This is a genomic window from Brevundimonas alba (assembly GCF_011927945.1).
In the GTDB taxonomy this organism is placed as follows: Bacteria; Pseudomonadota; Alphaproteobacteria; order Caulobacterales; family Caulobacteraceae; genus Brevundimonas; species Brevundimonas alba.
On sequence record NZ_JAATJM010000002.1, the window covers coordinates 162,701 to 217,139 of the forward strand.

Consider the following 54,439-nt stretch of genomic DNA (forward strand, 5'->3'; position numbering starts at 1 on the left):
GCGCAACAGCAGCGGCAGACGCTCGGGCCCCACCACCAGCAGGGCCACGATCGCGATAACCAGATATTCGCCGCCCCCGATACCGGGACCCAGGCCACCCATGCGTCAGGTCTCCGACGTCAAATGCGGGCCTACGACTTCAGGTCTTCTTTTTCGGCGTCCGTGCGGGGCAGGGCGCCCGCGCGCTCGTCCCGCGGCTTGTCGTCGTCGGTGTCCTTCAGGCCGTCCTTGAATGCCTTCACGCCCTTGGCCGCGTCGCCCATCAGGCCCGACAGCTTGCCGCGTCCGCCGAACAGCAGCAGCACGATGACGGCGACGATGGCCCAGTGCCAGATGCTCATTGAGCCCAAGACGATCTCTCCTCGTTCAGGCCGATGCGCGGCCCGTCTTCAATACTGTCGCCGCATATAGGCTGTTCGGTGGCGCGACGCCAAGCGAACCTGATACAGCGCGCGCATGAGTCACGTGATCATCCACACCGACGGCGCCTGCAAGGGCAATCCGGGCCCCGGGGGCTGGGGCGCGATCCTGCAGACCGGCGGCGGTCACGAAAAGGAACTGTGGGGCGGCGAGCCGCTGACCACCAACAACCGCATGGAACTGATGGGCGCGATCATGGCGCTGGAGGCCCTGACCCGCCCTTGCCGCGTCGACCTTCACACTGACAGCAAATACGTCATGACCGGCATCACCGAATGGATCCGGGGCTGGAAGGCGCGCGGCTGGAAGACCGCCGACAAGAAGCCGGTCAAGAACGAGGACCTGTGGAAACGCCTCGACGCCGCTCGCGCCGGTCACGAGGTCAAATGGCACTGGGTCAAGGGCCATGCCGGCCACGAACTCAACGAGCGAGCAGACGGTCTGGCGAATCGCGGGATCGAAGACCTGAAGCGCTAGACCGGCCGCACCTTCAGCTTCGGCCCGTCTACCGCCTCGACGATGACGCTTTCGCCGGTCGGCGGCGGCGCACCATCGATCTCGGCCGGCCATTCGGCGCCCGAGACGAAGACCCGGCCACGGCCGTCGACGAAGGCCTGCACGACCTGCGCCCTCTGGCCGATCAGCCGTCCGTCCCGGGCGTTGATGTCGGGGGCGTCAGACGGATTCACACGCTGGATCAGGGTGCGCGACAGGAGGGTCGCCGCCACCGTCAGCACAGCGAACAGCAGCATCTCGCCGAGCAGGCCGAGCGGCAGAGCGAGGGCGGTCACCACCGCCACCACGCCCGCGGACACCGCCGGCCACAGCAGCCATTCGGTCGAGAAGGCGGCCTCGATGGCCAGCAGGATCACGCCCAAGGCCAGCCAGATCCAGTAGGGCTGGGCCGCGTGCAGGTCTGAGAGCGCTTCCATGGTCAGGTTACCGGAACGGAGCCGCCGCCGCGCGGCGGCCGCGGAGGACGGGGCGGAGTGGGGGGCTCGACGCGCGGCGCTGGCGCGGTGCGGACGTCTGTGCGGCTCTGCTGCTGCTCCCTGGCCAGGCCGACCAGTTCGCCCAGACCGGCGATGGTGCCGACCAGGCCAGACATCTCGGCCGGAACGATGACGGTCTTGGCGGTCGGGTTGCGGGCCAGTTCGGCGAAGGCCTCGACGTATTTCTGGGCCACGAAATAGTTGATGGCGTTGACGTCGCCGCGGGCGATGGCCTCCGACACCATGGCGGTCGCCTTGGCCTCGGCCTGGGCTTCACGCTCGCGGGCCTCGGCGTCGCGGAAGGCGGCTTCCCTGCGGCCCTCGGCCTGCAGGATGGCCGACTGCTTGGCCCCCTCTGCGCGGGCGATGGCGGCCTGTTTCTCGCCCTCGGCCTCGGTGATCACGGCGCGGCGCTCGCGCTCGGCCTTCATCTGCCGCGCCATGGCGTTGGTGATGTCGGCCGGCGGCGTCAGGTCCTTGATCTCGATCCGGTTGACCTTGACCCCCCACGGCTCGGTGGCGGCGTCGATGACGGTCAGCAGGCGCGAGTTGATGTTGTCGCGCTGGAACAGCACTTCGTCGAGGTCCATCGAGCCGACCACGGTGCGCAGATTGGTCATGCACAGCTGGGTGATGGCGTAGGGCAGGTTCTCGACCCGGTAGGCGGCGCGGGCGGCGTCCATCACCTGGATGAAGACGATCGCGTCCACCTTCACCATGGCGTTGTCCTTGGTGATGACCTCCTGTTGGGGCACGTCCAGGACCTGCTCCATCATGTTCATGCGGCGGCCGATACGCTCCACGAAGGGCGTCAGCAGGCTGATGCCCGGCGACAGGGTCCGGGTGTATTTGCCGAAGCGTTCAACGGTGAATTCACGGCCTTGCGGGACGATCTTCACGACGCTGAACAACAGGATGAAGGCCAGAACGACCAGCGCGATGGCGAAATAACTCATGATGGGCCTCCCTATTCCCCTCAAGGTTATCACCCGGGGGGCCGCCCGCCAGCGAAACCGGTCAGGGCTTCATGAACTCGCTGTAATGTTCCCTCTGCGTCACGCCCGCATGAAAAAATAGCGTCCGAAGCGTCCAATACGTCCGCTGCGTCCACTGTGTTCGAAGCGTCCACTGCGTCCGCTTGTATGCCCGGACGACGCCGGCCATCCGTGAGTGGACGGAGGGTGAGATCAGATTAGCAGGTCGATGCGTCAGAACGGACGCATGGGCCATGCCGATAATGCGCAAGGTTTCGCCCCAGGCGATCAGGCCCCCGACATCGTTCACAGGGAAGAACCGGGCCTCGAGCGCGTCGTCGCCGGCCACCGGCTCCCCGGAAACCCAGCGCGCCGCATAGTCAATCAGGACATAGTGCCGGCCGGCCTCGGGGAAGAGCCCATCGACAACATCGACTAAGCCGACGATCTCCGCCTCGACCCCCGTCTCCTCGCGCAGTTCGCGCAGAGCCGCATCCACCGCCCGCTCGCCCGGCTCGATCCGGCCGCCGGGCAGGCTCCATTCGCCCATCCGAGGCGGCGTTCCGCGGCGGATCAGCAGCACCTCGTCGCCCCTCAGGCAGACGACGCCGACGGCGGGGACGGGTGCGGGCAGGGGGCTCGGCATCCGCCCACCCTAGCTTCGCCCTTTCGCCGCGCCCACGACTTTGAGACAACAGGCCATGACCCCGCCCTCCGCCGCCGCCATCGCCGCCCTGAAGTCCGCCCTCGGCGACGGCGGCTGGACCGACGATCCGGCCGGTATCGCGCCATGGCTGACGGAGTGGCGGAACCGCTGGAATGGCCACACTCCCCTGATGCTGACGCCCCGCTCGACGGAGCAGGTCGCCGGCGCCGTCCGCATCTGCGCCGAACACCGGGTGTCCATTGTCCCGCAGGGCGGCGACACCGGCCTCGTGGGGGGGCAGATACCCTTCGGCGAGGTGCTGCTCTCGACGCGGAAGCTGCGCGCTGTTCGGGACGTCACACCGCTCGACGACGCCATGACGGTCGAGGCCGGCGTCACCCTCCTTGAGGCCCAGCAGGCTGCCGCGGCCGCCGATCGCCTGTTCCCCCTCAGCCTCGCGGCCGAAGGCAGCGCTACGATCGGGGGCGTCATCTCCACCAACGCCGGCGGCACGGCGGTCATCCGCTACGGCGTGATGCGCGATCTGGTGCTTGGCATCGAGGCCGTCCTGCCCGACGGCGAAGTGTTCCGCGGCCTCAAGCGGCTGCGGAAGGACAACACCGGATACGACCTCAAGCAGTTGTTGATCGGCGCTGAGGGCACGCTCGGCGTCGTCACCGCCGCCACGCTGAAGCTGTTCCCCGTCATGCGCTCCCGCGCGACCGCGATGGTCGGGCTCGAAAGCCCGCGAGCCGCCATCGAGCTGCTGGCCCGCGCCAAGGCAGAGACGGGCGGGGGCGTCGAGGCCTTCGAACTGATGAAGCGGATCGGCATGGCCTTCGTCCTCGCCAACATTCCCGACACACGGGAGCCGCTCGAGTCGGCGCCGCCCTGGTACGTCCTGATCGAGCTGGTCTCCGGCGAGCCGGGCGCCGCCGATACGGCCATGGAGCAACTGCTGTCCCACGCCTTCGAGGCCGGTCTCATCACCGACGCCGCCATCGCCCAGAACGACGCCCAGCGCGCCGCGTTCTGGAAGGTCCGCGAGGAGCAGTCCGCCGCCCAGAAGCCGGAGGGCGGCGGATGGAAGCACGACGTCTCCGTCCCCGTCTCCCGCATCGCGGACTTCCTCGACGACGCCACCGCCGCCGTCGGGCGCTTCCACCCCGGCGCGCGGGTCAGCGCCTTCGGTCATGTCGGCGACGGCAATATCCACTACGACGTGCTCTGCCCCACAGGCGGCGATCACCCCGCCTTCATCGCCCGCTGGGCCGAGGGATCGCAGATCGTCCACGACATCGTCGCACGCTACGACGGCTCCATCTCCGCGGAGCACGGCCTCGGCCGCCTGAAGACCGAGGAGGCGCGCCGCTACAAATCGCCCGCCGAGATACGGAGCATGCAGGCCATCCGCGCCGCGCTCGACCCGCACAGGATCATGAACCCGGCCGTGCTGTTCTAGCCGTCCGGCTTGCCCCCTTCGCCCTTCCGTCCTACCCCTCCGGCTCGATTCAACCCCGCCGGAGCGCCCTCATGACCCTCGCCCTTCTGTTCCCCGGACAAGGCAGCCAGTCGGTCGGCATGGGTGCGACGCTCGCCGACGCCTTCGCCAGCGCCCGCGACGTCTTCGCCGAGGTCGACGAGGCGCTGGGCCAAAACCTGTCTCAGCTGATGCGCGACGGCCCCGAGGACCAGCTGACCCTGACTGAAAACGCTCAGCCGGCCCTGATGGCCGTCTCCGTCGCCGCGGCGCGGGCGCTGAAGGGCGAGTTCGGCGTCGATATTGGCAAGGCCGCCTTCGTCGCCGGCCATTCGCTCGGCGAATACTCCGCCCTGTGCGCCGCCGGCGCGATCAGCCTGTCGGACACGGCCCGCCTGCTGAAGCTGCGCGGTCAGGCCATGCAGCGCGCCGTTCCGGTCGGACGCGGGGCCATGGCCTCGCTGATCGGGCCGAAGACAGATCTGGCGCTCGCCGAGGAAGCCGCCCGCGCCGGCTCCGAAGTCGGCGTCTGCGTCGTCGCCAATGACAACAACGCCGGCAACATCGTCATCTCGGGCGATAAGGCCGCCGTCGACCGCGCCATCGAAAAGGCCAAGGAACTCGGCGCGCGCGCCATTCCGCTGAACGTCTCCGCGCCCTTCCACTGCCCCCTGATGCAACCCGCCGCCGATGAAATGGCCACGGCGCTGGCCTCGGCCACGATTCTCGCTCCGGGGGTTCCTGTGGTCGCCAACGTGACCGCCCGCCCCGAGACCGATCCCGAGGTCATCCGCCGCCTGCTGGTCGAACAGGTCACCGGCCGCGTCCGCTGGCGCGAGTCCATGGAATGGATGGCCGGGGAGGGCGGCGTCACCCGCTTTGTCGAGATCGGCTCGGGCAAGGTCCTGACGGGCATGGCCAAGCGGATCGCGCCCGACGCCGAGAGCCTGTCGCTGAACAGCCCCGAAGAACTCGAAGCCTTCGCGACCAGCCTCTGATCAGGCTCGCGTACCGAGCCAGTCGGCGGCGATCGCCTCGCGCACGTCGCGCACCAGAGCCAGCTCGGTATTGAAGAACTGCACCATGATGACCCCGGCCATTCTGTTGGTCGGGTCCAGCCAGGCGTTGGTGCCCGCCGCGCCGCTCCAGCCGTACTCGCCCGCGTTCGGCTCGCTGGAGTTCACGACCAGGCCGCCGAAGCCGAACCCGCCTTCGGGGCCCCAGTCCGGTCTGATGCCCGCGGGGAGGATGTTGGTGCGGACCAGCCGGGCCGTCTCCGGTTTCATCACCTGCACCCGGCCGGCGCGCCCGTCGGCGAGCAGGGTGGTCATGAAGGCGAGATAGTCGCGCGTCGAGGAAACGAGGCCCGCCCCGCCCGCGAACAGCGTCACCGGCGCCGAATAGGCCTCCGCCGAAGCGCCTGCCGCAGGCCGCCTGCCGGCCCCTGCATAGTCGTAGACCGCCGCCAGCCGTCCGGCGTCCCCCCGCCGCAGCCTCCAGATGGTGTCATCCATCCCGATCGGGTCGAACAGCCGGCGCTGCAGGAAGTCGGGGAACGGCATCCCCGAGGCGCGCTGGACGACGAGGCCCATCACATCCAGCGAGACGCTGTAGTCCCAGTCGGTCCCCGGCTCGAACAACAGCGGAATCTCGCCCAGCCGCCGAACCATCTCGTCGAGATCGCGAACCTTGGGCCCATCGCCGGGCTCGGCCCCCAGCTCGCCCGTGAACGGGAAGACGCCCGCGCGGCGATAGGCCTTCTGCACCGGGCCGTCGCCCATGATGTTGTAGGTCAGGCCGCTGGTGTGGGTCAGCAGATGCCGGATGGTCATGGTCTGCGTCGCCGGGCGCGCCTCCAGACCCTTGGCCGGATCGATCGCCACCGTCAGCCGCTCGAACTCAGGCACGAAATCCGTGACCGGCTGGTCCAGCGTCAGCTTGCCGTCCTCGATCAGCAAGGCCGCAGCCGTGCCCGTGACCGGCTTGGTCATCGAATAGATCCGGAACAGCGTGTCCCGGTTCATGGCCGGCGATGCGCCGTGGTCCTGCGTCCCGGCCTGCAGCCAGGCCTCGGAGTCGTCAGGAAGTTGCAGTCCGACGGTGGCTCCGGGCACGAGACCGTCGGCCACGTACCTGTCCAGAACCGCCTGCGTCTGCGGAAGCCGGGTGGTCTCCGGACTTGGCGGCCGGGCCGCGCAACCCGCGACGCCCAGCAAGCCGGCGCCCAGGAGCAGCGCGCGGCGATCCGTGATGAACCCGTTCGTTCCCGTCAGGCGTTCGGGCATGGCGATCCTCTGGCGGTGCGACGCGGGCTCGGATAGGACCGCATCGAAGACAATGGCGGAGCTACCGATATGTTCAACCTCTCAGGCAAGACGGCGCTGGTCACGGGCGCGACGGGCGGCATCGGCGGCGCTGTCGCCCGCGCCCTTCACGCGCAGGGCGCGGCGGTGGTGCTCTCGGGCACCCGGGAGGCCGTGCTTCAGGATCTGGCGAAAGAGCTGGGCGACCGCGCCTTCGCCGCCGCCGCCAACCTGTCCGACGCCGAATCCGTCGACGGCCTGATCGCCCGCGCCGAAGAGGCCGCCGGCGCCCCGCTGGACATCCTCGTCGCCAATGCCGGCATCACCAAGGACGGCCTGCTGATGCGGATGAAGGACGAGGACTTCTCCGACGTCATCAAGGTCAATCTCGAGAGCTATTTCCGCCTGTCGCGCGCGGCCATGAAGGGGATGATGAGGCGCCGCTCGGGCCGCATCATCGGCGTCACTTCGGTGGTGGGCGTGACGGGCAACCCCGGCCAGACCAACTACGCTGCCTCCAAGGCCGGCATGATCGGGTTTTCCAAGTCGCTGGCGCAGGAGGTCGGCTCGCGCGGCATCACCGTGAACTGCATCGCCCCCGGCTTCATCGCCTCGCCGATGACCGACGTGCTCAACGACCAGCAGCGCGAGACCATCCTCAAGAACATCCCGGCGGGCCGCCTCGGAACCGGCGACGAGATCGCCGCCGCCGCCGTCTATCTCTCCTCCGACGAGGCCGCCTATGTCACGGGGCAGACCCTGCACGTGAACGGCGGCATGGCGATGATCTGATGAAGGTCCTGCGCATCCTCGCCACCATCCTGAGCGGCCCGATGCTGCTGGTCGGGATCATCTGGGTGCTGCAGGGGCTCAACATCCTGCCCGGCAGCTTCATGACCGGTCAGATCATCTGGGCGGTCTATGGAGCGCCGCTGGCTGTGGCGGGCGCGGGGCTTGTCTGGTGGCTCAACCGGGGCGCTCAAACCCGGTAACGGGCTATTTTCCGTCGCCCCGCCTGTGCTAAAGCCGAGGCAACCGGTTCGCCTGAGTCTTCGTTGAAGGCTTGCGCAGCCGTCGCCGTCGTCATACGGCATGGACTGAGACAACAGCCGCTCCGGCGGCCCAACGAGCAGAGACACACATGTCCGACACCCTGGAACGCGTCCGCAAGATCGTCATCGACCACCTGGACGCCGATCCGGAAAAGGTCGTTGAAAAGGCCAGCTTCATCGACGATCTGGGCGCCGACTCGCTCGACAACGTCGAACTGGTCATGGCCTTCGAGGAAGAATTCGACATCGAGATCCCGGACGACGCCGCCGAGCACATCCAGACGGTCGGCGACGCCGTGAAGTTCATCGACGAGAAACTGGCCGGCTGATCGCCGCCAGATCGATACGGCTTTGATGGCCGCCGTGGCGTTCCCCTAGCGGGACCGCCCGGCGGCCATTACTGTTTAAGGTCAAGATTCTGAGTGAAGGAGCGGGCATGCGCCGCGTTGTCGTCACGGGCCTCGGCCTTCTGACTCCCCTTGGCTGGGGCGTCGAGCACAACTGGAAGGGCATCGTCGAGGGCCGGTCCGGAATCGGACCGATCACCTGCTTCGACACCGAAGGCTATGCCTGCACCATCGCAGGCGAGATTCCGTCCGTCGACGGCCGTGGCGGCGGCGCCCCCGGCCAGCACGGGGTCTTCGACCACGAGAAGGTCATGTCGCCCAAGGACCGCAAGCGGGTCGACGACTTCATCGTCTACGCCATCGCCGCCGCGGACGAGGCGCTCGCCGATGCGGGCTGGAAGCCGGAGACCGAGGAGCAGCGCGAGCGCACGGGCGTGATGGTCGGCTCCGGCATCGGCGGCCTCGGCCCCATCGCCGACACCGCCATCATCCTGAAGGAGCAGGGCCCGCGCCGGGTCAGCCCCTTCTTCATCCCTTCGGCCCTGATCAACCTGACCAGCGGCCAGATCTCGATCCGCCACGGGCTCAAGGGTCCGAACCATTCGGTGGTCACCGCCTGCGCCACCGGGGCCCACGCCATCGGCGACGCGGCCCGGATGATCGCCCTGGACGACGCGGACGTCATGGTCGCGGGCGGGGCGGAAAGCTCCATCGTGCCGATCGGCATCGCCGGCTTTCTCGCCTGCAAGGCCCTCTGCACCGCCTATAACGACACGCCCGAAAAGGCCTCGCGGCCATGGGACAAGGACCACTCGGGCTTCGTCATGGGCGAGGGCGCCGGCATCGTGGTGCTGGAAGAGTACGAGCACGCCAGGGCCCGCGGCGCGACCATCTATGCCGAGGTCGTGGGCTATGGCCTCAGCGGCGACGCCTACCACATCACGGCCCCGGCCGAGGACGGCGACGGGGGCTACCGGGCCATGCAAATGGCGGTTAAGCGGGCCGGCATCGAGGTTTCCGACATCGACTACGTCAATGCCCACGGCACCTCGACCATGGCCGACTGGATCGAGGCCGGGGCCATCGAGCGGCTGATGGCGGACCACGCGCCCAACGTGGCCCTGTCCTCGACCAAATCCATGACCGGCCACTTGCTGGGCGCCGCCGGGGCGATCGAGGCGATCTACTGCATCCTCGCGATCCGCGACCAGATCGCGCCGCCGACCATCAACCTGGACGATCCCGAGCGTGAGACGGCGCTGAACATGGTCAAGGACAAGGGGCAGCCGATGAAGATCGACGTCGCCATGTCCAACAGCTTCGGCTTCGGCGGCACCAACGCCAGCGTCATCTTCAAAAAGGTAGGCTGATGTTCGGTCGTTCTCGGGGAGCGGGGGCTCCGAAGTCCGGCCACAGCAGATCCGGGGGACCGACCGCGCTTCTGGCCGCGTCGGCGACCTTCAGCGTCTTCCTGATCGTCGCCATCATCGCCGCCTGGAGCGTCTTCTACGCACCCGGCCCGGCCGCGAGACAGGGCGATTCGACCATCGTGACCCTGCCCAGCGGCGCCGGCGTCAGCGCCATTGCCGCCAATCTGAAGGCGGCGGGGGTCATCCGCTCGACCGATATGTTCAAGGCCGCCGCCACCCTGACCGGCGCCGACCGCAAACTGCGCGCCGGCGAATATGAGGTGCCCGCCAAGGCCTCGTTGCGGTCCGTCCTCGTGCTGCTGGTCGAGGGCAAGGTGGTCCGCCACTACGTCACCCTGCCGGAGGGCTGGTCCTCGGCCCAGGCGGTCGACATCCTCAACAACCAGCCCCTCCTGACCGGCGAAATCACCGACATACCGGAGGAGGGCTCGCTCTGGCCCGACACCTATGAGATCGGCCGCGGCGATACCCGGGCCTCGATCATCGCCCGCATGACCACGGCCCAGACGGACAATCTTGCCCGCCTCTGGTCCGCGCGCTCGCCGCGGACGGTCGCCCGATCGCCTGAAGAGGCCGTCATCCTGGCTTCGATCGTGGAGAAGGAAACCGGGGTCGCATCGGAGCGTCCGCGTGTCGCCGCCGTGTTCTCGAACCGCCTGCGCATCGGCATGCGGCTGGAAAGCGATCCGACCATCGAATACGGCGTCACCAAGGGGCGGCCTCTGCGCCGGGGTCTGCGCCGTTCCGAGATCGACCAACCGAACGCTTGGAACACTTACCAGATCGACGGCCTACCCCCGACGCCGATCGCCAACCCGGGACGCGACGCCATCGCCGCCGTCCTCAATCCGCCGCCGTCGAACGAGCTGTTCTTCGTCGCCGACGGCACGGGCGGTCACGTCTTCGCCAGCAGCTATGAACAGCACCTCGCCAACGTCGCCCGCTGGCGCGAGGTCGAGCGCCGCAAGGCTGGCCTGCCGCCCACGCCGGTCGCGCCCGCGCCCATTGCCGCGCCCGCCGAGCCCACGGCGGCGACGGTTCCACCCGGTGTTGTCGTGCCTCAAGGCGCGCGGGTGATCACCATCCCGCAGACGGCGCCCGCCCAATGAGCTCCATATCGGGCATGACCGGCTTCGGCCGCGCCGAAGGTGCGGAGGGCGGCTGGACCTGGTCGGTGGAGGCCCGCTCGGTCAACGGCCGCAACCTCGAGGTCCGCTTCCGCGGCCCGCCCGGCTTCGACAGCCTGGAACGCGCCGCCAAGACCTCGGCCCAGAAGCTGTTCAATCGCGGTCAGGTCACCCTCGGCGTCCAGGCCAAGCGGGCCGAACCGGGCGCCGCCGCGCTCAAGGTCAACGAAGACATTCTCGCCCGCTACCTGACCCTCGCCAATCAGCTGGCGGAAGAAGGGGCCACTCCGCCCTCGGCCGACGGCCTGCTGGGCCTGCGCGGCGTGCTCGAAGCGCCCGAGGAGGAGGAAGACGCCGACGCCCGCGCCACGGTCGAAACCGCCATGGCCGCCTCCATCGAGGCCGCTCTCGAGGCTCTGAAGGTCTCCCGCGACCGGGAGGGGTCGCAACTCCTGCCGGTCGTCACCGACTTCATCGACCGCATCGAGGCCCTCATCGCCTCCGCAGAGACCGAGGCCGCCGCCCAGACCGACGCCATTCGAGACCGTTTCACCCGCCGCATGAGCGAGCTGGCGCCGGACGCGCCCGGCCTGCAGGACCGGATTTTCCTCGAGGCCGCGGCCCTCGCGACCAAGGCCGACGTCCGCGAGGAACTAGACCGGCTGACGGCCCACGTCGCCTCGGCCCGGACCCTGTTGCAGCAACCCCCCGCCGGCCGGAAACTCGACTTTCTGATGCAGGAATTCATGAGGGAGGCGAACACCCTCTGCTCGAAATCGGCTACGACGGCGCTCACCGGAATCGGCCTCGAGCTGAAAGCCGTCATCGAGCAGCTGCGCGAACAGGTCCAGAATGTCGAATGAACGTACGCCCCGTCGCGGCGTCCTCCTGATCGTCGCCAGTCCCTCCGGGGCCGGGAAAACCAGCCTGTGCCGCCGCCTCATGGCCGACCATGGCGGGCTCGAACTGTCCGTCTCCATGACCACGCGCGGCATCCGTCCCGGCGAGGTCGCCGACCGCGACTATCACTTCGTCGACGACGCCGAGTTCCAGCGGATGATCGACGCCGACGGCTTCCTCGAATGGGCGGACGTCCACGGCAGCCGCTACGGCAGCCCCCGCGCCCCCATCGACCGCGCCCTCGCGGAGGGGCGCGACGTGCTGTTCGACATCGACTGGCAGGGCGCCCGCGACATCGCGGCCAAATGCCCCGACGACGCCGTCCGCGTCTTCATCCTGCCCCCCAGCCTCGAAGAGCTGCGCCGCCGTCTGGTGACCCGTTCGCAGGACGCCGAGGACGTGATCGAGCGCCGCATCGCCAACGCCAAGGGCGAGATCGAGCACTGCGGCGAGTTCGACTACGTCTTCGTCAACGACGACTTCGACCGTTCCTACGCCGAGCTGGCGCACATCTACCACGCCGAGCGGTCCAAGCGGTTCCGCAACGTCTGGGTCGACGCCTACAAGAACGCCCTGCTCAATGAGGCCGTCTGAGATTTCAGCGCCGGGTCTTGAACCCCGCATCTCCGCCCCTATCTCCAACGCACTGTTTCAACAACGAAAGGAGGTGGTCGAATGTCTCATTGTCTCACGCCGCGCGCGGCCCGTCGGATGAGCCCGGCCTCCCCTCTGGCGGGGACTGTCGCCTGAAGACGTAGCCGCACGCCGGCTGACAATGGAAGGGCCGCTCCTCTCGGGGGCGGCCCTTTTTGCTGCGCGCCATCAGGTGCAACCAACCGCGCCGCTCGCAACTTTCCGTGAGTGCTGGCTGGAGGGAAGCGATGTTCGGACGGAAGCGGGGCCAGACCCTCGAACGGCTGGTCTATTGCAGCCGCGCCTGCATCGACACAGCCTCCCTGCAGGCCATTTCCGAAATCCTCGGCGTCTCCCAGCGCAACAATGTCCGCGACGGCCTGACCGGCGCCCTGGCGATCAACGATGGCTGGTTCCTGCAGGTGGTCGAGGGAACTGAAGCGGCGCTCGACGCCCTGCTCCGCCGCCTTGTCGCCGACACGCGCCATACCGATCTGGAAATCCTGTCGCGCCGCACCGTGACAGGGCGTCTTTTCCCCGACTGGTCGATGATCTCGACCCGGATCACGCCGGACGTCACGCCGCAGTTGAAGCGCCTGATCGACGAATGCCGCGCCTCGCCCGAAGCCGCCGTCGACGCCCTGTTGCGCCTCGTGGCGGCGGGGAAGGGTGAGGCGAGCTAGGTCAGCGCCGCAGCCAACCGCAGGAAGCCGGCGCCGTCGATCACCTCCGCGCGGGCGTCCGGCTCGATCCCCGCCGCCTCGCACAGGGCCGCGCCGCCGAGCGTCTTCAGGCTCGAGCGCAGCATTTTGCGCCTCTGGCCGAATGCCGCCGCTGTCACCCGCTCCAGCCGCTTCAGGGTCTCGCGGTCCGGCCGGTCGGCTCTCGGAACCAGATGCACCACCGCGCTCGCCACCTTGGGTGGCGGGGTAAAGGCCGCGGCGGGCAGATGCATGACCAGCCGGGCCTCGCACACCGCCTGGGCGATCACCGCCAGACGGCCATAGGCGTCGTCGCCCGGCGCGGCCACGATGCGCTCGGCCACTTCCTTCTGGAACATCAGGGTAAGGGCGTAGGGCAGCCACGGCCCCGTCAGCCATTTGATCAGCAGGGCGGTGCCGACATTGTAGGGCAGGTTCGACACCAGATGCGCCGGACCCTCCACCAGTTCGGCCTCGCGCACCTTCAGCGCATCGCCCTCGACGATTTCCAGCCGTCCGGAGCCGTCGTCCAGCTCCGCCAGAAGCGGCAAAAATCTCGGGTCCTTCTCGACCAGCACGACCCGACCGGCGTCGCTCTCCAGCAGCGCCCGCGTCAGACCGCCGGGCCCTGGCCCGACCTCGATGACGCTGCGGCCGTCGAACGGCCCCGCCAGACGCACGATCTTCCGCGTCACGTTCAGATCGAGCAGGAAATGCTGGCCGAAGCTCTTCTTCGCCGACAGGCCGTGGGCGTCGAGGCTCTCGCGGAGGGAGGGAAGGTCGGTCACCGGCCTGCCTTAGCGTGCGGCGCGCGCCGCCGCCATCTCTCCCGCCAGCCGGATCGCCGCGATCAGGCTGTCCGCCCGCGCCACGCCCTTGCCGGCGATATCGAACCCGGTCCCATGGTCCGGCGAGGTGCGAACAACCGGCAGGCCCAGCGTCGCGTTTACCCCGCCCCAGAAGTCCAGCGTCTTGACCGGGATCAGCGCCTGGTCGTGATACAGGCACAAGACGGCGTCGTAGCCGGCGCGCGCCTCGTCGTGGAACAGGGTGTCGGCAGGCAGCGGGTCGGTGATTGCGATTCCTTCGCCGCGGAGCGCCGCCGCGGCCGGGATCAGTACCTCGATCTCCTCCAGCCCCAAGGCACCGCTCTCGCCGGCGTGGGGGTTCAGCGCCGCCAGCGCCAGCCGCGGCCGGGCAATGCCGAAGTCGCGCTGCATCGCCTCATGCACGACCCGGGCGGTGCGCATCACCCTCTCGCCGGTGACCAGCTCCGGCACCTCGGCCAGCGGCGAGTGGATGGTCACCAGACAGGCGCGCAGGTCCTTCGCCGTCAGCATCATCACGGGCCCCCGCGTGCTGGCGAACGGCGCATCGGCGGTCAGTTCGGCGATGAACTCCGTGTGTCCGGGAAAGCGGAAGCCGGCGGCATAGAGCGGCGCCTTGGCGATCGGCGCGGTGACGACCCCGCCGACGTCGCCCGCCATCGCCAGATTGACCGCCTGCTCGATCCAGTCCGCCACCGTCCCGGCGTTCGCGGGGTTCGGCTGTCCGGGCTGTGCCGAGACGGGCAGGGGGGTGTCCAGCACCGGTACGGCGCGACCGAACACCCCGGTGGCGTCGGCAGGCGCGGCCAGTGTCTGCACGGGCACACCCTGCGCCCGCATCAGGGCCGCATCGCCGACGACAGCGAAGGCCGGGCCGTCGCCGTCCTTCAGCGCGGACCAGGCGCGGGCGATGATCTCGGGTCCAACGCCCGCCGGCTCGCCCATGGTCAGGGCCAGCGGCGGGCCCGCGGTCACTGCTTGAACTCGATCAGCGCATCTTCACGCAGATCGCGCATGTAGCGGCGCGCCAGCGTGGCGAGGTTGGCGCGGAACAGCTGGCTCTCGACCTGACGCACATCCGGCGCCTCGACGCCGCCGGCGCGGCGACCGCACACGGCCAGCAGGTGCAGGCCCAGTGGGGTGCGAACGGGGGTGCTGATGCTGCCGACCGGGGCCGAACGCGCTACCTGCTGGAACTGCGGGGCGAGGTTCTGCACATCAGCCTCGCCGAGGTCGGCGCCGAGCAGACCCTGCTCGGACGTCGCCCGCTGAAGCATGCTGTCGCAGGTCAGCTGCGGCCGCAGGGCCTCCAGCCGCTGCGTCGCCGCCGCGATCTCGGCTTCGCTCGCGGTTTCCGGTGCCTCGATCATGACCTGCTTCAGCTGGACCAGGCTGGACGCCGATCCGTCACGCTTGTCGCGCATGTAGATGATGTAGACGCCGCCCTCGACCGGAATCGGCCGGGAAAGCTGACCGACGTCCAGTTGGTCCATGGCGGTTTGAAGGGTGGGGTTCACGCTGCCCGCGACCACCCAGCCGGCGTCGCCGCCGCGGGTCGCCGAAGGCGCCGCCGAAAACTGCTGGGCAACGGCCTGGAAGGGCGCGCCCTGGACCATCTGCTGGACCAGCTGGTTGGCGCCGTTCATCGCCGCCTGCTGGCCACCGACCCGCGCGGCCTCGATGTAGATTTCGCCGATCAGATACTGCTTTTTCGAGGCGGCTTCGGACAGTTGCCGAACGGCCGCGTCGACCGCGCCCTTGCTGACCCGGGCCCGGCTCTGGAAGCGGCCGCCGACCAACTGCTGCCAGCCGATCTGCGTACGCAGCTGTTCGCGAAGTGTCTGCGGGCGGATGCCGCCGGCTTCGAGGAAGGACAGATAGGCCTGCGGCGTCGCGCCGGCCTCCTGCGCCATCTGCGCCAGCTCTTGGTCGACTTCCTCATCGGAGACCTTGAGGTCCTCGTAGTTGGCCAGTTCCTGGATCTGCAGACGCTCGTCGATCAGGGCGTTCAGGGCTTCCTGCTGGATCGCCGGGATGTTCTCGGCGGTAGGCTGGACCTGGGTCATGGCGATCAGCAGCAGCATCCGCTGACGCAGGTCGAAGCCGGTGATGACGCTGTCGTTGACGGTGGCGAGGACTCCGTCCGCCATCTGGAACTGCGGCGTGGGTGCGGCGGCCGCAGGCGGCGCCTGCCCAGCGGCCGGGTTCAGCGTGCCGGCCGCCGCCGGTTGCTGCGGCGGTGTCTGGGCCATGGCCGTCCCGGCCACGAGAGCGGCGATCGCCACGCCCGTCAGATAACGCTGAAAACGCATGTCAGTCCTGGTTCCTCAAGCGGCGCCGGTTGGTCCGAGCCGATTCTGGCGACCTGCGCGCAACCGAAATCGCACGCCGGCCGGCGCCCGTCGCCCCGTCAATATCCTGTACCGCCGAAAGTGGCGAGGGTTAGGCGCACATACGGCCCCTCGGAGGGTCCGGACGGTCTGACGCTGGTGTTGTCGCGGCGCCACCCCAGTTCGAAGCGGAAGCAATCGTCGTCGAACAACAGGCCGACTTCCGACTGCACCAGGTAGCCCGGATCGGGCTGTCCGGGCCGCGGCGTGCGCTCCAGATCGGCGATGCCGGAGAAGGCAATGCCCCAGTTGCCATAGACGAACTGTTGTCCCGCCAGCTGCAGGAACTCGTAGTTGCGGTTGTTCGGCCCGGCCAGCGGATTGGATCGGTCGAGGATGTAGCTGACCGTGGCCAGGTTGCGCCGTCCCCAGCGCCCGTCGACCGCAATCTCCGCCCGCCGGACATTGCCGCCCGAATCGATCGTCGCATGGCCCCAGCCGCGGATGCGGTCCGACGGCGAGAAATCACCCTGCACCACCCAGTCCGACGTGTCGGACGCCAGTCCGGACGGGTCGTAGAGCTGCGCCGGCGCGTCCGGCACGGACACGAGGAAGGCCGGTTCCTCGTCGGCGCGCAGGCTGCGCCCGATGAACAGGCTGGCCTGCCGGCCCTCATCCCAGCGCAGCGTGGTGCGCACGCCTGTGGTCAGGCGGAGCCCCCCTTCATAGAGGTCGTAACCGGGGAACCGGTCGACCCGGAACAGCGAGCTCTCGTCCAGCTCCACCGTCTGGCTGTCCTCGATCGGAATGCGCGGGTCCAGATCGGGATCGGTCGAGATCGACAGCTGCGCCATCGGCTCGAGGATCATGTCCGTCGCGCCGAACCGGCGGATCAGCGGATAGCTCACGTCCACGCCCGCGATCGCCCGGCCGCGGCCGAACGCCTCCTCGTCGAGGCCCAGCGCGGGGGGCAGGTCGCCGACGGAGTAGAGATCGGCCCTCAGGTCGACGAAGGGCTCCCAACGGACGCCGATCGGCGAGATCATCGTCTTGCGCCAGTCTGCCTGCGCAGACACGCGGCGGCTGTCGACGCCGGGCAGACCCGGCGTGACGAGCGGGGCGACTACTTCCGGCCGCAGCACAGGACTGCCGACGTAGTCGTCACGATAGAGCGAAACCGCCGACCCGCGCAGCCGCAGGCGACCGCCGAGCACCGGACCGTCGGGCTCCCATCGCGCCTCGATCAGCGGAGCCACGACGGGCAGCGTCCCGTCGTCCTCGAACACGTTCAGCGCGGGCGTGACCGGGTTGAACTGTGCAACCCTCAGGCTCTGCAGGGTGAAGGCGGCGACCGAGACGTAGGACCGGTCGGTCTGGTGCTCGGCGTACAGCTGGCTGATCAGGCGACGCTGATCGCCATAGTAGAGGCCGTTGTCCTGATAGGGATCGCGGACGTCGTAGCGGTCGAACAGCGTCTTGTCCGAGGTCCGCTCCGCTGTGAAGCCCCACCGCCACGGTCCGTCCGGATCGAACCGTCCGTAGCCCAGGAAATAGCTGCGGCTGGTCCGGTCCCCGAATTTGACGTTGCTCTCGGCGTCGCCGTCGCCGTCCAGATCGAAGTCGCCGAAATTGCGCTCGTAGGTGTAGCCGCCGCGCAGCACGACCAGACCGTTCTCGAACCGCCGCCGCCACTGAAGATTGAGCAGCGGCGCTATGCGGCTGTTGATCTGCGGGCTGATCAGCCAGTCCTCGGACGGTGAAATCACCTGCAGGTATGGAATCTCGAGGCTGAACCCGCGGCCTTCGTCATAGCTGGGGATCGGCACCAGGAAGCCCGAGGCCCGCTCCACCGTCGGATCCGGGTGGGCGAAATAGGGCAGGTAGAACACCGGCACCCCGCCAACGCGGAACACGGCGTTGCGGTACAGGACCGCGCGCAAGCTTTCGTCCTGAACCACCTTCTCGGCCTGGATCGAGATGCTGGGTTCCTTGGGGTTCCCCTCGGCGTCGCAGATCGGGCAGGGCGTGAAGAGCGCGTAGTTCAGCTCGTTGACGTTCTCGCTGCGGCGCACGGCCGTCGCCGCCATCAGGTGGGCGCCATTGCGGAACCGCGTCGCGAAATCGACAGCGACGCCCGCCTTCAGGTCCGAATCCAGCTCCAGATGACTGGCGAAGATGACATTGCCCTCGGGATCGACGAACTCGACCCGGTCATCCGCCGTCGCCACGCCCGCGTTCAGGTCATAGGTCAGCTGTCCCGCCCGAAGGGTGGTGTTGCGGAACCGGGCGAGGACCCGCTCGGTCTCCCCTGTCGCCGTCAGTACGTCGCCATCGCGCGATACGGTCCCCGCATCGAGATAGACGGCTTCGGGCGGCAGGCCGTCGGGTCCCGTCTGCGCTCGCGGCGTCGTGGCCGCCGGCGTGTCCTGCGCCAGCGCGGCGCCGCTCCATGACACAAGGGCCACGGCGGCAGCGCCGGCCAGAAGCCGGAGGCGCAGGGCTCCCGTTTCGACGCGGCGGTCACGCGGCATTCAGGCTCACTCGGTGGACGGCGGAGGGATGACGGGCGGGGGCTTCGCTTAGCCGTCTTCGGTATAGAACAGCAAGGTGAAGGCGGCGAGCGCCGTCAGCACCGGCGGCAGCCACGCCGCCAGCCATGGCGGAATGACTTCCGCCGAACCAAAGGCCGACGCGGCCTGATTGACGAAGAAGAAGCCGAAACCCAGCACCACGGCCGCAAAACTCATCCGCGCCAGATCGCCCAGACGCATGAGGCGCAGGGAGAAGGCGGCGGCGAGGATCGACATGGCGGCGAACATCAACGGCGTCGCCAGCAGTTGTTGCAGCCTCAGCCGGTAGGCCGTGCTTGAGAAACCCGCCGCCTCGACGCGCGCGATCTGGCCCGGCAGCGACCAGAAGGGGGTCGATTGGGGCCGCGCAAAGCGTTCGAACGCCTCATCGTCCGCGAGGCTGGAGAGCAGGTCGAGCGTCTCGTAACGCACGGCCCGCTGCCCGATCTGGGCGCCGACGGCGTCCACAAGCCGCCAGCGGCCGGCGCTCAGGGACGCGGAGGCGGCGTCGATCCGTTCGCGGAACGTGCGGTGGCCGTCGCCGTCGTTGGCGTAGATGAAGAAGGTCACGCCCAGCAGACGCGCATTGGTCCGGTCCTGCCGCTCGGCCCGGATGACCATCTGGCGCGTGTCGTCCCCTTCGCGAATCCACACCGCTTCGGCCGCATTCGCCGCGCCCGACAACCGGGTGCGCTCGCGCTGGAACAAGCCGTCCCCCGAGGCCGCCAGCGGTCCGAGCGCGGCCACGGTGACAATGCCGAACAGGAAGGCCGCCCCAGCCGCAGGCAGCACAAACCGCCACGCCGAGAGTCCCGCCGCGCGCATGGCGATCAGTTCGCTGCGCCGGTTCAGACCGACGAACGCCGCCAGGGTGCCGAACAGGAAGACGAACGGCAGCAGTTGGATGATCACCTGGGGCGACTTCAGCAGCATCAGGCCGAGGATGCGCACGCCCGACAGGTCGACGTCCGAGCCGACGCCCCGTGAGATCTCCACGAAGTCGATCAGCATGATCAGAGCCGAGATGACGCCCAGCGCGACCGCCAGAGAACGGGCCTGCTGAACCAGCACATAGCGTTCGATCCGCCCCAGCCGGAACCAGGACGCGCGGAGCCTCGAGGCGCTCATGCGAACCTCGCTTTCAGCCGCTCGACCACGGGCCAGCTGCGGCGACGGCGCGGCTTCAGGGCCCGGAACAGCAGGCGCAGCGCGATCACGGTCGCCGCGATGGGCAGCAGGTACTGGAAGACATTCAGCCAGCCGTTCCACGCGCTGGCCGCCACCACGCCGTAGCCGACGATGCGGATGATCAGAAAGGCCCCGGCGACCCGGGCGATGCGCAGGCTGTAGCCGGTCCGGCTGAACTGGCCCCCGAGAATGGCCGACAGCGCCATCGCCATGGCCAGCAGGGCGTAGAGCGGCGCCGACAGCCGCGAATGCGCCTCCGCCGCCAGTTCCCCCGCCGAACCCACCTTGTCCAGTTCCTGCGGCGACGGGTTGAGCAGCTGCGTCAGATACAGGTCGGACGGCTTGTAGCGGATGGTGTCGGTCACGTCGGAATACTGGCCGAGCGGGACGTCCTGCCGACCGAACGACAGATGCTCCAGCACGCCCCGCTTGGAGTATCGCTGCCACGACCCGTCGATCAGGGTCAGGATCGGCTCGCCGTCGATGCGCGAGAATCGCGCCTCGGCGGCGTCCCAGGTCGTCACCCGGTCGCCCTCGGCCTGGTAGATGAAGATGTTCTTCAGCAGCCCGTTCTGCTCGATCTGCTGCACATAGACCGTCAGGCCCTCGGGCCCCTGCACGAAGCGGCCTTCCTCGACTAGCAGGGCGGCCAGATCGGTGCGCACGGCGAAGGCCTCGGCCCGCGCCTGCCGCTGCGCCCACGGCTGCAGGACCGTCGTGATGATCAGTGTCAGCACCGCCGCGATCGCCGCGATCCGCACCGCGGGTCGAATCGCGGACCAGCGGGTCACGCCGGCGGCGAACACCGCGGTCAGCTCCTGTTCCCTCTGCAGCCGGGTCAGGGCGACCAGCGCGCCGACGAACAGACCGATCGGAACGATCACCGCCAGAAGTTGCGGAACGGCCAGCAGGGTCAGCTTGATCATGACCCAGACGCTCTGCCCCCGCTCCACGATAAGCTCGAGTTGATCGAGGCTCTGGCTCAGGATGCCGATTCCGGCCAGCGCGGCGCACGCTCCGATGACCGGGCGGGCGATCTGGCGGAAAAGATAACCTTGAATCAGCGTCATAAACGGAGGAAATCGCCCGTTGCAGGCGGCGGCTGGAACGCCTCTAATACACATCACCGCGCACCGGCGACAGGCCCGCGCGACCCTTGTAAGCGCGTCCGGGGCCTCCAGTCCCCGGCTGGAGTAGCCCATGAAGATCGAGTTCGTCGCCTCCGCAGCCGCAGCCGAAGTGCTGGCGGTGCTGGTCCACGAAGGCCGCGCCTTCCACGGCATGGGCGCCCAGCTGGATTCGGCCGCTTCCGGCGCCCTGACGCGGGCGATGGGCGCCAGCCGCTTCACAGGCGGCTCGAACAGCACCCTCGTCGTCGCCGCCCCGTCCGGCATCGACGCCGGCACGGTGGTGCTGACGGGCGCGGGCGATCCCGGGAAGTTCGACGATCTGGCCCTCGAGGCCGCGGCCGGCGCCGCCTATCACGCCGTCAAGATGTCCGGCGCGACCTCGCTGACGATCGACGCCCATTCGCTGACCGCGGACCAGGCCGCCCGCGCCGCCTTCGCCGCCCGTCTGGCCAGCTATCGCTTCCTCAAATACCGCACCACGCTGAAGCCCGAGAAGACGCCGTCGATCGAGACGATCAAGGTCGTCGCCGCCGACGTGAAGGCCGCCGAGGCCGCCTACGCCAGCCTTTCGCCCGTCGCCGAGGCCGTCGAGTTCTCGCGCGATCTGGTCAGCGAGCCGGCCAACATCCTCTATCCCGAAGAGTTCGCGAAGCGGGTCAAGGCGCTGGAGAAGCTCGGCCTCGAGGTCGAGATCCTCGGCGAAAAGGAGCTCGAGAAACTCGGCTTCCGCACCCTGCTGGCCGTCGGTCAGGGCAGCGTGCGTGACAGCCAGGTCGCCATCATGAAGTGGAACGGCGGCGCCAAGGGCGACCAGCCGATCGCCTTCGTCGGCAAGGGCGTCTGCTTCGACACCGGCGGCATCTCGATCAAGCCCGCTGACGGCATGGAAGACATGAAGTGGGACATGGGCGGCGCCGCCGCCGTGGCCGGCCTCATGCACGCGCTCGCCGGCCGCAAGGCGAAGGTCAACGCCGTGGGCGTGCTCGGCCTCGTCGAGAACATGCCGGACGGTAACGCCCAGCGCCCGGGCGACGTGGTCATGTCGCTGTCGGGCCAGTCGGTCGAGGTGCTGAACACCGACGCCGAGGGCCGCCTCGTTCTGGCCGACTGCCTCTGGTACACCCAGGAGCGTTTCAAGCCGAAATTCATGCTCGATCTGGCGACCCTGACCGGGGCCATGATCGTCGCCCTCGGCCTCGAATACGCCGGTGTCTTCTCGAACTCGGACGAGCTGGCGAACAACTTCCTCGCCGCCGCGCCCAAGGTCGGCGAGAACGCCTGGCGGATGCCGATCCCGGCCGCCTACGAGCGCCACATCGACAGCCCGATCGCCGATGTGAAGAACACCGGCAACGGCCGCGCCGGCGGTTCGATCACCGCCGCCCTGTTCCTGCAGCGCTTCACCAACGGCACGCCCTGGGCCCACATCGACATCGCCCCGACGGCCTGGGTCAAGGACAGCAAGTCCCCGACCGTGCCGGACGGCGCCGTCGGCTGGGGCGTCCGCACCCTCGACCGTATGGTGGCGGACTCTTACGAGAGCTGACGCGGCTGAAAGGCAGGGCAGGGGTGGCTGACGCCGGACCTGAAATCTGGTTCTACCATCTCGAGCGCTCGACGCTCGACCAGGTGCTGCCCGGTCTGCTGGAAAAGACGCGGGAGCGGGGCTGGCGGGCGCTGGTCCGCGCCGCCGACGAACGCCTGCTCGACGACATCGACGAACGGCTCTGGATCTACCGGGACGACAGCTTCCTCGCCCATGGCCGGGCTTCGGAGCCCGAGGCGGCCCGCCAGCCGATCCTGCTCACCGACGCTTCGGAGAACCCGAACGGCGCTCAGGCGCTGTTCATCGTGGACGACGCACAGCTTGGCGATACGAAAGGGTTCGATCGATGCTTCATCATCTTCGACGGCAGGGACGATACCGCACTGCAGGCGGCCCGGGTTCGCTGGAAGACGCTGAAGGACGCGGGCGCCAACCTCGCCTACTGGAAGCAGTCGCCCGAGGGGCGTTGGGAAAAGGCGGCCTGATCCCCCTCGCGGCGCTGGCGGCCTGCTCGTCGACCCCGGCGTCCGACGCGCCCGCGCCCCGCGCCGTCGAGGAGGCGCAGATGAGCCAGCCCATCGGCACGCGCCCCACCGACCCGACCGCCGATCTTTGCAAAGCCGGAGAGCTGCAGTGGCTGGTCGGCCGGTCGAAGTCCGAAATCCCCGTGCCGGTCGAGATCGTCAACCGGCGGGTGACCTGCACCACCTGCCCCGTGACCGAGGACTATTCCCCGCACCGCCTGAACATCTTCTTCAACGAGCAGACCGAAATCGTCGAACAGGTCCGCTGCGGCTGAAGCCAACCAAGGGAGACGCGTGATGAAGATCCAATGGCTACCCCTCGCCGCCGCCGGCCTGCTGGCCGGAGCCTGCGCCCCGATGGACGGCGACGCCTCCGCGCCCATGCCTCCGGATGATGGCCCGTCCCAGTGCAGGGCCGACCAGTACCAGCGCTTCGTCGGCCGCAACCGCTCGGAACTGCCGGCCCAGCCCGCGGGCGAGACCTGGCGCGTCACCTGCACGACCTGCCCCGTGACCATGGACTACAACCCGACCCGGCTGAACGTCTTCTATGAGCAGTCCACCGGCATCATTCGTGAAGTGAAGTGCGGATGAGGGCCCTGATCCTGGCCGCCGGCGCCCTCGCGCTGGCCTCGTGCGCGCCAGTGTCGGAGACGCCGCCCACGGAGCCGATCCCGCAGCGATGTGACGCCGAGGCGGCGAAGTCGCTGATCGGTTCGCACGTCGGCGCCGTCAGCTTCGCCGCGGACGCCAACGTTCGCGTGGTCTGCACCACCTGCCCGACGACCAAAGACCTCCGGCCCGACCGCCTCAACGTCCGCTTCGACGAGGCCAGCGGCATCATCCGCAGCGTCGACTGCGGATGATTTCCGTCGCCTGAGACGAAGGCCGGGCTAGCGCTTGCGCGCGGGAGCCGCCCGGCCGCCCTGATGCAGGACCAGGCCGTCGACAGCGCCCGAGGCGTCGCGGGTGAAGACCACCTGGGCGTCGACCTCGCGCAGGAAGAAGGTGCCGGCCGACTCCGCCTGCAGCTCCAGCGCATCCTGACCGGTCGCTTGCACCATCAGTTTGCCGTCGAGGACCGAGGCGGTGATGAGGAATGTCGGCGACAGCTCGTAGACGCCTTCGTAGGCCATCAAGGAACCGGCCTCGACGGCGACGGCCTGTCGTTCGCTCTGCAGGGTCACGGTCCCGCCCCGGGCGAGGGTCAGCAGATCGGCGCCGATCTTGGTCGGAGCCGGGCCGTTGAGATTGCCGAGCACGATCACCGTCATGTGCCGGGCCGGGTCGTAGGCCATGTAGGTGTTGAAGCCCTCGATGCCGCCGGAGTGGCTGATCGTCTTGTCGCCATACGCCTCGGCGACGCCCAGACCGAAGGCGTAGTCGTTGCGAACCGGCGTCGTCAGGAGGGTCAGGGACTGCGGTTGCAGCAACCGGCCGCCGAACAGACCCTGTTCCCACTTGAGCAGGTCGTGGGTCGTCGAATAGAGGCCGCCGGCGCCCTGCGGGATGCTCATGTCCAGATAGTCGGCGTGGGCCACGCCGCCGCCGCCGGTGGGCACATAGCCGGACGCCCTGCGGGGCACGACGGCGGTGCGGCTGTCATAGCCGGTGTCGGCCATGCCGAGGGGCTGGAACAGGGTCTCTTCAACGAAGTCGGCGTATGGTCGGCCGCTGACCTTCTCAATGATGGCGGTCAGCAGGACATAGCCGGAGTTGGAGTAGTTCCATTTCTCGCCCGGCTGGAAGTCCAGCGGGTGGTCGCGGAAGCGGGCGATCAGACTGTCGACCGTGGCCGGCTGCGTTCGCGACGCCGCGTAGTCGTCAAAGTCGGTGAAGTTGGGCACGCCGGAGGTGTGGCTCAGCAGGTGACTGACCGTGACGCCGTCCCAGGCCGCCGGCGCGTCCGGCAGCCAGGTCTTCACCGGCGCATCGAGGTCCACCAGCCCGCGCTCCTTCAGGATCATGATGGCGACGGCGGTGAACTGTTTGGTCACCGACCCTAGGCGGAAGACGGTGTCGCCGTCGTTGGGAATGCTCCATTCGCGGTTGGCGAAGCCGTATCCCTGATCGAGCAGAACCTCACCGTCACGCGCGACCAGAACCGATCCCGAGAACTCGCCCGTGGCGACCGATGCGCGGGCGACCTGATCCATGCGGCCCGCGTCCTGCGCCATGGCCGGCGCAGCGCAGAGGGCGACCACGGCCAGCGCGGCGAGGGCGACGCCCGTCCTGCCGGCGTGAGCTCGAGACAGGCCGACGGCTCCACGGCCCCGGCCGCCGGAAAATACAGTCTTTGACACGTTGAAACCCCGTAGGGCGTGACCGTCACGCCATCGATGGAATGAGGCCGTTGTCACGGTCTGCGGATGCACGCCGTCAGATTAGTTTTCTGTAACGAGGCGGATCGGTCGCGCTCGCGCCGGCGATGGCTCAGGCGACCTCCGCCAGCGCTTCCTCGGCCTGCATCCAGGCGGCTTCGGCGGCTTCCAGATCGGCCTGGGTCTTCGCCCGCGCCCGCGTCAGGCCTTCCAGCGCCTTGGGATTATTGACAGCGGCGTTGGCGAGATCGTCGTCGATGCGCGCTACTTCGGCGGTCAGCGCCGCCATCCGCGCCTCGGCCTTCTTCACCGCGTGACGCAATGTCGAGGGCGACGGACCCGACTTCTTGTCGAACTTCTTGGCCGGGGCAGGCGCTGGCGCTGCCTCGACCTTCGCGGCCTCCGCCTTGATCTGCGACGGCTTCACGGCGGCCTGTTTGGCGCGGTCGAGAACGAACTTCGCGTATTCGTCCATGTCGCCCTCGAACGGCTTCACCGTCCCGTCCGCCGCCAGCCACAGCCGGTCGGCGACCAGCTCCATCAGCGAGCGGTCGTGGGTGATCAGGATGACCGCGCCCGAATATTCATTCAGCGCATCCAGCAGCGCCCGGCGGCTGTCGATGTCGAGGTGGTTGGTCGGTTCATCGAGGATCAGGATGTGCGGCGCGTCCATCGCCACCTGGTTCAGCAGCAGGCGCGCCCGCTCGCCGCCCGACAGGCTGGCCACAGTGGTTTCCTGCTTCTCGTAGCCGAGGCCCCACTGCGCCAGCTTGGACCGCCGGCTGCTTTCGCTGGCGTCGGGCATGGCCCGGCGGATGATCTCCAGCGGCGTGTCGGTGGGATCCATCGCCTCGATCTGGTGCTGGTGGAACCAGCCGACCCGCATCTTGCGGTCGCGGTGCAGTTCGCCTTCAGACACGTTCAGGGCGCCGGCGATCATCTTGGCGAAGGTCGACTTGCCGGCGCCGTTGACGCCCAACAGCCCGATCCGGTCGTCCAGATCCATGCGCAGGTTCAGATTGCGCAGGATCGGCTTGCCGGTCTCATAGCCGACATTGGCCCGCTCCAGCCGGATCAGCGGCGGGGCAAGCGGACGGGGCGGGGAGGGCAGGATGAAGGGGGCGACGCGCTCTTCGATGGTGGTCGCCACCGGCTGCATCTTGGCCAGACGCTTCATCCGCGACTGGGCCTGCGCGGCCTTGGACGCCTTGGCCTTGAAGCGATCCACGAATGCCTGCAGGTGCGCCCTCTCGGCGTCCTGCTTGGCCTTGGCCGACAGCTGCAGGCGCGCCTTCTCGGCCCGCGCCTTTTCGAACTGGTCGTAGTTGCCCGTGTAGAGCGTCAGCGTGCGGTTCGCGAGGTGCAGGATGTGGGTGCAGACCTCGTTCAGCATCTCCCGGTCGTGCGAGATGATCAGCGCCGTATTCGGATACTTCTTCAGCCGGGCCTCAAGCCACAGCGCGCCTTCCAGATCGAGGTAGTTGGTCGGTTCGTCGAGCAGAAGCATGTCCGGCTCGGCGAACAGGGCGGCGGCCAGCGCCACCCGCATCCGCCAGCCGCCCGAGAATTCGGACATCGGCCGCAGCTGGTTCTCCTGATCGAAGCCGAGGCCGACGAGGATTTCGGCGGCGCGCGCGGGCGCGGCGTCGGCGTCGATCTCGATCAGCCGGGTCCAGATCTCGCCCATTTCCTCCGGCTCGGCCGTCTCCAGCCGGGTCAGCAGGTCGTGGCGCTCGACGTCGGCCTCGAGGATGGTCTCCAGCACGCTGACCGGAGTGGCGGGGTGCTCCTGGTCCACCGAACCGATGCGCGCGGTCTTGGGCAGGCTGATCTCGTCGCCGCCCGCCGCCAGTTCGCCGAGGATCAGCTTGAACAGCGTCGACTTGCCGATGCCGTTGCGGCCGACCAGCCCGACTTTGGCGCCGGGCGGCAGGCTGACGGAAGCGTCCTCGAGGAATTTGCGGCCCCAGGCGTTGAAGGTCAGGTCGGTGATCTGGAGCATGGTCGGTCGAAGTCTCGGGCCGTCCCTCAAGTAGCGCGGCGCCGCGCGCCAAGCGTTAGGGACACAAAAAAGGGGCGGTTGGAAACCGGGGAGGGCGCCGCTATAAGCCCGCGACCCTCAATCTCCCAACAAGAAGTCACCTCCATGACCGAACGCACCTTCTCGATCATCAAGCCCGACGCCACGCGCCGCAACCTGACCGGCGCGATCAACGCCGTGATCGAGGGCTCCGGCCTGCGCATCGTCGCCCAGCGCCGCGTCAAGCTGACCGACGCCCAGGCGAAGAAATTCTACGAAGTCCACGCCGAACGTCCGTTCTACGGCGAACTGGTCGGCCAGATGACCGCCGAGCCGGTCGTCGTCCAGGTTCTGGAAGGCGAGAACGCCGTCGCCCGCTACCGTGAAGTCATGGGCGCCACCAACCCGGAACAGGCAGCCGAAGGCACCATCCGCAAGCAGTTCGCCCTGTCGATCGGCGAGAACTCGGTCCACGGATCGGACTCCATCGAGAACGCCGGCATCGAGATCGCTCAATTCTTCACCGACGACCAGATCGTCGGTTAAGCGCCACGCGCGCAAGCAGCCCGCGACCGCGTCGCGGGCGTTAGCGCAAAACGACAAGGCCCCGGCGGATTGCTCCGCCGGGGCCTTTTTCATTCGGCTCGCCAGCTGCTTACCAGATGCGGGCGCGGGCTTCCGGCGCGAGGTACTGTTCGTCGCCCGGCTGGACGCCGAACGCCTCGTACCAGGCGTCGATGTTGCGCACCGTGGCGCCGGCCCGGAACATGGCCGGAGCGTGCGGATCGACGGTCACCTGCTGGCGCAGGGCCTCGTCGCGGCTGTTGTTGCGCCACACCTGGGCCCAGCCGAGGAAGACCCGCTGGTCGCCGGTCAGGCCGTTGATCACCGGAGCCGGCTGGCCGTTCAGTGACATGTGGTAGGCGTCGAGCGCCAGCAGCAGGCCGCCCATGTCGGCGATGTTCTCGCCCATGGTCAGGTCGCCGTTGACGTTGACGCCTTCGACCGGGCTCAGCGCCGAATACTGGGCGCCCAGCACCTTGGCCCGCTCCTCGAACTTGGCGGCGTCCTCGGCCGTCCACCAGTCGCGCAGAGCGCCGTCGCCGTCGGTCTTGCGCCCCTGATCGTCGAAGCCGTGGGTGATCTCGTGACCGATCACGGCGCCGATGCCGCCGTAGTTGATCGCGGGGTCCGCGTTCGGATCGAAGAAGGGCGCCTGCAGGATCGCCGCCGGGAAGACGATCTCGTTGCGCACCGGGTTGTAGTACGCGTTCACCGTCTGCGGGGTCATGCCCCACTCCAGCGGGTTCACGGGCTTCGTCAGCTTGTCGACGTTGAAGGCCCATTCGAAGGCCGACGAACGTTCGACGTTGCCGTACAGGTCGCCTGGCTCCAGCCGCAGGCCGTCATACTCGCGCCATTCGTCCGGATAGCCGATCTTCACGCCGAAGCGGCTCATCTTGTAGAGCGCCTGCTGCTTGGTCTCGGGGCTCATCCAGTCGAGATTTTCGATCCGGCGCGTCATGGCGGCGCGCAGGTTGCCGACCAGTTCTTCCATCTGGGCCTTGGACTCGGCGGGGAAGTGGCGCGCCACGAACTCGCGACCCAGCACCTCGCCCAGCGAGCCGTCGACCCGCGCCACGCCACGCTTCCAGCGCGGCTGGTTCTCGGGCTGACCGCCCAGCACCTTGCCGTAGAAGTTGAACTGGTTGTCGACGAAGGCCGAGGACAGATACGGCGAAGCCTGATCGATCACGTGGAAGGCCTGCCACGACTGCAGGGTCTCGACCGGCGTCTCGGCGAACACCTTGGCCATGCCCGGGAAGGCGGTGTTGTTGGCCGCGATCAGGGTCGGGACCTGGGCGATGCCCGCCCCCTCGGCCCAGGCCGCCCAGTCGAAGCCGGGCGCTGTGGTCGCCAGATCGGCCACCGTGGTCGGATTGTAGATCTTGTCGATCTGGCGGTTCTGCACCGCGGTCCAGTGCTGTTCGGCCAGCCGGGTTTCGAACGCGACGATGTCGGCCGCGGCCCGTTCGGCGTTCGGCCAGTCCGCCAGTTCCAGCGCCTTGGCGATATAGGCCTGATAGGCGACCTTCTGCGTGGCGAAGCTGTCTTCCAGATAGTAGTCGCGGTCCGGCAGGCCGGTGCCGCCCTGGACGACGTAGGCGCTGGTCTTGCGGGCGTCCTGCAGGTCTTCGAAGATCTGGACGCCGAAGATGCTGGAGCCGAAGCCGCTCTGGGTCCGGCCCATCAGCGCCGCGATCTCCTGGCGGGTGTCGGCGGCCCGGACCTCGGCCAGATCGGCCTGCAGCGGGCTGGCGCCGAGGCGCTCGACCGCCGCCTCGTCCATGAAGCTGTTGTAGAAGGCGCCGATGCGGGCGGCGTCCTCGCTGGACGACGGATTGGCCGCGCTTTCCTCGATCAGGGTCTTCAGGTTCTCCTGGGACCGGTCGTGCAGCACGTGGAACGCGCCGTACGAGGTCCGGTCCGCCGGGATCGGCGTGTTCTTCAGATAGGTGCCGTTGGCGAACTGGTTGAAGTCCGCGCCCGGACGGACCGAGGTGTCCATGCCCTGCATGTCGAAGCCGAACTCGCCGATGGCGGGCTGGCTTGTCGACGGGATTTCAACGATGGGCGGCGTGTTCTGGGCGAGGGCCGCGGTGGCGGCGAGCGACAGGACCGCCGTGGCCGCGCAGGCCATGAGACGAAGCTTGAGCATTGGAAAAGACCCCGATTGAGACTTGGGCGGCAACCTGACTCAAGGCCGGGGCCCTGTCGCGGCGAAACTCGTCAGATTACAAACTTCTCATCTGGCGGCAGAAATCCGTGAGCGCGGCCGGATACAGCCGGTGCTCCGCCGCCAGAACCCGCTGCGCCAGCGAGCCCGGATTGTCGTCCGCCAGCACCGGCACGCGCGCCTGGCCCAACACCGGCCCCTCGTCGACACCCTCGGTCACCAGATGCACCGAACAGCCGGCTTCGGCGTCGCCGGCCGCCAGCGCCCGCGCATGGGTGTCCAGGCCCGGGTATTTCGGCAGCAGGCTGGGGTGGATGTTCAGCATCCGTCCGCGCCAGCGCCCCACCAGCCATGGCGTCAGCAGCCGCATATAGCCGGCCAGCGTCACCACCTCGATCCGGTGCACCGCCAAGGCCTCGTCCACGGCGCGCTCGTGCGCCTCGCGGTTGCCGCCGAACGGCCGGTGATCGACGGCCGCGACCGGCACGCCCTTCTCGCGCGCGACAGTCAGCCCCGTCGCCTCCGGCCTGTTGGACAGCACCAGCGCGATCTCGAACGGGCAGTCGCCCGCCCGCGCCGCGTCGATCAGCGCCGCCATGTTGGATCCGGCCCCGGAGATCAGGACCGCGACCCTGACGCGCTCCGTCATTGCGCGGGGCGGGGAGCCGGGTCGCCGACCGAGACGAACGAGCCCGAGGGGCCGGGGAAGACGACCGGGCTCTCATAGCCGTCTGCCGACACCGCCGAGACGCCGAAGAAGAAGTCGTCGATGACCACGCCCGGCAGCACCATCTCCGCCGCCGATCCGGCCCAGCGGCTGTGCGTCCATTGCGGCGCGGTCGTCGACCGCCACCACACGCGATAGCCCGCCGCGCCCGGAACCGCCTCCCACTTGATCGTGGTGTCGGGCTTTACGGCCCCCTCGATGGTCACGCCCAGCGGGCTGGCCGGCGCATTGGCCAGCCCCGCCATGGTGACGATGTTCAGCCGCGCGACCTGACCCAGATAGGCGGAGTCCACGCCGTCGATGGTGTCGCCATAGCGGCGGCCGTTCTCGGTCCGCAGGTCCTGATGCTGGCGGTCATAGTTCTCGGCGCCTTCGCTGATCCGCACAGCCGGAAAGCCGTGGCGCAGCATCTCGACCTGGTCCCCGCCGCGCCCGTAGCGGTCCGTGCGGTAGATCATCTCGACGTCGAAATTGGTCAGGTAGCGCTCGGCCATCGCATCGACGAACCGCGCCAGATTGCGCGACGAGGAATCGACCTCGCCGCCGTTGTAGCGCCGCCGCTCCTCCTGAGCCTCCGTCTCGACCGTCTTGGTGCCTTCCGAGAAGACGCGGACGCGGGTCATGTCGCGGACGCCGGTCTGGCCCTCGGAGTTGCCGACGATGTCGTTGTTCAGATTGGCCTCGACCCGCCAGCCCTGCGCCTGGGCGTAGTCGGCCAGGATCTTGCCGCCCAGCAGTCCCTGTTCCTCGCCGGACAGGGCGGCATAGACCAGCGTCGCCTCGAACCGGTGCTTCGACAGCACCCGCGCGGCCTCCAGCACCGCCGCCACGCCCGAGGCGTCGTCGTTGGCGCCCGGTGCGTCATCGGTGAAATTCATCACGTCGGTGACGCGCGAGTCGATGTGCCCGGAGATTATGATCACCCGGTTCGGATCGCCCGTGCCGCGCTGGATCGCCACCACGTCGACCACTTCGGTCGGGTTGGGCACGCGCGCCCCCGTGACGCTGTCCGACGGCGTCACCACCGTGAGGCAGCCGCCGCAGTCCCGGCCCATGGCCTCGAACTGCCGCTGAGCCCAGCGTCGCGCCGCCCCGATGCCTCGCGTGTCCGACTGCGTGTCCGACAGGGTGTGGCGCGTCCCGAAGCCGACCAGCGCCTCAATGTCCGCCCGCATCCGCTCCGGCTGCACCTCCCCCGCGACCTGATGCAGCAGGGCGTGTTCGGAAGGCGCGGGGGTCTGGGCCCCGGCGGGACCCGAAACCAGCATCAGCCCGGCCAGGGCGATCGGCAGCACGCGCATATCGCGACCTCTTGAAATGGAAGGCGCGGACCTTGCCGGGGCGTGCTCCGCCGGTCAATCCGCCCACTTGCGCTCGGGGCCCGGCTCCGGAACAGTGCCGGTCTGGAGGTTCCCATGCACACCCTGATCCTCGCCGCCGCCTTCGTCGCCAGCCCCCAGGACCCGGGGCAGATCACCCGCGACATCATCATGGACGTCTGCCTCCCCTATGTCTCCGAAGGCGCGGCGGATCAGGCGGTCATCGTTCGCAACGGCCTCAGCGGGCTGATCGAGGACGGGGAGGGGGAGTTCCGCTCCCGCAACGACGTATTCATCGTGACCCTGACCACCTCCGGCTCAGTCGATGATGGCAATCTCCGCCGCGTCTGCGCGGTTCAGGCCCGCTCTTCAGCCTTCGGTCAGGCCCGGGACGCCATCGCCGCTCCTCTGGTCGAGGTCGGTTTCGCCGCCAGCCCCGACGAGCCGACCGACTGGCCCGTCTGGACTCGCGGCGGCGTCTCCATCTCCGTCCATCAGAACCCTGGCCGCGCGACCATCGTCCGCGCCAGCTACTCCAGCCTCGACGCCGAAGGCCTCTAGTTCGCGGCGAGCTGACCGCAAACGAAGGCGACTTCGCCGGCTTCCAGCAGCGCCTCGAGCACCGGTTCGGCGTTCTCCGGCGCCACGATCAGGATGAACCCAACCCCGCAGTTGAAGGTCCGGCGCAGCTCGTGATCCGAGATGCCCCCGGCCTCGCCCAGCCATTGGAACACCTGCGGCACGGGCAGGGCGTCCCAGTCGAACACGGCGTGCAGCCCGTCGGCGATGCAGCGCGGCGGGTTCTCGATCAGGCCGCCGCCCGTGATGTGCGCCGCGCCCTTGACCAGTCCGGCCTTCATCACCGGCAGCACCGGCTTAACATAGATGCGGGTCGGCTCCATCAGGGCCTGGGCCAGGGTGCGGTCCTTGGCGAAGGGCGCATCGTCGCCCCAGCCCAGCCCCGACTTCTCGACCACCTTGCGGATCAGCGAATAGCCGTTCGAGTGCGGCCCCGATGAGGCCAGACCGATGATCACATCGCTCGCGGCCTGCCGATCCAGATAGGGCAGCGCATGGCCCCGTTCGACCGCGCCCAGCGAGAAGCCGGCCAGATCGTAGTCGCCGCCGGCGTACATCCCCGGCATCTCCGCCGTCTCGCCGCCGACGAGGGCGCAGCCCGCCTGCCGGCAACCCTCGGCGATCCCGGCCACGACCCGCCGGGCCGCGTCGATCTCGAGCTTGCCGGTCGCATAGTAGTCGAGGAACAGCAGCGGCTCGGCGCCCTGCGCCAACAGATCGTTGACGCACATGGCGACCAGATCGATCCCGACTCCGTCGTGCCGCCCCGTCTCGATGGCGATCTTCAGCTTGGTGCCGACGCCGTCGGTGGTGGCCACGATCAGCGGATCCTCGAACCCGGCCGCCTTCAGGTCGAACAGGGCCCCGAAACCGCCGAGCGACGCCTCCGCGCCCGGCCGGCGTGTCGATTTCGCCAGCGGCTTGATGGCGTCGACCAGCATCTCCCCGGCGTCGATATCGACCCCCGCGTCGGCGTAGGTCAGGCCGTTACGCAGGCTCTCGGGGGTGTCGCTCATCGGTCACGGGCCTGAATCAGAGGTCGGATTTGTGCGGCGGCTCTTGCCACAACCGCAGTTGGCGGGGCTATAGCATCCGAATGACGCCGATCACCACCACCGAGGCGCTGCGCGACTTCTGCGCAAAGCTCGCGAACCAGCCCTTCATCACCGTCGACACCGAGTTCATGCGGGAGACGACCTACTGGCCGCGCCTGTGCCTGATCCAGGCCGCGTCGGCGACGGAGGCCGCCATCATCGATCCGATGGCCGACGGGCTCGACCTGTCGCCCTTCCTCGACCTGATGCGCGACGAATCGATTCTCAAGGTCTTCCACGCGGCCCGGCAGGACGTGGAGATTTTCGTCAAACTGGGCGCCATGCCCAAGCCGATGTTCGACACCCAGGTCGCCGCCATGGCCGCCGGCTTCGGCGATCAGGTTTCCTACGAGGCGCTGGTCCGCCAGATGCTGCGGCAGGAAGTCGACAAGGGCAGCCGCTTCACCGACTGGGGTCGCCGCCCCCTGTCGGACGCCCAGCTGGTCTACGCCCTCGGCGACGTCACCCATCTCGCCGCCCTCTACCCCAAGCTGCGCGACCGTTTGCAGAAGGAGGGGCGTCTCGACTGGGTCATGGCCGAGATGAAGGACCTGACGGACCCCGCCCTCTACGACACCGATCCGGAAAAGGCTTGGAAGCGGCTCAAGCCCAAGAAATACTCGGCCAAATACCTCGCCGCCTTCGTCGCCACCGCCGTCTGGCGCGAGCGCGCGGCGCAGGAACGCGACCAGCCCCGCGGCCGCATCCTCAAGGACGAGGCGATCGACGAGATCGCGGCCCAGGGCCCGACCGATCCCGACGCCTTCAACCGTCTGCGCTCGGTGCCGAAAGGCTTCGGCGCCTCGCGTCTCGGCCTCGAACTCTCCGCCGAACTGAAGCGGGTCCTCGAAGACCCAGAGGCGCACGCGCCAAAGCTGGAGCGCCCGGCCCACAACCAGCCCGCGCCGCCGTCTGTCGTGGAACTGCTCAAGGTCCTGCTCAAGGCCAAGAGCGACAACGCCGGCGTGGCCACCAAGCTGATCGCCAACGTCGCCGATCTCGAAAAGATCGCCCTCGACGACGAGGCCGACGTCGACGCCCTCAAGGGCTGGCGCCGCCAGCTGTTCGGCGAGGACGCTCTCAAGCTCAAACGTGGCGAGATCGCCCTCGTCCTCAACGGCCCCCGGGTCGAGGTGGTCGAGATCGAATAGCAAAAGGGCCGCTCCATCGAGCGGCCCTTTCCGTATTCAGTTCACCGTCGCCTTGACGATCTTGCCCGGGTTCCGGGGCGGCTCGCCCTTCGGCAGGGCGTCGACGTTCTCCATGCCTTCGATCACCTCGCCCCAGACGGTGTACTGGCCGTCGAGGAAGGAGGCGTCGTCCAGGCAGATGAAGAACTGGCTGTTGGCGCTGTTCGGATCCGAGGTGCGGGCCATGGAGCAGACGCCGCGGGCGTGACGCTCGCGCGAGAACTCGGCTTTCAGGTTCGGCTTGGACGAGCCCGAGGTGCCGGTGCCGGTCGGATCGCCGCCCTGGGCCATGAAGCCGGCGATGACGCGGTGGAAGACCACGCCGTCGTAGAAGCCTTCGTTGGCCAGCTCGGTGATGCGGGCGACGTGGCCCGGCGCCAGGTCGGGGCGCAGCTTGATGACCACGTCGCGGGCTTCGCCGTCGCCGGTGTCCAGGGTGAAGGTCAGGGTTTCGGCCATCGGGGGCTGCTCCTTGTGAAATGTCGCGGGTCCATAGCCCGCAATCCCGTCGGGGGCTATGTGGATGCGATGAGCGACGAAGAAAAGCCCGCCGAACGCCGCCGCATGGTGCGCCCGCCCTCGGGCGGCACGGCCGCCGGTCGCGGCATGGGCACGAAAATGAAGACGGCGGACACCAAGTCCATGTCCAGCCAGCAGTGGATCAAGCGCCAGCTGTCCGACAAATGGTCGGAGAAGGCGCGCGCCGAGGGCTGGCGCAGCCGCGCGGCCTTCAAGTTGATCGAGATCGACAACCGCTTTCACCTGATCAAGTCCGGCAGCCGGGTCATCGATCTCGGCGCCGCGCCAGGCGGCTGGGTGCAGGTGGCGCTGAAACGGGGCGCCAAGGCGGTGGTCGGCGTGGACCTCTTGCCGATCGAGCCCATCCCCGGCGCCGAGCTGATCCAGGCCGACTTCACCCATGCGGGCGTCGATCAGCAGATGATGGACCTGCTGGGCGGCGCGCCCGACCTCGTCCTGTCCGACATGGCGCACAACACCGTGGGCCACCGACAGACCGACCACCTCAAGATCATCGCCCTGATCGAGATCGCCGCCGACTTCGCCATCCGGACGCTGAAGCCGGGCGGGCATTTCGTGTCCAAGAATTTCCAGGGCGGCGACGCCGGCGGCGTGCTGGCCCGGCTTCGCGAGGAGTTCGAGACGGTCAAATACGTCAAGCCGGAATCCAGCCGGAAGGACAGCGCCGAAGTGTTTCTGGTGGCGATGAACAGGAGATAGGCGCGGATGCTTCCAGCTCTTCTCACCAGCCTTCAGGCGATAATCCTCACATTGGTGCCGGGCAGTGAAATTGAGAGCCGCGTTAGTGGCATGCGGCGCGACGAGCCTCGTGTCGTCGATATGGATGAGGCCTTCTATCCCGGCGGCGCTTACGTGAAGTCCGGGAGAGTCGCGCTGAACGGGCGCTGGTGGGCGGAAGATGGCCGCCTTTGCACCCGCCTCGTATATGCGCAGTCAGAAACGTGGTGCCGCGTGATCGCCAAGGATGAACACGGCCGTCTCTTCGCTGCAGGTTCGGTTGGGGACCTCAACGCCGGGCGCGTCGCGGAAATTCGGTTCGTTCCGATCGAGGATTAGCTCGGGCTCACGCCGAGGCCAGCTCCGCCGCCCGCTTCGCCTTCCGCGCCTCGATTCGGGTCCAGACCCGGTCATGCACGGTGAAGAACACCGTCTGCACCAGCGGCTCGATAATCCCGATGGCCAGCGCCGTCTTCCAGTTCTGGGTGAGGGCGAAGGCCACGGTCACCGCCACGGTGAAATGCATCAGGCCATAGGTGACGGTCTTGGCGGCGATCTGCTTCAGCGAGCGGGGCAGGGCGTGGCTGTGCCCGTGATGCCCCCCGTGGACCCGGCGCTGCTCGTGCGGGTCCATGACCTCCAGACGCGCGGTGAAGGCTTCGGCCGCCTCCTCGACATCCGACAGCCGGCCGCGCTGCTCGATCCGGTGCCAGACGCGGTCGTGGATCGAATAGGCGATGGTCTGGAAGAATGGCTCCACCACGCCCACGGCCAGCGCCATCCGCCAGTCGCGGGTGATGGCGAAGGCCACCAGAATCGCCACCACGAGGTGCATGACCCCATAGCTCGCGATCTTGAGCGCGAGGCGGCGGGCGGTGCTGATCAACAATCCAACCATGTGTCTTTCAGATGTGGGCGCGGCGCCGCATCCCGCAAGGCAATTGTTCTTATCGTCCTCATAGGCGCGGGCGGCCCTTGCGGTTCCCCGCAATCCACCGCTATACGCGGCCCGCAAAACGGAGACTCCTCATGGAGATACGCGAAGGGCTCACCTTCGACGATGTTTTGCTGGAACCCGGCCCGTCAGAGATCATGCCCGCCGATGCGGATGTCTCGACGAAGCTCACCCGCGACATCAGGCTGAACATCCCGCTGACCTCGTCCGCCATGGACACGGTCACTGAAAGCCGCCTCGCCATCGCCATGGCCCAGGCCGGCGGACTGGGCGTCCTCCACCGCAACATGACGGTCGAGGAACAGGCCGACATGGTCCGCGAGGTGAAGCGGTACGAGAGTGGCATGGTCATCAATCCGGTGACCATCCATCCGGAAACCACCCTCGGCGAGGTCCGCGAGATCGTGGCCCGCAAGAAGATCAGCGGCTTCCCGGTGGTCGACCGCGCGACCGGCAAGCTGGTCGGCATCCTGACCAACCGCGACATGCGCTTCGACACCGACCCGAATCGCAAGGCCGCAGAACTGATGACCACCGGCGAGCTGGTCACGGTGCGCGAGGGCGCCGGGCGCGACGAAGCCCGGGCCCTGCTGCGGGACCGCAAGATCGAACGGGTCATCGTTGTTGACGAGGACTATCGCGCCACCGGCCTGATCACGATGAAGGACATCGAGAAGGCCCAGGCTCACCCTCACGCCGCCAAGGACGACCAGGGCCGGCTTCTGGTCGGCGCCGCCTCCACCGTCGGCGACGCGGGCTACGAGCGATCCATGGCTCTGGCCGAAGCGGGCGTGGACGTGGTCGTCATCGACACCGCCCACGGCCACTCGATCCAGGTCTCGCGCGTGGTCGAGCGCATCAAGCGTGAATCGAACCGCATCCAGATCATCGCCGGCAATGTCGCCACCTACGACGCCGCCCGGGCCCTGATCGACGCCGGCGCGGACGCGGTGAAGGTCGGCATCGGCCCTGGCTCGATCTGCACCACCCGCATCGTCGCCGGCGTCGGCGTGCCCCAGCTCACCGCCGTCATGGAGGCCGTCCGCGCCGCCCGCGACAGCGGCGCCCCGGTCATCGCCGACGGCGGGATCAAATATTCGGGTGATCTGGCCAAGGCCATCGCCGCCGGCGCGTCCGCCGCCATGATGGGCTCGATGTTCGCCGGCACCGACGAGAGCCCCGGCGAGGTCTTCCTGTATCAGGGCCGGTCCTACAAGTCGTACCGCGGCATGGGCTCTGTCGGGGCCATGGCCCGTGGCTCGGCCGATCGATACTTCCAGAAGGAAGTCTCGGACCAGATGAAGCTGGTGCCCGAGGGCATTGAGGGCCAGACGCCTTACAAGGGCCCCATCGCCCCCGTGCTGCACCAGATGGTCGGCGGTCTTCGCGCCGCCATGGGCTACGTCGGCGCCGCCACCATCGCCGACTTCCAGGAACGCGCCCGCTTCGTGCGCATCACCGGCGCGGGCCTGCGGGAGAGCCACGTCCACGACGTGATGATCACGCGCGAGGCGCCGAACTACCGGCAGGGCTGAGCAGGGGAGCGCAGGCCATGGATATGACGCCCGAGTTTATCGTTCTGGCCTGCACCCTGATCCTGGCGCTCGTCCAGATCGCGGCGGCCGGCGTGGCTAGGACCGCGGAACTGGGCGGCAAGTGGAACGCCGGGCCCCGTGACGGCGAGGCCCCTCCGCCCGGCAAGATCGCCGGGCGGCTGATGCGCGCCCAGGCCAATCTGTTCGAAACCCTGCCGATCTTCGCCGCCGCCGTGATCATGGCGCATATCGCGGGCAAGGACGGGCAGATGACCGCCCTCGGGGCGCACCTCTACTTCTTCGGGCGGCTCGTCTATGTGCCGCTCTACGCCTTCGGCATTCCCTACATCCGCTCGCTGGTCTGGATCGTCTCCGCCGCCGGGCTGGTCATGGTTCTCGCCGCCCTGTTCGTCTGAAAGCCCGCATTGACCCCAGCCGCCCGCCTCGCCGCCGCCGCCTCCGTCCTCGACAGCATCGCGCAGGGGCGCGCCCCCGCCGAGGTCGTGCTCAAGGCCTGGGGCGCCGCCAACCGCTACGCCGGGTCCAAGGACCGACGCGCCATCGCGGACCGCGTCTACAAGGTGCTCCGCGCCCGCGGACGCCTCGTCTGGGCCATGGGCGGCCGCGAAGACGGCCGGGCGCTGGTCATCGGTTCGCTGGCCCTGATCGACGGCCTGCCTCTGGAAGAGATCGAGGCCCTGCACGCCGGCGAAGGCTATGGCCCGCGCCCGCTTTCCAAACAGGAGCGGTCCCGCATCACGGCGGGGGAGGGCGATCTGCCGGGCTGGGTCTCCGCCGGCCTGCCCGAGTTGGTGGTCGAGGACTTCAAGGCCACCTTCGGCGACCGCTGGAGCGAGGAAGCCCGCGAGCTGATGGCCCCCCGCGCGCCGATCGACCTGCGCGTCAACACGGCAAAGAGCTCGGTGGCCAGCGTCGCCGCCGAATTGACCGCCGCCGGCCTCGCCCCGGAGCCGACGCCGTGGTCCGCCGCCGGCCTCCGCCTCGCGTCCGAGCCGCCGCCCAATGTGCAGGCGCTCGAGGCCTTCAAGGCCGGCCGCATCGAGATCCAGGACGAAGGCAGCCAAATTGTCACCTGGCTGGCGGGCGCCGGTCTGACCTTCACGCCCGGCAGCATCGTCGTCGACTATTGCGCCGGCGGCGGCGGCAAGACGCTGGCCCTGGCGGTTCAGGCGCTCCCGGACGCCGACGCTTCGCAGGTTTCCGCGCCGAAGCCGACCGGATGGTCCCCGACCGGCGCGGACGAGGCCGCCGCTGCACGCGTCGCGCCGCCGGTCTCTGGCATGCGCCTGATCGCCTGCGACGTGGTCCAGAAGCGGCTCGACAACATCCGTCCCCGCCTGCAGCGCGCGGGCGTCGCCGCCGACCTGCGCCTGCTGGGCCAGAATGGCGGCGGGGTCGAGGAATTCAACGGCAAGGCCGACCTCGTCTTCGTCGACGCGCCCTGCAGCGGCTCCGGCACCTGGCGCCGCCGTCCCGAGGACGCCTGGCGGCTCAAGCCGGACGAGGTCGAGCGCCTCCACGTCCTTCAGCTCCGCATCCTCGATCAGGCCGTGCAACTGGTGAAGCCGGGCGGCCGTCTCGCCTATGTCACCTGCTCGATGCTCACCCGCGAGAACGAGGCCACGACCGAGGCCTTCGAGGCCGCCCACCCAGACTTCCAGCCCCTGCCGGTGGCCGACGCCCTGGCCTCGCCCGACCTGACCGACGCCGCCCGCGAACGCCTCGGAAGCGCTGCCGCAGGCCACCGCCTGCGCCTGTCGCCGGCCTCGACCCACACCGACGGCTTCTTCCTTGCCCTCTACGAGCGGCAGGCGTGAGCCCCATCCACCATTCCGCCCCGGAGCTCGCATGACCGCCCCCGCTGATCACCAGAAGGTCCTGATCGTCGACTTCGGCAGCCAGGTGACCCAGCTGATCGCCCGCCGCCTGCGCGAGGCGAACGTCTATTGCGAGATCCACCCGTTCGACAAAGCCGAGACGGTGGTCGATACACTCAAGCCGCAGGCCATCATCCTCTCCGGCGGTCCGGCCAGCGTTCTGGAGCCCGACAGCCCCCGGATCGGCCGCAAGCTGTTCGACCTCGGCCTGCCCATGCTGGCCATCTGCTACGGCCAGCAACTCCTCTGCGATGTGCTCGGCGGCACGGTCGAGGGCGGCCACGCGGGCGAGTTCGGCCGCGCCGAAATCGTCATCGCCGACGAGACGCCCTTCTTCGCCGGCATCGGCGCCGTCGATCACCGCGAAACGGTCTGGATGAGCCACGGCGACCGGGTCGTCGCCATACCCGAGGGCTTCCGCGTCGTCGCGACCTCGGCAGGCGCTCCGTTCGCGGCGATCGCCGACGAGGCGCGGAAAATCTACGCGGTCCAGTTTCACCCCGAGGTCCACCACACCCCGCGCGGCACGGAAATCTACCGCAACTTCCTGTTCGGCATCGCCGGCCTGAAGGGCGACTGGACCATGGCGGCCTATCGCGACGAGAAGATCGCCCAGATTCGCGAGCAGGTCGGCTCGGCCAAGGTCATCTGCGGCCTGTCCGGCGGCGTCGACTCCTCCGTCGCAGCGGTGCTGATCCACGAAGCCATCGGCGATCAGCTGACCTGTGTCTTCGTCGACACAGGCCTGCTGCGCAAGGACGAGGCGCTGCAGGTCACCACCCTGTTTCGGGAGCACTACAACATCCCGCTGGTGCACGTTGATGCGTCGAAGGAATTTCTCGGCGAGCTGGCCGGCGTCAGCGACCCGGAGACCAAGCGCAAGACGATCGGTCGGGTCTTCATCGAGATCTTCGACCGTGAGGCCGCCAAGGTGGAAGGCGCCGCCTTCCTCGCCCAAGGCACCCTCTATCCGGACGTGATCGAGAGCGTCTCGGCTTCGGGCGGACCTTCGGCGGTCATCAAGAGCCACCACAACGTCGGCGGCCTGCCCGACTTCATGAAGCTCAAACTGGTCGAGCCCCTGCGCGAACTGTTCAAGGACGAGGTCCGCGCCCTGGGCCGCGAACTCGGGCTGACGGACGCTTTCGTGGGACGCCACCCGTTCCCCGGACCGGGTCTCGCCATCCGCATCCCCGGCGAGATCACGCCCGACGCCGTCGAAACCCTGCAGCAGGCCGACGCCATCTACCTTGAGGAAATCCGCAAGGCTGGCCTCTACGACCAGATCTGGCAGGCCTTCGCTGTCCTGCTCCCGGTCAAGACCGTCGGCGTCATGGGCGACGCCCGTACGTATGAAAAGGTTCTCGCCCTGCGCGCTGTGACCTCCACCGACGGCATGACGGCGGACTTCTTCGAATTCCCGTGGGACGTTCTGGGCAAGACCGCCACCCGCATCGTCAACGAGGTCCGGGGCGTCAACCGGGTGGTCTATGACGTGACCTCCAAGCCGCCGGGCACGATCGAATGGGAATGATTCAGAGCCTTCTGAATCTTTCCAGAGCGCTTCCGAAAATCGCGCTAAAACACTGACTTATAAGATAAATACTTTCGCAGCCTCTCGGTACCATTCGAGGGGCTGCTTTCGTCTGCGTCGGTCGCTCTGACGGTCCCGCAGCCATTGCCCGGTCGGAATCCGCTCCATACCGTCAGAGGGCCCAGAGCGTCCTGACGGTCTTTTTTCGAACCAAGCTACGGATTTGGCGAAGGAAAATGATCCCGAAAGACCTCGAAAGCGCCTGACGGTCTTTTGGAGTCAAAACGGTATGCTTACAGACGCCGCATTGCGAAATATTCGCCCAAAATCAAAGTCTTATAAAATGACCGACAGGGACGGTCTGTACCTGCTGATCTCGCCCAAGGGCGGCATCGCCTTCAAGTACGACTACCGCTTCAACGGGCGGCGGGAATCCGTGACGCTGGGCGCCTACGGTCCGGCGGGCCTGTCGCTGGCCAAGGCCCGCGAGAAGGTCATCGACGCCAAGCGGATGATCGCCGAAGGCGTCTCGCCCGCTCTGGAGAAGCAGAGGGCCAAACGGCGCCTGCAGCAGGCCCGGAGCTTCGAGCATGTGGCCCAGCGCTGGATGGATCATGCGCCCATGGCGGACAGTACCCGCAACATGCGGCGGTCCATCTTCAACCGGGAAATCCTGCCGCAATGGCGCAACCGGCTGCTGAACGAGATCACGCCCAACGACCTTCGCGCCCACTGCAAGACCATCGTCGAGCGGGGCGCGCCGGCGACGGCCGTCCACGTTCGCGACATCGTCAAACAGATCTACGCCTACGCCATCCTGCACGGCGAGAAGATCGACAATCCGGCCGACGGGGTCGGGCCGGCCTCAATCGCCACCTTCCGGCCGCGTGACCGGTCGCTGTCGCCGACCGAGATCCGGATCGCTCTGAACCTGCTGGGGGAGGTGGCGACCCTGCCAACCATCCGCCTCGGCCTGAAGTTCATCCTGCTGAGCATGGTCCGGAAAAGCGAGCTCCAGGACGGGGTCTGGGACGAGGTGGATTTCGCCAACGCCGTCTGGTCGATCCCCAAGGAGCGGATGAAGCGGTCGCGGCCGCACAACGTCTACCTCTCGACCCAGATGCTCGACATCCTGATCGCGCTGAAGACCTGCGCCGGCAACTCCCGCTACATCCTGCCGTCGCGCTATGACGCCGACGCGCCGATGTCGCGGGCGACCTTCAACCGGGTGACCTCGGCGATCGCCGAACGGGCACGTGAGCGGGACCTGCCGTTGGAGCCCTTCACGGTCCACGACCTGCGGCGGACCGCTTCGACCCTTCTGCACGAGATGGGCTTCAACTCAGACTGGATCGAGAAATGCCTCGCCCACGAGGAGCGATCGTCGCGCGGCGTCTACAACAAGGCCGAGTTCGAGGCCCAGCGTCGGCACATGGCCCAAGAGTGGTCGAACGCGGTGGACGCCTGGGAGGCGGGGCGGGCGTTCACGCCCGTGCTCGTCATCCCGGAAACGGCCGGTCCTCGCTTCGATCCGCGGCTCTGACAGGTCGGGTGATCCGCTTGCGGACGTCGGGCGGCGGCGCCCGGCGGATGGGCTTGGCCCGGCGAAGCGCCAGCCAGGCCTCGACCTCGGCGAGGTCCCAGACGACACAGCGCGGCGTCAGCAGGAACCGGCGAGGAAACTGTCCGCGCTGTTCCATCTCCCAGATGGTGCTGTCGGCTAGCGGCACCATCTGACGGAGCTGCGGCTTCTTGATCGTGCGCCTCAGCGGCGGGTCGGCCTGGGCCATCGAGTCTCTCCACGTTGCTGTGGGGAATCGAACTCGAAAGACTGCGGAAGGCCTAGCCGCAACCTCTCCACCGTAGGCTTACGGCGCACATGGGCGAGGGGGGTTGAACATTTCCATAGTTCGACTAATTCGGAACTATGGAAACCGAAGCCTCGATTCTCGCTCTCGCCGCCCTGGCGCAATCGACCCGGCTGGAGGCGTTTCGCCTTCTCGTGCGTCACGAACCCGATGGTTTGCCGGCCGGTGACATCTCCAACCATCTGGCGATTCCGGCCAACACCCTGTCGTCCCATCTCGGCGTCCTGACCCGCGCGGGGTTGATCAAGTCGGAGCGGCGCAGCCGGTCGATCATCTACCGGGCCGACCTGGACCAGTTCCGTGACCTGGTCCTGTTCCTGCTCAAGGACTGCTGCGGCGGAAGGGCGGACCTGTGTGAGCCCCTGCTGGCTGAACTCGCGCCCTGCTGCCCCTGAGGATCCCGTGGACATCGTCATCTATCACAACCCCGCCTGCGGGACGTCGCGCAACGCGCTTGAGCTCATTCGCCACGTCGGCATCGAGCCGCATGTCGTCGAGTATCTGAAGACGCCCCCGTCGCGCGCCATGGTCGCCTGGCTGGCCGAACGGACCGGCAAGCCGCTGCGCGACCTGTTGCGCGAGAAGGGCACGCCCTTCGCCGAACTGAGCCTCGGCGCCCCGGACCTGACGGACGATCAGTTGCTCGATGCGATCGAGGCCCATCCGGTCCTGCTCAATCGCCCGATCGTCGTCAGTCCTCTGGGCGTCGGCCTGTGCCGACCCTCCGAAGCCGTCCTGGACCTGCTGCCCGCCGATGATCTCAAGCCTTTCGCCAAGGAGGACGGCGAGGTCGTCATCGACGCCGCCGGACAGAGGGTGAAGCGATGATCGACACGCCCGTGACAGACGCTGCGCCGCGTCGCCTGTCCTTTCTCGACCGCTGGCTGACGCTGTGGATCTTCGCGGCCATGGGTCTCGGCGTGGCTCTGGGGACACTGGCGCCGGGCCTGCCCGCCTGGGTCGACAGCCTCTCGGTCGGCACGACCAACATCCCGATCGCCATGGGTCTGATCCTGATGATGTACCCGCCGCTGGCCAAGGTCCGATACGAGGAACTGCCGCGCGTCTTCGCCGACAAGCGGGTGCTGGCCCTATCCCTGTTCCAGAACTGGGTGCTGGGACCGGTGCTGATGTTCGCCCTGGCGGTCATCTTCCTGCGCGATCAGCCGGAGTACATGACCGGGGTGATCCTGATCGGGCTGGCGCGCTGCATCGCCATGGTGCTGGTCTGGAACCAGCTGGCGCGCGGCGACAACCAATATGTCGCCGGTCTCGTCGCCTTCAACTCGATCTTCCAGATCCTGTTCTTCAGCCTCTACGCCTGGATCTTCCTCACCGTCCTGCCGCCCCTGTTCGGCCTGCAGGGCAGCGTGGTGGACATCAGCGTCTGGACCATCGCCGGCGCGGTGCTCGTCTACCTCGGCCTTCCCTTCCTGGCCGGCTTCCTGACCCGTCGCAGCCTGATCGCCCGCCGAGGCACCGACTGGTACGAGCGGCGCTTTCTGCCGCGCATCGGCCCGATCACCCTGATCGCCCTGCTGTTCACCATCGTGGTCATGTTCAGCCTCAAGGGCGGGGAGGTGGTGGCCCTGCCGCTGGACGCTCTGCGCATCGCCATTCCGCTGACGATCTATTTCCTCGTCATGTTCGTGGTCAGCTTCCTCATGGGCAAGCTGATCGAAGCCGACTATCCGCGCACCACGGCCTTGGCCTTCACCGCGGCCTCGAACAATTTCGAACTGGCCATCGCGGTGGCCATCGCGGCCTTCGGCCTGACCTCGCCGGTCGCCTTCGCGGCCGTCATTGGCCCACTGGTCGAGGTGCCGGTGCTGATCCTGCTGGTGTCGGTCGCGCTGTGGATGGGCCGACGCTGGTTTCCGGACACAGCCCCGTCGGGGGACGCCGGCTGATGGTCGTCCTGCAAATCGTGGACGGGGATGACGCCGGGCTGATCGCGGCCCTGGGCGGCGAGGGCCTCCCGGAGCCCGGCGCCGGCCGCTACTTCACCGCCCGCGAACACGGCGCCCTCGCCGGATACGTCGGACTCGAAGGGGAGGGGCGGGATCTGCTGCTGCGCTCCCTGGTCGTGTTCGCCGACCGGAAGGCCCAAGGACTGGGCAGCCGCATCCTGACCGCCGTCGAAGCCGTGGCGAGGGACCTGGGCGGCGAGCGGCTTCACCTGCTCACCACGACGGCCGAGCCCTTCTTCGCCCGGCGCGGCTTCGCCGCGGCCGAGCGGGCGGCCGCGCCCGTCGCGATCCGGCGAACCCGCGAGTTCGCGGACGTCTGCCCGGCGTCGGCCGCCTATCTGACCAAGGACCTGTGACGACCTTCGCCCGCCTGCGCTCGTTGCCGGACCCGGATCATCTGCCCGCCGTGGATGCGGCCTATCTGTCCGCCGGTCCCGCCCGCGGCCTCGGCCCGCACGACCATGCGCCGCGGATTTTGCTCCTGTACGGGTCGCTGCGCGAGCGCTCCTATTCGCGGCTCTGCGTCGAGGAGGCGGCCCGGCTGCTGCAGCGGATGGGATGCGAGACACGCATCTTCGATCCCTCGGACCTGCCCCTGCCGGGCTCGCCGGGCGACGACGCCCACCCGGCGGTGCGCGAGCTACGCGAGCACGCCCTGTGGTCGGAGGGCATGGTCTGGTGCAGTCCGGAACGGCACGGCCAGGTGTCCGGCGTGATGAAGCTGCAGATCGATCACCTGCCGTTGAGCCTGGGCAGTCTGCGCCCGACCCAGGGCCGCACCCTGGCGGTCATGCAGGTCTCGGGCGGGTCCCAGAGCTTTAACGCCGTCAACACCCTGCGCCTTCTCGGACGCTGGATGCGGATGGTCACCATCCCGAACCAGTCGAGCGTGGCCAAGGCCTTCCAGGAGTTCGACGAGGCCGGCCGGATGAAGCCCTCGGCCTATTATGAGCGGATCGTCGACGTGATGGAGGAACTGGTGCGCTTCACCATCCTCGTCCGGCCCCATGCGGTTCAACTCGTGGACCGCTATTCCGAACGCAAGGCGGCCGGAATCCCGTTCGACGTCGCGACGGATCTGGCGGCCATCGCCATCGCCGCTCAGTGAGGGCTCGGTCCCGGACGCCGTCCCGAGCCCTTGAGGGCGGCGCCTCTGCGTTGGCGACCGCGGCGGCCCCGGGGGCTCACGGAGCCGGCTGAACCGTCTTCGGCGCCGAGGTTCGAGCGAAGCCGACCACGAGAACGGCGATGGTCAGCAGTTGCACGGCCACGCCCTCGACGGTGGGATAGAGGCCGAGGATCTCGATGCGCGGGACCCAGGTGAGCGGATGGACGTCGAGCCAGCCCGCCTCCTGCAGCGCCGCTACGCCCTTGCCGACGAGGATGACCGACAGGACGGCCATGAGGATCGAGCTCAACGAGAAGAACCGGCCGATCGGAAGGCGCTTGCTGTAGGCCAGCAGCGCCCAGGCCACGACGGCCAGGATCGCCACCGCGGTGAGGGCGCCGGCCAGCATGCCGACATGGCCGCCCTGGCTCCAGATCGCCGCATAGAACAGGATCGTCTCGAAGACCTCGCGATAGACCACGACAAAGGCAAGCAGGAACAGGAACCAGGCCGAGCGCTTCGAAAGCGCCGCGGAGAGCTTGTCGCGGATATAGGTCTGCCAGGCGTCAGCGTGCGACTTTCCATGCATCCAGATGCCGACCGAGACGAGCACGACGGCCGCCAGAAGCGAGCCGAACCCTTCGGTGAGTTCCCGGCTGGCGCCGCTGATGGAGATGAAGAAGGTCGCGGCCGCCCAGGTGGCGCCGCCGGCGACCAGCGCGGCCACCCATCCGCCGTGGACGTAGCGCAGCACCTCGGGTCGTTCAGCCTTCCGGAGGAAGGCGATCATCGCCACGACGATGAGCAAGGCTTCCAGACCTTCGCGAAGCAGGATGGTGAAGGCGCCGAGGAAGCTGGCGAGATTGTCCGCCTCCTGGGGCGCGAGCGCGCGCTCGGCGGTGTCCAACAGGGCGTTCAGTCGGGCGACGCGGTCCGCGACCTCTTCGGTCGGCGCGCCCTTGCTGATCGAGGCGCGGAGTTCGGTCATGGCCGTCTCGACCCGACGCAGCAACGCGCCGTCCCGGGCGCCGAGCGCCGGTTCCACCGGTTCGAAGCCGTCGAGATAGGCCGAGAGGGCGAGGTCCGTGGCGGTCTTGCGGTCGCCCCGGCGATAGGCGGCTTCGCTTTCCGCCAGACGCGTCCGGGCCAGGCTCAGGGTCGCGCCCTGGGGTCGGGCTGTCGCCTCGGGGTGACGACGCAGATAGGCCGTGACCGCCCGCGCCTTAGTCTCGCCGATGCGCGCAGCCAGGTCCGCCGGCGTGGCCTGGGTGACGGCGGCCAGATCGGGATAGGCGGCGCGGATCGCCGGGTCGCTTTCCCAAAGGCGTTGGCCTTCGGCGGCTTCGGCATCGGTGAAGGCGAAACGGCCCACATAGAAGGCCAGGGCCCAGCGGTCCTCGGCCGGAAGGTGCGCGAAGCTGGCCATCGCCGTGCCGTCGAGGCCCTGGTCGATGACCTGATAGAGACCGAACACGCTGCGCTGGCGGGCGCGCTCGACATCGGCGAAGGCGATCGGAGGCGGATCAAGGCCTGCGGCGCCGGCGCCGTCGGCGCGGCCCGTGACGCCGTGGCAGACCGCGCATTGCTCGGCATAGAGCGCCGCGCCGCGGGCCAGTTCGGGCGGGAACGACGGCGCGAGCGGGCTCGGATAGGCCGTCAGCACCGCGGCGGCCAAGGCTTTCGCCTGGTCGCCGACGACGCGCGGGTCGGCCTTATCGCGAATGGCGCCCTGCAGGGCGACGGCGTCCCTCACCAGACCGGCCTTGGCCGGGTTGGCCGGCAGGGCGTCCAGGCGCGTCCGGATCTGGCCGCCGAACTCGACCATCTCGCCGTACTCGGCCGGATTGGTCACCTGGCCGTTCGCCACGGCGCCGGCGTAGTCGACCGCCACATAGTCGAGCAGTCGCCAGGCGACCTGGGCCTCGGAAGCGGACGGCGCCTGGGCGACGGCGGGCGCAGCCAGCCCCAGGGCGAACAGCAGGACGAGCAGACGGAGCAGAGGACGCATGAAAAACCTAGCTGTGAGCGGTTCGCATTAGCAGTCGGCAGGACAGAATGTCGCGGCTAAAGCGACGCCGTGTGATCGTGCAGGGCTTCGATCACCTTGCAGGCGGAGACCTGGCCGCCGGCGCATTCGGCGGTCATTCGCGACAGTTCGCCCTGGAGCGCTTTCAACTGGGCGATCTTTCGCTTCACATCGGCCAGATGGCGTTCGGCGATGGCGTTCGCCTCGGCGCAGGGCCGGTCCGGATGATCGGACAGGTCCAGCAGGGAGCGGATCGAGTCCAGATCGAACCCCAGCTGACGCGCATGCCGGATGAACGAGAGGCGGCGCTCGGCGTCGTCGTCGTACATGCGCCGGTCGTTCGCGGTCCGCGGCGGAACGGCCAGCAGCCCGATCTCCTCATAGAAGCGGATGGTCGGAACCTTGACGCCGGTGGCGGCGGCGAGCTTGCCGATAGGACGCAGGCCGGCCGAAGCGGGAGAGGGCAGGGGCATGGCGTCACCTCGGGTCGAACGGCTGCAGGTCGGAAGGCGACCGGCCGGTCCGGATACTGGACCCTCTAGCCGCTAGAGGATCAAGCCCGCCGCGGCGTTTTTGATCGGTTCGGGCGGGAGCGAAGTTTCCGCTTGATCCTCCAGCGACTGGAGGAGGCATCCTCGGGGTGAAAGGTGGAGCTCGATGACAGAACATCCCTCGTCCCCGCAAGCGGCCGCTTCCAGCTGCGGCTGCGGCGCGGCCGTCAAGTTCGACGGCGCCACCCCGGCGTATCGCCGTATCCTGATGGCGGTGATCGCCATCAACGGCCTGGCCTTTGTGGCCATCGCCGGCGGCGCCGCCTTGCAGGGTTCGGCCTCGCTGGGCGCCAACGCCCTCGACTTCCTGGCCGACGCCGCCACCTACGGCATCAGCCTGGCCGTGATCGGCCGCTCGGTCGCCGTGCGATCCACCGCCGCCCTGGTCAAGGGCGCCAGCCTGGCGGCGCTGGCCCTGTTCATCCTGGGATATGCGATTTGGCGCGCCACGACCGGGGCGGCCCCGGAGGGCTTCGTCATCACCGGACTGGGCGCGCTGGGCTTCTTCGCCAACGCCCTGGCCGCCCTTCTGCTGGTGCGGCATCGCGAGGGCGACGCCAATGTCCGCTCGGTCTGGCTATGTACGCGCAACGACCTGATCCAGAGCCTGGTGGTCGCGGTCACGGGCGTCGCCGTCTGGTTGACCGCGTCCCGCTGGCCCGACCTCATCGCCGGCGCGATCCTGGCGGTCGTCTTCCTGCAGTCGGCCTGGTCGATCCTCAAACAGTCCCGCCAAGAACTGAAGGCCGCGGCGTGACGGCGAGCTTCACCCCCGCGCTCGGCCATGCCGCCCTCAGCGGCTTCTATGACCCCGCCATCGCCGTGCTGACGCGCGAGCGCGTTTGGCGGGCGCGGCTGCTCGACCAGGTCGCGCCGAAGCCGGGCGAGACGATCGTCGACCTCGGATGCGGCACCGGCTCTTTCGCGGTCGGTCTGGCGCGCCGGGCGCCGGGCGCGCGGATCATCGGCCTCGATCCTGACGGCGAGATCCTCAGGCGCGCGGCGGCGAAGGCCGAGGCCGCCGGCCAGAACATCCGTTTCGTCGAGGGGTTTGCGCGCGACGTGGCCGCGCTGGTGGGCGACGGGGTCGCCGACAAGGTCGTGTCCAGCCTGGTCTTCCATCAGCTGCCGATGGAGGAGAAGCGCCTTGGCGTGGCGGCGAGCGGGCGAGCGCTCAAGCCCGGCGGGACGCTCCACATCGCCGACTACGGGCGTCAGTCGGGCGTGATGCGCGCCCTGTTTCGCATCGTCCAGTCGCTGGACGGCTACGAGAACACCCAGCCGAACGCGGACGGCGTCCTGCCTCGCCTGATCGCCGAAGCGGGTTTCTCCGACCTGCGCGAAACTGGCGCGTTGGCCACCTTGACCGGCTCAATCTCCTTCTATCGGGCGGAACGTCCGTATGAGGTCTCCGCGTGAGAGACGGTGCGACGATGGCGCGATTGCAGTCGCGCCGGACCGTGTTATGGGACGCCATGGGATTCTCCTCGGCCAGACACGGTTGGATGGCGGCGCTGCTTGCGTCGTTCCTGGCCCTGTTTGTCCTGGTCTCCGCCGTCGAGGCCGCGACCTGCGCCCCCGAGGCCGTGACGGCCCATGCCGTAGAGATGGTCGCCGACGCCCCCTCGGACGACGGCGATACCGACCGACCCGATCAGCATGCGATCTGCTCTCACGGCCACTGCCACCACGGCGGCGTCGCCGTGCCGCAGACGCCTGACGCGCCGGCCGTGACCCACGCCGGGGGCGATCTCGACGCCCTGCCGCTGGCGGACGGCTTGCCGTCCCGCATGCCCGCCGGACCAGACCGCCCTCCCAGAGGCTGACGGGACTGCGCGCGAACGCGCGCCTTCACGTCAACCATCCGGGAAACAGGACCTATGCCATCCCCTAAACGCCGTCTGCCGCACCCCGCGGCCGGCGGAGCCGCGATCGCCCTCGCGGCGATCCTGGCCATGCTGGCCCCAAGGTCAGCCTTCGCCGAACCCGTCACCCTGGCAGACGCGCTGTCTCGCGCCGCAGGCTCCTCGCCGGCGCTCGCCGCCGCCGAAGCCGACGTGGCCGCCGCCGTCGGTCGCGCCCAACAGGCCGGCTTCCGGCCCAACCCCGAACTCGGCCTCGAGGTCGAGAATTTCGCCGGCACCGGCGGCTTCTCCGGCGTCGATGACGCGGAAAGCACCCTGAGCGTCGGCCAGCGGTTCGAACTCGGTGGCAAGCGGCCCGCACGCGAGCGCGCCGCCCAGGCCGAGGTGGACGCAGCCCGGCTGCGCCTCGCCGTCGCCCGCGCCGATCTGGAGCAGCAGGTGCGTGACGCCTACGCCGAGGCCTATGCGGACGGCCGCCGGGTCGAACTGGCCCGCGACCAGTTCCTGCGCGCCGACAATCTGCAGACCATCGCCACCGAATTGGTGGACGCCGGCCGCGAGCCGCCGTTGCGGGCCCTGCGGGCGCGCACGGCCGCCCTGGAAGCGGTCGGACGGGTCCGGGCCGCCGAGGCCGAATACGCCGAAGCCCAGCGGGCGCTCGCCGCCCTGTGGGGCGGCGGCGAAGACCTGCCCGAACCGACTGCTCCGGAAGCCCCTGCGGCGCCCGGCGCCGTCATCGATCCAGCCAACGCGCTCGACGTGCGTCTCGCCGAGGCGGAGGTGGCGACCTCGATCGCCGTCGTCGATCGGGAACGGACCCTGTCGCGTCCAGATGTAACCGTCAGCGTGGGCGCCCGGCAGTTCCGGGGCACGGATGACACCGCCCTGGTCTTCGGCGCCTCCATGCCGATCGGTCTGTTCGACCGCAACCAGGGCAATATCGCCGCCGCCAACGCCGAGCGGACCGGAGCCGAGGCCCGCCGAAACGCCGCCCTCGCCGGCGCGATCCGGCGGACCCGGGACGCCCAGGCCGCGCTGCGCACGGCCGAGGCACAGTTGGCCTTCCTCGAAACCCAGGCCGAACCCGAAGCCATCGAGGCCGTGCGCATCGCGCGTGAAGGCTTCTCGGCCGGCCGCTTCACCCTGCTGGACGTGCTCGACGCCGAAGAGGCGCTCAACACCGTCCAGGCCGACATGATCACCGCCGAGCTGGAGCGGGCGCAGGCCGTCGCCGCCCTGACGCGCGCCACCGAAACCGAAGGATCCGCCCAATGAAGAGATTGACCAACCAGCAACGTCTGCTGGCCGGAGCGGCCGCGACGGTCATTCTCCTGGGGGGCGGGTTCGCCGTCTGGAGCATGACCCGCGGTCCGGACGCCGCGCCGGAAGCGAGCGCCGAGGCGGAAGAGGAGCACGGCGCCGGCGAGGCCCTGGAGATGGACGCCGCCCGCATCCAAGCGGCCGGCATCGTCGTGGCGCCGGTGGGCAGCGGATCGCTGAGCGCCGAGATCGTCGCCCAGGGCACCGTCGTCGGCACGCCTCAGGGCGAGGCCGTCCTCGCGGCCCGCGCTGACGGCGTGATCACACGAGTCTCGCTCCGCCTCGGCGACAGCGTTCGCGCCGGACAGACCGTCGCGCTCATTGAAAGCCGCGAAGCCTCCTCGATCGCCGCTGAGCGGGCGACTGCCCAGGCCCGGCTGACGGCGGCGCGGCAGGCGCTCGCCCGCGAGCAGCGCCTGTTCGACGCCAAGATCACCGCGCGGCAGGATCTCGAAGCGGCCCAGACCGTCCTGGCCGAGGCCGAGGCGGAATACCGGCGGACGACGTCCGCCGCCGCCGCCGCCCGCGTCTCCGGCGACGGCCGCAGCACGGGCGTGGTCAGCCCGATCAATGGACGGGTGACGGAATCTAACGCGACGCTCGGCGCCTTCGTGACGGCCGGGACCGAACTGTTCCACGTCGCCAACGCCAGTCAGATCGAGGTGCAGGCCTCGGTCTCCGCTGACGACGCCGGCCGGATCGCTCCGGGCGACCGGGCGACCATCACCCTGCCGGAAGGCGAGGTCCAGGCGACGGTGCGCTCGATCACCCCGGGCGTGGACGCGGAAAGCCGCGCCGCCACCGTCCTTCTCAGCGTCTCGGGCGTGGGGGGCTTGCGTCCCGGCCAGGCGATCGCGGTGCGGATCTACACCCGCGACGCCGGGACGACCGAGGGCGTCTCGGTGCCCGAAGAAGCCATTCAGACCGTCGAAGGCCGCGAAGTGGTGTTCGTCAGGACCGCCAACGGCTTCACCGCCGCGCCGGTCATCGTCGGCCAGCGCAGCGCCGGCCGGGCCCAGATCACCTCCGGCCTGACCGCGGGGCAGACCGTCGCCACCCGCAACGCCTTCCTGCTGAAGGCCGCGCTCGGCGCCGGCGAAGTGGAGCACTAGGCCATGATCGCCAACCTCATGGCCCTGTCGGTGCGGGCGCGATGGATGATCATCGCCCTCGTGCTGATGGTTTCGACCTACGGCGCCTGGCAACTGACCCAACTGCCCATCGACGCCGTGCCGGACATCACCAACAACCAGGTTCAGATCAATACCCAGGACGCCTCGCTCTCGCCCGTCGAGATCGAGAAGCGGGTGACCTTCCCGGTCGAGACGGCCATGGCCGGCATTCCCGGCCTGCAGGAAACGCGGTCGCTGTCGCGTAACGGGTTCTCGCAGGTCACGGTGATCTTCGAGGAGAACGTCGACCTCTATTTCGCGCGCCAGCAGGTC

General features: G+C 68.6%; 59 protein-coding genes and 1 pseudogene (2 of these 60 cut by a window edge). 37 read left to right on the plus strand and 23 right to left on the minus strand.

Features of this window, described 5'->3' with window-relative positions:
- A protein-coding gene (gene tatB / locus GGQ87_RS15645; RefSeq protein ID WP_425339281.1) for a Sec-independent protein translocase protein TatB crosses the window boundary here: on the minus strand, positions 1-102 show its 5' portion. It extends 429 nt beyond the left edge of the window; 102 of the gene's 531 nt are visible here — the first part of the coding sequence; the start codon lies at positions 100-102; the stop codon falls past the left edge of the window.
- 29 nt (positions 103-131) lie between these two features.
- Positions 132-350, minus strand: a complete 219-nt coding sequence (locus GGQ87_RS11205; RefSeq protein WP_168047840.1) for a twin-arginine translocase TatA/TatE family subunit — start codon at positions 348-350, stop codon at positions 132-134.
- A 106-nt stretch (positions 351-456) separates the two neighbouring features.
- Between GGQ87_RS11205 and rnhA the strand changes: the two genes are divergently transcribed.
- Positions 457-897: a ribonuclease HI gene (rnhA, locus tag GGQ87_RS11210; RefSeq protein ID WP_168047842.1), complete on the plus strand. Its 441-nt coding sequence runs from the start codon at positions 457-459 to the stop codon at positions 895-897.
- Here the strand turns inward: rnhA and GGQ87_RS11215 are convergent.
- The 3 genes and pseudogenes from GGQ87_RS11215 to GGQ87_RS11225 all read right to left on the minus strand — a co-directional run.
- Positions 894-1,352, minus strand: a complete 459-nt coding sequence (locus tag GGQ87_RS11215; RefSeq protein ID WP_168047844.1) for an NfeD family protein — start codon at positions 1,350-1,352, stop codon at positions 894-896. The two genes, rnhA and GGQ87_RS11215, sit on opposite strands and share 4 nt — an antisense overlap.
- A gap of 2 nt (positions 1,353-1,354) precedes the next feature.
- On the minus strand, positions 1,355-2,368 hold the full coding sequence (locus GGQ87_RS11220; protein WP_168047846.1) for an SPFH domain-containing protein: 1,014 nt from the start codon (positions 2,366-2,368) through the stop codon (positions 1,355-1,357).
- Between the two features lie 277 nt (positions 2,369-2,645).
- A pseudogene (locus GGQ87_RS11225) lies at positions 2,646-3,032 on the minus strand (NUDIX hydrolase); the annotation flags it as partial.
- Between the two features lie 55 nt (positions 3,033-3,087).
- Here GGQ87_RS11225 and GGQ87_RS11230 point away from each other — a divergent pair.
- Together GGQ87_RS11230 and fabD are read left to right on the plus strand one after the other, a co-directional pair.
- Positions 3,088-4,494, plus strand: a complete 1,407-nt coding sequence (locus GGQ87_RS11230; protein ID WP_168047848.1) for an FAD-binding oxidoreductase — start codon at positions 3,088-3,090, stop codon at positions 4,492-4,494.
- 71 nt (positions 4,495-4,565) lie between these two features.
- On the plus strand, positions 4,566-5,510 hold the full coding sequence (gene fabD / locus GGQ87_RS11235; RefSeq protein WP_168047850.1) for an ACP S-malonyltransferase: 945 nt from the start codon (positions 4,566-4,568) through the stop codon (positions 5,508-5,510).
- Here the strand turns inward: fabD and GGQ87_RS11240 are convergent, their stop codons facing one another.
- Positions 5,511-6,797 (minus strand): serine hydrolase domain-containing protein, encoded by a 1,287-nt coding sequence (locus tag GGQ87_RS11240; protein WP_168047851.1) that lies wholly within the window; start codon positions 6,795-6,797, stop codon positions 5,511-5,513.
- 69 nt (positions 6,798-6,866) lie between these two features.
- On the opposite strand from GGQ87_RS11240, the gene fabG reads away from it, so the two are divergent.
- The 8 genes from fabG (at position 6,867) to GGQ87_RS11280 (ending at position 12,987) form a co-directional block, all read left to right on the plus strand.
- The gene (gene fabG / locus GGQ87_RS11245; protein ID WP_168047853.1) at positions 6,867-7,607 is read left to right on the plus strand and encodes a 3-oxoacyl-[acyl-carrier-protein] reductase; all 741 of its coding nucleotides are present in this window, start codon (positions 6,867-6,869) and stop codon (positions 7,605-7,607) included.
- On the plus strand, positions 7,607-7,807 hold the full coding sequence (locus GGQ87_RS11250) for a hypothetical protein (RefSeq protein ID WP_168047855.1): 201 nt from the start codon (positions 7,607-7,609) through the stop codon (positions 7,805-7,807). The genes fabG and GGQ87_RS11250 overlap by 1 nt, the downstream gene beginning before the upstream one ends.
- Before the next feature lie 149 nt (positions 7,808-7,956).
- Positions 7,957-8,196, plus strand: a complete 240-nt coding sequence (locus GGQ87_RS11255; protein ID WP_055830235.1) for an acyl carrier protein — start codon at positions 7,957-7,959, stop codon at positions 8,194-8,196.
- 107 nt (positions 8,197-8,303) lie between these two features.
- Positions 8,304-9,584 carry a beta-ketoacyl-ACP synthase II gene (gene fabF / locus GGQ87_RS11260; protein WP_168047857.1) on the plus strand — a complete coding sequence of 427 codons (1,281 nt, stop codon included), beginning with the start codon at positions 8,304-8,306 and terminating at the stop codon, positions 9,582-9,584.
- On the plus strand, positions 9,584-10,753 hold the full coding sequence (gene mltG, locus GGQ87_RS11265) for an endolytic transglycosylase MltG (RefSeq protein WP_168047859.1): 1,170 nt from the start codon (positions 9,584-9,586) through the stop codon (positions 10,751-10,753). The genes fabF and mltG overlap by 1 nt, the downstream gene beginning before the upstream one ends.
- Positions 10,750-11,634 (plus strand): YicC/YloC family endoribonuclease, encoded by an 885-nt coding sequence (locus tag GGQ87_RS11270; RefSeq protein ID WP_168047861.1) that lies wholly within the window; start codon positions 10,750-10,752, stop codon positions 11,632-11,634. Before mltG ends, GGQ87_RS11270 begins: the two co-directional genes overlap by 4 nt.
- Positions 11,624-12,265 (plus strand): guanylate kinase, encoded by a 642-nt coding sequence (gmk, locus tag GGQ87_RS11275; protein ID WP_168047863.1) that lies wholly within the window; start codon positions 11,624-11,626, stop codon positions 12,263-12,265. The genes GGQ87_RS11270 and gmk overlap by 11 nt, the downstream gene beginning before the upstream one ends.
- 287 nt (positions 12,266-12,552) lie before the next feature.
- Complete coding sequence (locus tag GGQ87_RS11280; RefSeq protein ID WP_168047865.1) at positions 12,553-12,987, plus strand: BLUF domain-containing protein; 435 nt, start codon at positions 12,553-12,555, stop codon at positions 12,985-12,987.
- On the opposite strand, the gene rsmA is transcribed toward GGQ87_RS11280, so the two are convergent.
- The 6 genes from rsmA to GGQ87_RS11310 form a co-directional block, all read right to left on the minus strand.
- Positions 12,984-13,793 carry a 16S rRNA (adenine(1518)-N(6)/adenine(1519)-N(6))-dimethyltransferase RsmA gene (rsmA, locus tag GGQ87_RS11285; RefSeq protein ID WP_168047867.1) on the minus strand — a complete coding sequence of 270 codons (810 nt, stop codon included), beginning with the start codon at positions 13,791-13,793 and terminating at the stop codon, positions 12,984-12,986. The two genes, GGQ87_RS11280 and rsmA, sit on opposite strands and share 4 nt — an antisense overlap.
- Positions 13,794-13,802: 9 nt before the next feature.
- Positions 13,803-14,807, minus strand: a complete 1,005-nt coding sequence (pdxA, locus tag GGQ87_RS11290) for a 4-hydroxythreonine-4-phosphate dehydrogenase PdxA (RefSeq protein ID WP_168047869.1) — start codon at positions 14,805-14,807, stop codon at positions 13,803-13,805.
- Complete coding sequence (locus GGQ87_RS11295; protein ID WP_209282545.1) at positions 14,804-16,144, minus strand: peptidylprolyl isomerase; 1,341 nt, start codon at positions 16,142-16,144, stop codon at positions 14,804-14,806. Before GGQ87_RS11295 ends, pdxA begins: the two co-directional genes overlap by 4 nt.
- A 98-nt stretch (positions 16,145-16,242) precedes the next feature.
- On the minus strand, positions 16,243-18,693 hold the full coding sequence (locus GGQ87_RS11300) for an LPS-assembly protein LptD (RefSeq protein ID WP_168047871.1): 2,451 nt from the start codon (positions 18,691-18,693) through the stop codon (positions 16,243-16,245).
- 48 nt (positions 18,694-18,741) lie between these two features.
- The gene (lptG, locus tag GGQ87_RS11305; RefSeq protein ID WP_168047873.1) at positions 18,742-19,860 is read right to left on the minus strand and encodes an LPS export ABC transporter permease LptG; all 1,119 of its coding nucleotides are present in this window, start codon (positions 19,858-19,860) and stop codon (positions 18,742-18,744) included.
- A complete protein-coding gene (locus GGQ87_RS11310; RefSeq protein ID WP_168047876.1) occupies positions 19,857-20,990 on the minus strand; it encodes an LptF/LptG family permease in 1,134 nt (377 codons plus the stop codon). Before GGQ87_RS11310 ends, lptG begins: the two co-directional genes overlap by 4 nt.
- Before the next feature lie 130 nt (positions 20,991-21,120).
- On the opposite strand from GGQ87_RS11310, the gene GGQ87_RS11315 reads away from it, so the two are divergent.
- The 5 genes from GGQ87_RS11315 to GGQ87_RS11335 are packed head-to-tail and all read left to right on the plus strand — an operon-like array spanning position 21,121 to position 23,986.
- On the plus strand, positions 21,121-22,596 hold the full coding sequence (locus GGQ87_RS11315) for a leucyl aminopeptidase (RefSeq protein WP_168047878.1): 1,476 nt from the start codon (positions 21,121-21,123) through the stop codon (positions 22,594-22,596).
- Between the two features lie 23 nt (positions 22,597-22,619).
- Complete coding sequence (locus GGQ87_RS11320) at positions 22,620-23,081, plus strand: DNA polymerase III subunit chi (protein WP_168047880.1); 462 nt, start codon at positions 22,620-22,622, stop codon at positions 23,079-23,081.
- Positions 23,063-23,395 carry a hypothetical protein gene (locus tag GGQ87_RS11325; RefSeq protein WP_245161577.1) on the plus strand — a complete coding sequence of 111 codons (333 nt, stop codon included), beginning with the start codon at positions 23,063-23,065 and terminating at the stop codon, positions 23,393-23,395. The genes GGQ87_RS11320 and GGQ87_RS11325 overlap by 19 nt, the downstream gene beginning before the upstream one ends.
- A 22-nt stretch (positions 23,396-23,417) precedes the next feature.
- On the plus strand, positions 23,418-23,714 hold the full coding sequence (locus GGQ87_RS11330) for an I78 family peptidase inhibitor (protein WP_168047884.1): 297 nt from the start codon (positions 23,418-23,420) through the stop codon (positions 23,712-23,714).
- The gene (locus GGQ87_RS11335) at positions 23,711-23,986 is read left to right on the plus strand and encodes a peptidase inhibitor I78 (RefSeq protein ID WP_168047886.1); all 276 of its coding nucleotides are present in this window, start codon (positions 23,711-23,713) and stop codon (positions 23,984-23,986) included. Before GGQ87_RS11330 ends, GGQ87_RS11335 begins: the two co-directional genes overlap by 4 nt.
- A gap of 27 nt (positions 23,987-24,013) precedes the next feature.
- On the opposite strand, the gene GGQ87_RS11340 is transcribed toward GGQ87_RS11335, so the two are convergent.
- The gene (locus GGQ87_RS11340; protein WP_209282546.1) at positions 24,014-25,423 is read right to left on the minus strand and encodes a serine hydrolase; all 1,410 of its coding nucleotides are present in this window, start codon (positions 25,421-25,423) and stop codon (positions 24,014-24,016) included.
- 130 nt (positions 25,424-25,553) lie between these two features.
- Positions 25,554-27,443, minus strand: coding sequence for an ABC-F family ATP-binding cassette domain-containing protein (locus tag GGQ87_RS11345; RefSeq protein WP_168047888.1), 1,890 nt, complete (start codon positions 27,441-27,443; stop codon positions 25,554-25,556).
- 144 nt (positions 27,444-27,587) lie between these two features.
- Here GGQ87_RS11345 and ndk point away from each other — a divergent pair, with 144 nt between their 5' ends.
- A complete protein-coding gene (gene ndk, locus GGQ87_RS11350; protein WP_168047890.1) occupies positions 27,588-28,007 on the plus strand; it encodes a nucleoside-diphosphate kinase in 420 nt (139 codons plus the stop codon).
- Between the two features lie 109 nt (positions 28,008-28,116).
- On the opposite strand, the gene GGQ87_RS11355 is transcribed toward ndk, so the two are convergent.
- The 3 genes from GGQ87_RS11355 to GGQ87_RS11365 form a co-directional block, all read right to left on the minus strand.
- Entirely contained in the window at positions 28,117-30,180 is a 2,064-nt protein-coding gene (locus GGQ87_RS11355; protein WP_168047892.1) for a M13 family metallopeptidase, read from the minus strand.
- A gap of 76 nt (positions 30,181-30,256) precedes the next feature.
- Positions 30,257-30,847, minus strand: coding sequence for a phosphoribosylglycinamide formyltransferase (purN, locus tag GGQ87_RS11360; RefSeq protein ID WP_168047894.1), 591 nt, complete (start codon positions 30,845-30,847; stop codon positions 30,257-30,259).
- Complete coding sequence (locus tag GGQ87_RS11365; RefSeq protein ID WP_168047896.1) at positions 30,844-32,226, minus strand: M20/M25/M40 family metallo-hydrolase; 1,383 nt, start codon at positions 32,224-32,226, stop codon at positions 30,844-30,846. Before GGQ87_RS11365 ends, purN begins: the two co-directional genes overlap by 4 nt.
- A gap of 114 nt (positions 32,227-32,340) precedes the next feature.
- On the opposite strand from GGQ87_RS11365, the gene GGQ87_RS11370 reads away from it, so the two are divergent.
- Entirely contained in the window at positions 32,341-32,805 is a 465-nt protein-coding gene (locus tag GGQ87_RS11370; protein ID WP_168047897.1) for a hypothetical protein, read from the plus strand.
- Here the strand turns inward: GGQ87_RS11370 and purM are convergent.
- On the minus strand, positions 32,802-33,839 hold the full coding sequence (gene purM / locus GGQ87_RS11375) for a phosphoribosylformylglycinamidine cyclo-ligase (protein ID WP_168047899.1): 1,038 nt from the start codon (positions 33,837-33,839) through the stop codon (positions 32,802-32,804). The genes GGQ87_RS11370 and purM overlap by 4 nt on opposite strands.
- An 80-nt stretch (positions 33,840-33,919) precedes the next feature.
- Between purM and rnd the strand changes: the two genes are divergently transcribed.
- The gene (rnd, locus tag GGQ87_RS11380; protein ID WP_168047900.1) at positions 33,920-35,068 is read left to right on the plus strand and encodes a ribonuclease D; all 1,149 of its coding nucleotides are present in this window, start codon (positions 33,920-33,922) and stop codon (positions 35,066-35,068) included.
- A 36-nt stretch (positions 35,069-35,104) separates the two neighbouring features.
- Here rnd and GGQ87_RS11385 read toward each other — a convergent pair whose 3' ends face one another.
- The gene (locus GGQ87_RS11385; RefSeq protein WP_168047902.1) at positions 35,105-35,566 is read right to left on the minus strand and encodes a peptidylprolyl isomerase; all 462 of its coding nucleotides are present in this window, start codon (positions 35,564-35,566) and stop codon (positions 35,105-35,107) included.
- Positions 35,567-35,635: 69 nt separating this feature from the next.
- Here GGQ87_RS11385 and GGQ87_RS11390 point away from each other — a divergent pair, with 69 nt between their 5' ends.
- Together GGQ87_RS11390 and GGQ87_RS11395 are read left to right on the plus strand one after the other, a co-directional pair.
- A complete protein-coding gene (locus tag GGQ87_RS11390) occupies positions 35,636-36,346 on the plus strand; it encodes an RlmE family RNA methyltransferase (protein WP_168047903.1) in 711 nt (236 codons plus the stop codon).
- A 6-nt stretch (positions 36,347-36,352) separates the two neighbouring features.
- Positions 36,353-36,703: a hypothetical protein gene (locus GGQ87_RS11395; RefSeq protein WP_168047905.1), complete on the plus strand. Its 351-nt coding sequence runs from the start codon at positions 36,353-36,355 to the stop codon at positions 36,701-36,703.
- Positions 36,704-36,710: 7 nt separating this feature from the next.
- On the opposite strand, the gene GGQ87_RS11400 is transcribed toward GGQ87_RS11395, so the two are convergent.
- On the minus strand, positions 36,711-37,250 hold the full coding sequence (locus GGQ87_RS11400; RefSeq protein ID WP_245161578.1) for a DUF2061 domain-containing protein: 540 nt from the start codon (positions 37,248-37,250) through the stop codon (positions 36,711-36,713).
- Between the two features lie 143 nt (positions 37,251-37,393).
- Between GGQ87_RS11400 and guaB the strand changes: the two genes are divergently transcribed.
- From guaB to GGQ87_RS11425, 5 genes are all read left to right on the plus strand, one after another.
- Positions 37,394-38,854, plus strand: coding sequence for an IMP dehydrogenase (guaB, locus tag GGQ87_RS11405; RefSeq protein ID WP_168047908.1), 1,461 nt, complete (start codon positions 37,394-37,396; stop codon positions 38,852-38,854).
- Positions 38,855-38,871: 17 nt separating this feature from the next.
- The gene (locus tag GGQ87_RS11410) at positions 38,872-39,270 is read left to right on the plus strand and encodes an MAPEG family protein (RefSeq protein WP_245161579.1); all 399 of its coding nucleotides are present in this window, start codon (positions 38,872-38,874) and stop codon (positions 39,268-39,270) included.
- Between the two features lie 9 nt (positions 39,271-39,279).
- Positions 39,280-40,692 carry an RsmB/NOP family class I SAM-dependent RNA methyltransferase gene (locus GGQ87_RS11415; RefSeq protein WP_168047909.1) on the plus strand — a complete coding sequence of 471 codons (1,413 nt, stop codon included), beginning with the start codon at positions 39,280-39,282 and terminating at the stop codon, positions 40,690-40,692.
- 31 nt (positions 40,693-40,723) lie between these two features.
- Positions 40,724-42,286, plus strand: a complete 1,563-nt coding sequence (gene guaA / locus GGQ87_RS11420) for a glutamine-hydrolyzing GMP synthase (RefSeq protein ID WP_168047911.1) — start codon at positions 40,724-40,726, stop codon at positions 42,284-42,286.
- Positions 42,287-42,575: 289 nt separating this feature from the next.
- A complete protein-coding gene (locus GGQ87_RS11425; protein ID WP_168047912.1) occupies positions 42,576-43,829 on the plus strand; it encodes a tyrosine-type recombinase/integrase in 1,254 nt (417 codons plus the stop codon).
- Here the strand turns inward: GGQ87_RS11425 and GGQ87_RS11430 are convergent.
- Positions 43,786-44,076 (minus strand): helix-turn-helix transcriptional regulator, encoded by a 291-nt coding sequence (locus tag GGQ87_RS11430; RefSeq protein ID WP_168047914.1) that lies wholly within the window; start codon positions 44,074-44,076, stop codon positions 43,786-43,788. The genes GGQ87_RS11425 and GGQ87_RS11430 overlap by 44 nt on opposite strands.
- 137 nt (positions 44,077-44,213) lie before the next feature.
- On the opposite strand from GGQ87_RS11430, the gene GGQ87_RS11435 reads away from it, so the two are divergent.
- From GGQ87_RS11435 to arsH, 5 genes are read left to right on the plus strand one after another with little or no spacing between them, the layout of a single operon-like run.
- On the plus strand, positions 44,214-44,549 hold the full coding sequence (locus GGQ87_RS11435) for an ArsR/SmtB family transcription factor (protein ID WP_168047916.1): 336 nt from the start codon (positions 44,214-44,216) through the stop codon (positions 44,547-44,549).
- 7 nt (positions 44,550-44,556) lie between these two features.
- Positions 44,557-44,982, plus strand: a complete 426-nt coding sequence (arsC, locus tag GGQ87_RS11440; RefSeq protein ID WP_168047918.1) for an arsenate reductase (glutaredoxin) — start codon at positions 44,557-44,559, stop codon at positions 44,980-44,982.
- Entirely contained in the window at positions 44,979-46,064 is a 1,086-nt protein-coding gene (gene arsB / locus GGQ87_RS11445; protein ID WP_168047920.1) for an ACR3 family arsenite efflux transporter, read from the plus strand. The genes arsC and arsB overlap by 4 nt, the downstream gene beginning before the upstream one ends.
- Positions 46,064-46,480, plus strand: coding sequence for a GNAT family N-acetyltransferase (locus tag GGQ87_RS11450; protein ID WP_168047922.1), 417 nt, complete (start codon positions 46,064-46,066; stop codon positions 46,478-46,480). Before arsB ends, GGQ87_RS11450 begins: the two co-directional genes overlap by 1 nt.
- A complete protein-coding gene (gene arsH / locus GGQ87_RS11455) occupies positions 46,477-47,232 on the plus strand; it encodes an arsenical resistance protein ArsH (protein WP_168047924.1) in 756 nt (251 codons plus the stop codon). Before GGQ87_RS11450 ends, arsH begins: the two co-directional genes overlap by 4 nt.
- Positions 47,233-47,308: 76 nt before the next feature.
- On the opposite strand, the gene GGQ87_RS11460 is transcribed toward arsH, so the two are convergent.
- Positions 47,309-49,240, minus strand: a complete 1,932-nt coding sequence (locus GGQ87_RS11460) for a cytochrome c/FTR1 family iron permease (protein ID WP_168047926.1) — start codon at positions 49,238-49,240, stop codon at positions 47,309-47,311.
- 56 nt (positions 49,241-49,296) lie between these two features.
- Positions 49,297-49,731 (minus strand): MerR family transcriptional regulator, encoded by a 435-nt coding sequence (locus GGQ87_RS11465; RefSeq protein ID WP_168047928.1) that lies wholly within the window; start codon positions 49,729-49,731, stop codon positions 49,297-49,299.
- A 184-nt stretch (positions 49,732-49,915) separates the two neighbouring features.
- On the opposite strand from GGQ87_RS11465, the gene GGQ87_RS15455 reads away from it, so the two are divergent.
- From GGQ87_RS15455 to GGQ87_RS11490, 6 genes are all read left to right on the plus strand, one after another.
- Entirely contained in the window at positions 49,916-50,566 is a 651-nt protein-coding gene (locus GGQ87_RS15455) for a cation efflux transmembrane domain-containing protein (RefSeq protein WP_245161580.1), read from the plus strand.
- A complete protein-coding gene (locus tag GGQ87_RS11470) occupies positions 50,563-51,228 on the plus strand; it encodes a class I SAM-dependent methyltransferase (protein ID WP_342448353.1) in 666 nt (221 codons plus the stop codon). The genes GGQ87_RS15455 and GGQ87_RS11470 overlap by 4 nt, the downstream gene beginning before the upstream one ends.
- A gap of 86 nt (positions 51,229-51,314) precedes the next feature.
- On the plus strand, positions 51,315-51,635 hold the full coding sequence (locus tag GGQ87_RS11475; protein ID WP_168047932.1) for a hypothetical protein: 321 nt from the start codon (positions 51,315-51,317) through the stop codon (positions 51,633-51,635).
- Between the two features lie 54 nt (positions 51,636-51,689).
- Positions 51,690-52,949, plus strand: coding sequence for a TolC family protein (locus tag GGQ87_RS11480; RefSeq protein ID WP_168047934.1), 1,260 nt, complete (start codon positions 51,690-51,692; stop codon positions 52,947-52,949).
- The gene (locus tag GGQ87_RS11485; protein WP_168047936.1) at positions 52,946-54,106 is read left to right on the plus strand and encodes an efflux RND transporter periplasmic adaptor subunit; all 1,161 of its coding nucleotides are present in this window, start codon (positions 52,946-52,948) and stop codon (positions 54,104-54,106) included. Before GGQ87_RS11480 ends, GGQ87_RS11485 begins: the two co-directional genes overlap by 4 nt.
- A 3-nt stretch (positions 54,107-54,109) precedes the next feature.
- Positions 54,110-54,439, plus strand: partial view of an efflux RND transporter permease subunit gene (locus GGQ87_RS11490; protein WP_168047938.1) — the beginning only. It continues 2,916 nt past the right edge of the window; the window shows 330 of its 3,246 coding nt (coding positions 1-330); its start codon is at positions 54,110-54,112; the stop codon falls past the right edge of the window.

What these genes read in the sequence shown, in the direction of transcription:
- GGQ87_RS11300 (WP_168047871.1), bottom strand. Translation starts at nt 18,693, where the DNA reads ATGCCGCGTGACCGCCGCGTCGAAACGGGAGCCCTGCGCCTCCGGCTT.
- rnhA (WP_168047842.1), top strand. Translation starts at nt 457, where the DNA reads ATGAGTCACGTGATCATCCACACCGACGGCGCCTGCAAGGGCAATCCG.
- gmk (WP_168047863.1), top strand. Translation starts at nt 11,624, where the DNA reads ATGTCGAATGAACGTACGCCCCGTCGCGGCGTCCTCCTGATCGTCGCC.
- GGQ87_RS11270 (WP_168047861.1), top strand. Translation starts at nt 10,750, where the DNA reads ATGAGCTCCATATCGGGCATGACCGGCTTCGGCCGCGCCGAAGGTGCG.
- guaA (WP_168047911.1), top strand. Translation starts at nt 40,724, where the DNA reads ATGACCGCCCCCGCTGATCACCAGAAGGTCCTGATCGTCGACTTCGGC.
- GGQ87_RS11370 (WP_168047897.1), top strand. Translation starts at nt 32,341, where the DNA reads ATGCACACCCTGATCCTCGCCGCCGCCTTCGTCGCCAGCCCCCAGGAC.
- GGQ87_RS11280 (WP_168047865.1), top strand. Translation starts at nt 12,553, where the DNA reads ATGTTCGGACGGAAGCGGGGCCAGACCCTCGAACGGCTGGTCTATTGC.
- mltG (WP_168047859.1), top strand. Translation starts at nt 9,584, where the DNA reads ATGTTCGGTCGTTCTCGGGGAGCGGGGGCTCCGAAGTCCGGCCACAGC.
- purM (WP_168047899.1), bottom strand. Translation starts at nt 33,839, where the DNA reads ATGAGCGACACCCCCGAGAGCCTGCGTAACGGCCTGACCTACGCCGAC.
- GGQ87_RS11395 (WP_168047905.1), top strand. Translation starts at nt 36,353, where the DNA reads ATGCTTCCAGCTCTTCTCACCAGCCTTCAGGCGATAATCCTCACATTG.
- GGQ87_RS11480 (WP_168047934.1), top strand. Translation starts at nt 51,690, where the DNA reads ATGCCATCCCCTAAACGCCGTCTGCCGCACCCCGCGGCCGGCGGAGCC.
- GGQ87_RS11475 (WP_168047932.1), top strand. Translation starts at nt 51,315, where the DNA reads ATGGCGGCGCTGCTTGCGTCGTTCCTGGCCCTGTTTGTCCTGGTCTCC.
- GGQ87_RS11255 (WP_055830235.1), top strand. Translation starts at nt 7,957, where the DNA reads ATGTCCGACACCCTGGAACGCGTCCGCAAGATCGTCATCGACCACCTG.
- GGQ87_RS11230 (WP_168047848.1), top strand. Translation starts at nt 3,088, where the DNA reads ATGACCCCGCCCTCCGCCGCCGCCATCGCCGCCCTGAAGTCCGCCCTC.
- guaB (WP_168047908.1), top strand. Translation starts at nt 37,394, where the DNA reads ATGGAGATACGCGAAGGGCTCACCTTCGACGATGTTTTGCTGGAACCC.
- GGQ87_RS11330 (WP_168047884.1), top strand. Translation starts at nt 23,418, where the DNA reads ATGAAGATCCAATGGCTACCCCTCGCCGCCGCCGGCCTGCTGGCCGGA.
- GGQ87_RS11450 (WP_168047922.1), top strand. Translation starts at nt 46,064, where the DNA reads ATGGTCGTCCTGCAAATCGTGGACGGGGATGACGCCGGGCTGATCGCG.
- GGQ87_RS11250 (WP_168047855.1), top strand. Translation starts at nt 7,607, where the DNA reads ATGAAGGTCCTGCGCATCCTCGCCACCATCCTGAGCGGCCCGATGCTG.
- GGQ87_RS11430 (WP_168047914.1), bottom strand. Translation starts at nt 44,076, where the DNA reads ATGGCCCAGGCCGACCCGCCGCTGAGGCGCACGATCAAGAAGCCGCAG.
- GGQ87_RS11435 (WP_168047916.1), top strand. Translation starts at nt 44,214, where the DNA reads ATGGAAACCGAAGCCTCGATTCTCGCTCTCGCCGCCCTGGCGCAATCG.
- GGQ87_RS11310 (WP_168047876.1), bottom strand. Translation starts at nt 20,990, where the DNA reads ATGACGCTGATTCAAGGTTATCTTTTCCGCCAGATCGCCCGCCCGGTC.
- GGQ87_RS11240 (WP_168047851.1), bottom strand. Translation starts at nt 6,797, where the DNA reads ATGCCCGAACGCCTGACGGGAACGAACGGGTTCATCACGGATCGCCGC.
- purN (WP_168047894.1), bottom strand. Translation starts at nt 30,847, where the DNA reads ATGACGGAGCGCGTCAGGGTCGCGGTCCTGATCTCCGGGGCCGGATCC.
- GGQ87_RS11295 (WP_209282545.1), bottom strand. Translation starts at nt 16,144, where the DNA reads ATGCGTTTTCAGCGTTATCTGACGGGCGTGGCGATCGCCGCTCTCGTG.
- ndk (WP_168047890.1), top strand. Translation starts at nt 27,588, where the DNA reads ATGACCGAACGCACCTTCTCGATCATCAAGCCCGACGCCACGCGCCGC.
- GGQ87_RS11355 (WP_168047892.1), bottom strand. Translation starts at nt 30,180, where the DNA reads ATGCTCAAGCTTCGTCTCATGGCCTGCGCGGCCACGGCGGTCCTGTCG.
- GGQ87_RS11465 (WP_168047928.1), bottom strand. Translation starts at nt 49,731, where the DNA reads ATGCCCCTGCCCTCTCCCGCTTCGGCCGGCCTGCGTCCTATCGGCAAG.
- GGQ87_RS11365 (WP_168047896.1), bottom strand. Translation starts at nt 32,226, where the DNA reads ATGCGCGTGCTGCCGATCGCCCTGGCCGGGCTGATGCTGGTTTCGGGT.
- lptG (WP_168047873.1), bottom strand. Translation starts at nt 19,860, where the DNA reads ATGAGCGCCTCGAGGCTCCGCGCGTCCTGGTTCCGGCTGGGGCGGATC.
- GGQ87_RS15455 (WP_245161580.1), top strand. Translation starts at nt 49,916, where the DNA reads ATGACAGAACATCCCTCGTCCCCGCAAGCGGCCGCTTCCAGCTGCGGC.
- GGQ87_RS11410 (WP_245161579.1), top strand. Translation starts at nt 38,872, where the DNA reads ATGGATATGACGCCCGAGTTTATCGTTCTGGCCTGCACCCTGATCCTG.
- arsB (WP_168047920.1), top strand. Translation starts at nt 44,979, where the DNA reads ATGATCGACACGCCCGTGACAGACGCTGCGCCGCGTCGCCTGTCCTTT.
- GGQ87_RS11390 (WP_168047903.1), top strand. Translation starts at nt 35,636, where the DNA reads ATGAGCGACGAAGAAAAGCCCGCCGAACGCCGCCGCATGGTGCGCCCG.
- rnd (WP_168047900.1), top strand. Translation starts at nt 33,920, where the DNA reads ATGACGCCGATCACCACCACCGAGGCGCTGCGCGACTTCTGCGCAAAG.
- fabG (WP_168047853.1), top strand. Translation starts at nt 6,867, where the DNA reads ATGTTCAACCTCTCAGGCAAGACGGCGCTGGTCACGGGCGCGACGGGC.
- GGQ87_RS11315 (WP_168047878.1), top strand. Translation starts at nt 21,121, where the DNA reads ATGAAGATCGAGTTCGTCGCCTCCGCAGCCGCAGCCGAAGTGCTGGCG.
- GGQ87_RS11485 (WP_168047936.1), top strand. Translation starts at nt 52,946, where the DNA reads ATGAAGAGATTGACCAACCAGCAACGTCTGCTGGCCGGAGCGGCCGCG.
- GGQ87_RS11425 (WP_168047912.1), top strand. Translation starts at nt 42,576, where the DNA reads ATGCTTACAGACGCCGCATTGCGAAATATTCGCCCAAAATCAAAGTCT.
- GGQ87_RS11345 (WP_168047888.1), bottom strand. Translation starts at nt 27,443, where the DNA reads ATGCTCCAGATCACCGACCTGACCTTCAACGCCTGGGGCCGCAAATTC.
- GGQ87_RS11335 (WP_168047886.1), top strand. Translation starts at nt 23,711, where the DNA reads ATGAGGGCCCTGATCCTGGCCGCCGGCGCCCTCGCGCTGGCCTCGTGC.
- GGQ87_RS11460 (WP_168047926.1), bottom strand. Translation starts at nt 49,240, where the DNA reads ATGCGTCCTCTGCTCCGTCTGCTCGTCCTGCTGTTCGCCCTGGGGCTG.
- GGQ87_RS11220 (WP_168047846.1), bottom strand. Translation starts at nt 2,368, where the DNA reads ATGAGTTATTTCGCCATCGCGCTGGTCGTTCTGGCCTTCATCCTGTTG.
- fabF (WP_168047857.1), top strand. Translation starts at nt 8,304, where the DNA reads ATGCGCCGCGTTGTCGTCACGGGCCTCGGCCTTCTGACTCCCCTTGGC.
- GGQ87_RS11385 (WP_168047902.1), bottom strand. Translation starts at nt 35,566, where the DNA reads ATGGCCGAAACCCTGACCTTCACCCTGGACACCGGCGACGGCGAAGCC.
- GGQ87_RS11215 (WP_168047844.1), bottom strand. Translation starts at nt 1,352, where the DNA reads ATGGAAGCGCTCTCAGACCTGCACGCGGCCCAGCCCTACTGGATCTGG.
- fabD (WP_168047850.1), top strand. Translation starts at nt 4,566, where the DNA reads ATGACCCTCGCCCTTCTGTTCCCCGGACAAGGCAGCCAGTCGGTCGGC.